The organism is Sphingobacterium griseoflavum (assembly GCF_014653155.1).
GTDB lineage: Bacteria > Bacteroidota > Bacteroidia > Sphingobacteriales > Sphingobacteriaceae > Sphingobacterium > Sphingobacterium griseoflavum.
Window position 1 is genome coordinate 288,357 of the sequence record NZ_BNAF01000003.1, and the last position, 57,671, is coordinate 346,027.

Annotated in this window: 53 protein-coding genes and 2 tRNA genes (2 of these 55 cut by a window edge); 34 read left to right on the top strand and 21 right to left on the bottom strand. The window is 46.6% G+C overall.

Annotated elements, in window-relative coordinates:
• Positions 1 to 37: the start of an anhydro-N-acetylmuramic acid kinase gene (locus tag IE165_RS05415; RefSeq protein WP_189625576.1), read on the bottom strand. It extends 1,163 nt beyond the left edge of the window; only the first 37 of its 1,200 coding nucleotides appear in the window; the start codon lies at positions 35 to 37; its stop codon lies off the left edge, out of view.
• 120 nt (positions 38 to 157) lie between these two features.
• On the opposite strand from IE165_RS05415, the gene gcvH reads away from it, so the two are divergent.
• On the top strand, positions 158 to 538 hold the full coding sequence (gene gcvH, locus IE165_RS05420) for a glycine cleavage system protein GcvH (protein WP_189625577.1): 381 nt from the start codon (positions 158 to 160) through the stop codon (positions 536 to 538).
• Positions 539 to 673: 135 nt separating this feature from the next.
• Here gcvH and IE165_RS05425 read toward each other — a convergent pair whose 3' ends face one another.
• The 3 genes from IE165_RS05425 to IE165_RS05435 form a co-directional block, all read right to left on the bottom strand.
• Entirely contained in the window at positions 674 to 1,429 is a 756-nt protein-coding gene (locus tag IE165_RS05425) for a DUF6263 family protein (protein WP_189625578.1), read from the bottom strand.
• A gap of 133 nt (positions 1,430 to 1,562) precedes the next feature.
• Positions 1,563 to 2,549, bottom strand: a complete 987-nt coding sequence (locus tag IE165_RS05430; RefSeq protein ID WP_189625579.1) for a pyruvate dehydrogenase complex E1 component subunit beta — start codon at positions 2,547 to 2,549, stop codon at positions 1,563 to 1,565.
• A 134-nt stretch (positions 2,550 to 2,683) separates the two neighbouring features.
• The gene (locus IE165_RS05435; protein WP_189625580.1) at positions 2,684 to 3,301 is read right to left on the bottom strand and encodes a nucleoside phosphorylase-I family protein; all 618 of its coding nucleotides are present in this window, start codon (positions 3,299 to 3,301) and stop codon (positions 2,684 to 2,686) included.
• A gap of 65 nt (positions 3,302 to 3,366) precedes the next feature.
• On the opposite strand from IE165_RS05435, the gene IE165_RS05440 reads away from it, so the two are divergent.
• The 8 genes from IE165_RS05440 to IE165_RS05475 all read left to right on the top strand — a co-directional run bounded on the left by IE165_RS05440 (position 3,367) and on the right by IE165_RS05475 (position 9,623).
• Positions 3,367 to 3,777 carry a 6-pyruvoyl trahydropterin synthase family protein gene (locus tag IE165_RS05440; RefSeq protein WP_189625581.1) on the top strand — a complete coding sequence of 137 codons (411 nt, stop codon included), beginning with the start codon at positions 3,367 to 3,369 and terminating at the stop codon, positions 3,775 to 3,777.
• 91 nt (positions 3,778 to 3,868) lie between these two features.
• Entirely contained in the window at positions 3,869 to 4,501 is a 633-nt protein-coding gene (gene folE, locus IE165_RS05445) for a GTP cyclohydrolase I FolE (RefSeq protein WP_189625582.1), read from the top strand.
• A 130-nt stretch (positions 4,502 to 4,631) separates the two neighbouring features.
• Entirely contained in the window at positions 4,632 to 5,267 is a 636-nt protein-coding gene (locus tag IE165_RS05450) for an O-methyltransferase (RefSeq protein WP_189625583.1), read from the top strand.
• A 22-nt stretch (positions 5,268 to 5,289) separates the two neighbouring features.
• Positions 5,290 to 6,024 carry a glucosaminidase domain and LysM peptidoglycan-binding domain-containing protein gene (locus tag IE165_RS05455; protein WP_189625584.1) on the top strand — a complete coding sequence of 245 codons (735 nt, stop codon included), beginning with the start codon at positions 5,290 to 5,292 and terminating at the stop codon, positions 6,022 to 6,024.
• Positions 6,025 to 6,876, top strand: coding sequence for a glucosaminidase domain-containing protein (locus IE165_RS05460; protein WP_189625585.1), 852 nt, complete (start codon positions 6,025 to 6,027; stop codon positions 6,874 to 6,876).
• 58 nt (positions 6,877 to 6,934) lie between these two features.
• Entirely contained in the window at positions 6,935 to 7,696 is a 762-nt protein-coding gene (locus IE165_RS05465; protein ID WP_189625586.1) for a protein kinase family protein, read from the top strand.
• 4 nt (positions 7,697 to 7,700) lie between these two features.
• Positions 7,701 to 8,708 carry a DUF3078 domain-containing protein gene (locus IE165_RS05470; RefSeq protein ID WP_189625587.1) on the top strand — a complete coding sequence of 336 codons (1,008 nt, stop codon included), beginning with the start codon at positions 7,701 to 7,703 and terminating at the stop codon, positions 8,706 to 8,708.
• Positions 8,709 to 8,720: 12 nt separating this feature from the next.
• Entirely contained in the window at positions 8,721 to 9,623 is a 903-nt protein-coding gene (locus IE165_RS05475) for an N-acetylmuramoyl-L-alanine amidase (protein WP_229826363.1), read from the top strand.
• On the opposite strand, the gene IE165_RS05480 is transcribed toward IE165_RS05475, so the two are convergent.
• The 6 genes from IE165_RS05480 to IE165_RS05505 form a co-directional block, all read right to left on the bottom strand.
• Complete coding sequence (locus tag IE165_RS05480) at positions 9,603 to 11,300, bottom strand: sodium:solute symporter family protein (protein ID WP_189625588.1); 1,698 nt, start codon at positions 11,298 to 11,300, stop codon at positions 9,603 to 9,605. The genes IE165_RS05475 and IE165_RS05480 overlap by 21 nt on opposite strands.
• A gap of 105 nt (positions 11,301 to 11,405) precedes the next feature.
• Positions 11,406 to 11,603: a hypothetical protein gene (locus tag IE165_RS05485; protein ID WP_189625589.1), complete on the bottom strand. Its 198-nt coding sequence runs from the start codon at positions 11,601 to 11,603 to the stop codon at positions 11,406 to 11,408.
• 15 nt (positions 11,604 to 11,618) lie between these two features.
• Entirely contained in the window at positions 11,619 to 14,057 is a 2,439-nt protein-coding gene (locus IE165_RS05490; RefSeq protein ID WP_189625590.1) for a PIG-L family deacetylase, read from the bottom strand.
• A 389-nt stretch (positions 14,058 to 14,446) separates the two neighbouring features.
• Positions 14,447 to 14,704, bottom strand: coding sequence for a DUF6952 family protein (locus tag IE165_RS05495; protein WP_189625591.1), 258 nt, complete (start codon positions 14,702 to 14,704; stop codon positions 14,447 to 14,449).
• Positions 14,685 to 14,999, bottom strand: a complete 315-nt coding sequence (locus IE165_RS05500) for a thioredoxin family protein (protein WP_189625592.1) — start codon at positions 14,997 to 14,999, stop codon at positions 14,685 to 14,687. Before IE165_RS05500 ends, IE165_RS05495 begins: the two co-directional genes overlap by 20 nt.
• A gap of 61 nt (positions 15,000 to 15,060) precedes the next feature.
• Positions 15,061 to 15,693, bottom strand: a complete 633-nt coding sequence (locus tag IE165_RS05505; protein ID WP_189625593.1) for a peroxiredoxin — start codon at positions 15,691 to 15,693, stop codon at positions 15,061 to 15,063.
• A gap of 179 nt (positions 15,694 to 15,872) precedes the next feature.
• Here IE165_RS05505 and IE165_RS05510 point away from each other — a divergent pair.
• The 3 genes from IE165_RS05510 to IE165_RS05520 all read left to right on the top strand — a co-directional run bounded on the left by IE165_RS05510 (position 15,873) and on the right by IE165_RS05520 (position 20,582).
• A tRNA-Arg gene (locus tag IE165_RS05510) sits at positions 15,873 to 15,944 on the top strand.
• 374 nt (positions 15,945 to 16,318) lie between these two features.
• Complete coding sequence (locus IE165_RS05515) at positions 16,319 to 18,349, top strand: beta-N-acetylhexosaminidase (RefSeq protein WP_189625594.1); 2,031 nt, start codon at positions 16,319 to 16,321, stop codon at positions 18,347 to 18,349.
• 184 nt (positions 18,350 to 18,533) lie between these two features.
• Positions 18,534 to 20,582 carry a glycoside hydrolase domain-containing protein gene (locus IE165_RS05520; RefSeq protein WP_189625595.1) on the top strand — a complete coding sequence of 683 codons (2,049 nt, stop codon included), beginning with the start codon at positions 18,534 to 18,536 and terminating at the stop codon, positions 20,580 to 20,582.
• Positions 20,583 to 20,623: 41 nt separating this feature from the next.
• Here IE165_RS05520 and IE165_RS05525 read toward each other — a convergent pair whose 3' ends face one another.
• Positions 20,624 to 21,640: a pectinesterase family protein gene (locus tag IE165_RS05525; RefSeq protein ID WP_189625596.1), complete on the bottom strand. Its 1,017-nt coding sequence runs from the start codon at positions 21,638 to 21,640 to the stop codon at positions 20,624 to 20,626.
• Positions 21,641 to 22,000: 360 nt separating this feature from the next.
• On the opposite strand from IE165_RS05525, the gene IE165_RS05530 reads away from it, so the two are divergent.
• From IE165_RS05530 to IE165_RS05580, 11 genes are all read left to right on the top strand, one after another.
• On the top strand, positions 22,001 to 22,753 hold the full coding sequence (locus IE165_RS05530) for a rhamnogalacturonan acetylesterase (RefSeq protein ID WP_189625597.1): 753 nt from the start codon (positions 22,001 to 22,003) through the stop codon (positions 22,751 to 22,753).
• A 9-nt stretch (positions 22,754 to 22,762) separates the two neighbouring features.
• Positions 22,763 to 23,773: a zinc-binding alcohol dehydrogenase family protein gene (locus IE165_RS05535; protein ID WP_189625598.1), complete on the top strand. Its 1,011-nt coding sequence runs from the start codon at positions 22,763 to 22,765 to the stop codon at positions 23,771 to 23,773.
• 354 nt (positions 23,774 to 24,127) lie between these two features.
• On the top strand, positions 24,128 to 26,035 hold the full coding sequence (locus IE165_RS05540; RefSeq protein ID WP_189625599.1) for a glycoside hydrolase family 88/105 protein: 1,908 nt from the start codon (positions 24,128 to 24,130) through the stop codon (positions 26,033 to 26,035).
• A gap of 21 nt (positions 26,036 to 26,056) precedes the next feature.
• Positions 26,057 to 27,574 carry a tagaturonate reductase gene (locus tag IE165_RS05545; protein WP_189625600.1) on the top strand — a complete coding sequence of 506 codons (1,518 nt, stop codon included), beginning with the start codon at positions 26,057 to 26,059 and terminating at the stop codon, positions 27,572 to 27,574.
• On the top strand, positions 27,556 to 29,202 hold the full coding sequence (locus tag IE165_RS05550) for a UxaA family hydrolase (protein ID WP_189625601.1): 1,647 nt from the start codon (positions 27,556 to 27,558) through the stop codon (positions 29,200 to 29,202). Before IE165_RS05545 ends, IE165_RS05550 begins: the two co-directional genes overlap by 19 nt.
• Before the next feature lie 11 nt (positions 29,203 to 29,213).
• On the top strand, positions 29,214 to 30,617 hold the full coding sequence (uxaC, locus tag IE165_RS05555) for a glucuronate isomerase (RefSeq protein ID WP_189625602.1): 1,404 nt from the start codon (positions 29,214 to 29,216) through the stop codon (positions 30,615 to 30,617).
• Between the two features lie 3 nt (positions 30,618 to 30,620).
• The gene (locus IE165_RS05560) at positions 30,621 to 31,649 is read left to right on the top strand and encodes a sugar kinase (RefSeq protein WP_189625603.1); all 1,029 of its coding nucleotides are present in this window, start codon (positions 30,621 to 30,623) and stop codon (positions 31,647 to 31,649) included.
• Positions 31,646 to 32,296 carry a beta/alpha barrel domain-containing protein gene (locus tag IE165_RS05565; RefSeq protein ID WP_189625604.1) on the top strand — a complete coding sequence of 217 codons (651 nt, stop codon included), beginning with the start codon at positions 31,646 to 31,648 and terminating at the stop codon, positions 32,294 to 32,296. Before IE165_RS05560 ends, IE165_RS05565 begins: the two co-directional genes overlap by 4 nt.
• A 102-nt stretch (positions 32,297 to 32,398) precedes the next feature.
• The gene (locus IE165_RS05570; RefSeq protein ID WP_189625605.1) at positions 32,399 to 33,847 is read left to right on the top strand and encodes an MFS transporter; all 1,449 of its coding nucleotides are present in this window, start codon (positions 32,399 to 32,401) and stop codon (positions 33,845 to 33,847) included.
• A gap of 40 nt (positions 33,848 to 33,887) precedes the next feature.
• The gene (locus IE165_RS05575; protein ID WP_189625606.1) at positions 33,888 to 35,507 is read left to right on the top strand and encodes an NADP-dependent glyceraldehyde-3-phosphate dehydrogenase; all 1,620 of its coding nucleotides are present in this window, start codon (positions 33,888 to 33,890) and stop codon (positions 35,505 to 35,507) included.
• Positions 35,508 to 35,880: 373 nt separating this feature from the next.
• Positions 35,881 to 36,891 (top strand): LacI family DNA-binding transcriptional regulator, encoded by a 1,011-nt coding sequence (locus tag IE165_RS05580; RefSeq protein ID WP_189625607.1) that lies wholly within the window; start codon positions 35,881 to 35,883, stop codon positions 36,889 to 36,891.
• 155 nt (positions 36,892 to 37,046) lie between these two features.
• Here IE165_RS05580 and IE165_RS05585 read toward each other — a convergent pair whose 3' ends face one another.
• Positions 37,047 to 38,231, bottom strand: coding sequence for an MFS transporter (locus tag IE165_RS05585; RefSeq protein ID WP_189625608.1), 1,185 nt, complete (start codon positions 38,229 to 38,231; stop codon positions 37,047 to 37,049).
• Between the two features lie 335 nt (positions 38,232 to 38,566).
• Between IE165_RS05585 and IE165_RS05590 the strand changes: the two genes are divergently transcribed.
• The 3 genes from IE165_RS05590 to IE165_RS05600 all read left to right on the top strand — a co-directional run bounded on the left by IE165_RS05590 (position 38,567) and on the right by IE165_RS05600 (position 41,567).
• On the top strand, positions 38,567 to 39,523 hold the full coding sequence (locus tag IE165_RS05590; protein WP_189625609.1) for an AraC family transcriptional regulator: 957 nt from the start codon (positions 38,567 to 38,569) through the stop codon (positions 39,521 to 39,523).
• Positions 39,524 to 40,053: 530 nt separating this feature from the next.
• A complete protein-coding gene (locus IE165_RS05595; protein ID WP_189625610.1) occupies positions 40,054 to 40,668 on the top strand; it encodes a fibronectin type III domain-containing protein in 615 nt (204 codons plus the stop codon).
• 134 nt (positions 40,669 to 40,802) lie between these two features.
• Positions 40,803 to 41,567: a hypothetical protein gene (locus tag IE165_RS05600; RefSeq protein ID WP_189625611.1), complete on the top strand. Its 765-nt coding sequence runs from the start codon at positions 40,803 to 40,805 to the stop codon at positions 41,565 to 41,567.
• 18 nt (positions 41,568 to 41,585) lie between these two features.
• Here IE165_RS05600 and IE165_RS05605 read toward each other — a convergent pair whose 3' ends face one another.
• Entirely contained in the window at positions 41,586 to 42,245 is a 660-nt protein-coding gene (locus IE165_RS05605; RefSeq protein WP_189625612.1) for a DUF6624 domain-containing protein, read from the bottom strand.
• A gap of 204 nt (positions 42,246 to 42,449) precedes the next feature.
• Here IE165_RS05605 and IE165_RS05610 point away from each other — a divergent pair, with 204 nt between their 5' ends.
• From IE165_RS05610 to IE165_RS05645, 8 genes are all read left to right on the top strand, one after another.
• The gene (locus IE165_RS05610) at positions 42,450 to 42,866 is read left to right on the top strand and encodes a hypothetical protein (protein WP_189625613.1); all 417 of its coding nucleotides are present in this window, start codon (positions 42,450 to 42,452) and stop codon (positions 42,864 to 42,866) included.
• A 373-nt stretch (positions 42,867 to 43,239) separates the two neighbouring features.
• Positions 43,240 to 43,312: transfer RNA gene (locus IE165_RS05615), tRNA-Lys, on the top strand.
• 491 nt (positions 43,313 to 43,803) lie between these two features.
• Positions 43,804 to 44,304 carry a hypothetical protein gene (locus tag IE165_RS05620; RefSeq protein WP_189625614.1) on the top strand — a complete coding sequence of 167 codons (501 nt, stop codon included), beginning with the start codon at positions 43,804 to 43,806 and terminating at the stop codon, positions 44,302 to 44,304.
• Positions 44,305 to 44,440: 136 nt separating this feature from the next.
• On the top strand, positions 44,441 to 44,956 hold the full coding sequence (locus IE165_RS05625; protein WP_189625615.1) for a hypothetical protein: 516 nt from the start codon (positions 44,441 to 44,443) through the stop codon (positions 44,954 to 44,956).
• A 26-nt stretch (positions 44,957 to 44,982) separates the two neighbouring features.
• Positions 44,983 to 45,216, top strand: a complete 234-nt coding sequence (locus IE165_RS05630; RefSeq protein WP_189625616.1) for a hypothetical protein — start codon at positions 44,983 to 44,985, stop codon at positions 45,214 to 45,216.
• A complete protein-coding gene (locus IE165_RS05635) occupies positions 45,170 to 45,700 on the top strand; it encodes a hypothetical protein (RefSeq protein ID WP_189625617.1) in 531 nt (176 codons plus the stop codon). The genes IE165_RS05630 and IE165_RS05635 overlap by 47 nt, the downstream gene beginning before the upstream one ends.
• Positions 45,701 to 45,908: 208 nt before the next feature.
• Positions 45,909 to 46,439 (top strand): hypothetical protein, encoded by a 531-nt coding sequence (locus IE165_RS05640; RefSeq protein WP_189625618.1) that lies wholly within the window; start codon positions 45,909 to 45,911, stop codon positions 46,437 to 46,439.
• Positions 46,440 to 46,679: 240 nt separating this feature from the next.
• Positions 46,680 to 47,510 carry a carboxylesterase family protein gene (locus IE165_RS05645; RefSeq protein ID WP_189625619.1) on the top strand — a complete coding sequence of 277 codons (831 nt, stop codon included), beginning with the start codon at positions 46,680 to 46,682 and terminating at the stop codon, positions 47,508 to 47,510.
• 62 nt (positions 47,511 to 47,572) lie between these two features.
• Here the strand turns inward: IE165_RS05645 and IE165_RS05650 are convergent, their stop codons facing one another.
• From IE165_RS05650 to IE165_RS05685, 8 genes are all read right to left on the bottom strand, one after another.
• Positions 47,573 to 48,838: an alkaline phosphatase family protein gene (locus IE165_RS05650; RefSeq protein WP_189625620.1), complete on the bottom strand. Its 1,266-nt coding sequence runs from the start codon at positions 48,836 to 48,838 to the stop codon at positions 47,573 to 47,575.
• Positions 48,835 to 49,665, bottom strand: coding sequence for a metallophosphoesterase family protein (locus IE165_RS05655; RefSeq protein WP_189625621.1), 831 nt, complete (start codon positions 49,663 to 49,665; stop codon positions 48,835 to 48,837). The genes IE165_RS05650 and IE165_RS05655 overlap by 4 nt, the downstream gene beginning before the upstream one ends.
• Entirely contained in the window at positions 49,665 to 51,470 is a 1,806-nt protein-coding gene (locus IE165_RS05660) for a RagB/SusD family nutrient uptake outer membrane protein (protein WP_189625622.1), read from the bottom strand. The genes IE165_RS05655 and IE165_RS05660 overlap by 1 nt, the downstream gene beginning before the upstream one ends.
• Before the next feature lie 11 nt (positions 51,471 to 51,481).
• Complete coding sequence (locus IE165_RS05665) at positions 51,482 to 54,778, bottom strand: SusC/RagA family TonB-linked outer membrane protein (protein WP_229826365.1); 3,297 nt, start codon at positions 54,776 to 54,778, stop codon at positions 51,482 to 51,484.
• A gap of 78 nt (positions 54,779 to 54,856) precedes the next feature.
• Complete coding sequence (locus tag IE165_RS05670; protein ID WP_189625623.1) at positions 54,857 to 55,882, bottom strand: FecR family protein; 1,026 nt, start codon at positions 55,880 to 55,882, stop codon at positions 54,857 to 54,859.
• Between the two features lie 84 nt (positions 55,883 to 55,966).
• A complete protein-coding gene (locus IE165_RS05675) occupies positions 55,967 to 56,575 on the bottom strand; it encodes an RNA polymerase sigma factor (protein WP_189625624.1) in 609 nt (202 codons plus the stop codon).
• A gap of 251 nt (positions 56,576 to 56,826) precedes the next feature.
• Positions 56,827 to 57,579 (bottom strand): SDR family NAD(P)-dependent oxidoreductase, encoded by a 753-nt coding sequence (locus IE165_RS05680; RefSeq protein ID WP_189625625.1) that lies wholly within the window; start codon positions 57,577 to 57,579, stop codon positions 56,827 to 56,829.
• Positions 57,580 to 57,590: 11 nt separating this feature from the next.
• On the bottom strand, positions 57,591 to 57,671 hold the final stretch of the coding sequence (locus tag IE165_RS05685; RefSeq protein WP_189625626.1) for a TetR/AcrR family transcriptional regulator. It continues 498 nt past the right edge of the window; only the last 81 of its 579 coding nucleotides appear in the window; its start codon lies beyond the right edge, outside the window; it ends in the stop codon at positions 57,591 to 57,593.

Here is a 57,671-nt window from a genome sequence, read left to right on the forward strand (position 1 = left end):
CCCCTATTTGATACAATCGTTCAATTTGCGTGTTCATCCCGCTAAAGTACAGATTAATCTAATTCGAAAAAATGTCCGCAAACACACGGTTGGGTGAAAACGGGTAATTTTTGGTTATGTCGAAGGATAATTATATTTTTGGGCAAAGAAAAAACATATGAATTTCCCAGCAGAATTAAAATACACCAAAGACCACGAATGGATTCGTGTGGAAGGTGACGAAGCCGTTATCGGTATTACGGATTTCGCGCAACGCGAATTAGGGGATATTGTCTTTGTCGATATCAACACCGTAGGTGAAGAGGTCGCAGAAAACGAAGTATTTGGAACGGTAGAGGCTGTTAAAACGGTGTCAGACCTTTTTATGCCCGTTAAATCAACTGTTTTGGCTGTCAACGACGCTATTGATTCTTCTCCCGAGCTGGTGAATACAGATCCATATGGAGAGGGGTGGATTATTCGTGTTAAATTGGCAGACGCCGCCGCTGTGGAGGCTTTGTTGTCTGCAGATCAATACAAAGCAGAAGTCAACGCTTAGTTAATAGAATTAACGGTTCAGGAGTTAAATTTCGAGCCGGCCAGTACGGAAAGGTTTGATTTAGGACCCATCCCAAAATAAAAGCGGAACTGTCGATCCCGACAGTTCCGCTTTGCTATATCATATCCGTGCTGCTTATTGGACGGTAAGCACCACGTCACTTACTACTTTTGTACCCTGTACCTCAATAGATGTTTTTACATCTGCACTTTTTGTGACAAATGTCTTCTTGTCCAAAACATAGGATCCAGCAAGCGTGCCTACCTCATTGGCTGAACCATCCATTAGTTTTCCCACCACATCGATAACATACCCCTCCTCATTCTCCGCTTTAAACGTTGAGGTCGTTTCTGTTTTGGAAATTAGTGGGTTCTCTCCCATATCTGCGCTGTGCTGCCAGGTAGCACCAACAGCAACTGGGTTTTCGGGAAGAGGTGTAGAAATGCTGGCAAATGACGACTTGTCCATACCTTGACCAATTCCTTCAGGAAGAACCACATCTACTGTTTTACCTTTTGGGGTCAATATCACCAAAATAGCTTGGTCGATAATTTTTTCGAATTGCGATCCCATCATTTTGGCCATCTCATCCTTTGGTTCCTCTTCGGAATTATAAGACATTGTCATCATTCCGGCATCGACATCAACTTTGACAGCTTTTGTCACAGTCTCGATTTTGAAGTTTTCGTCTTGTTTTTCCGTGGCGGTCATAACCATTTTCATATTCATGTCCATGATCATGCTTTGTGGGCCTTCCACATCAGTCTTAACCTGCATCAGCATATTCATCGGCTTGCCAATTTCCGGATTCAGTTTGAAATCAACGGTTTTTTGCGCGAAAGAAACGAATCCCAAACAAAGGGCTATTCCCGTAAATAAGTATTTTTTCATAATGATATCTATATCTAGTGAATATAATAAAAAAATTGGAATTCTATCTCGGCGCGTCCCAATGAAGCTTTCAAGACATAGAAAAAGGCACTCCAAAATAGGGGTGCCTTTTTCTGCCATGTTATGCTGTTGATTACTTTTTCAAGTATGACACTTCTTTTACTGCTTTTACAACTTTTGCTACACTTGGGAGGGTTGCCTCGACTAATGTAGGCGCATAACCAAGTGGTACATCTGCTGACGTCACACGAATAACTGGGGCATCAAGATAATCGAAAGCATCTTTTTGTACCCTAAATGCAACTTCAGATGAAATAGATGCTAATGGCCATGCTTCTTCCACAACAACAAGTCTATTTGTTTTCTTTACAGACTCGATGATGGCCGGAAAGTCGATTGGTCGTACCGAACGTAGATCGATCAACTCCACGTTGATGCCCTCTTTCGTCAATTCTTCCACGGCAGGAAGTACAACGCGAGGAATCATTTTTCCGAAAGACACAATCGTGACATCTGTTCCTTCTTTTATCACGTTGGCTTTACCGATAGGAAGGTAATACTCTTCTTCCGGAACAGCGCCTTTATCGCCATACATCACTTCGGATTCCATAAAAATAACTGGATCTGGATCGATAATCGAAGATTTCAATAAACCTTTCGCATCATAGGGGTTGGATGGCACCACAACTTTCAAACCAGGAGTGTTTGCGAACCAATTTTCGAAATTTTGCGAGTGTTGTGCCGCCAGTTGACCAGCATTACCCGTAGGACCGCGAAAAACAATAGGACAAGCGAACTGACCGCCACTCATTTGACGGATCTTCGCTGCCGCATTGATTATTTGGTCTATCGCAACCAATGAAAAGTTAAAGGTCATGAATTCGATAATAGGACGCAAACCGTTCATGGCTGCACCCACACCGATACCCGCGAAACCGAGCTCGGCAATTGGTGTGTCGATGACACGCTTTGCACCAAATTCATCCAACATGCCTTGGCTCACTTTGTATGCACCGTTGTATTCGGCGACTTCTTCGCCCATCAAGAATATCTTATCATCTTTCCGCATTTCTTCGTTCATTGCTTCACGAAGTGCTTCTCTGAATTGTATTTCTCTCATCAGTTGTAAAATTGTGTCTTTTTTGAATACCGCAAAACTACTATATTTAATTGATATTTCGTAATGGATTCCGCGCAAAAATGCCTAAAATATGTCATTATGCAGGGAGCTTTTACAGGTCTTTTTGAAAACGTTTATCTCAGAAAATTAAGGAGTTCCTGTAAAAAATCATTCAGGTTTTTGACCGCAAGCCCAATTTGCCACGAATCGCGATCGCGGGGTTCGATATAATTAGACGCTGCACGAAACTGTAAAATGGGTACGCATTCTTCGTGAGCGACAAAAAATGCAGCGGCACCCTCCATGGATTCCATAATCGGTTCATCGTATCGACTTCGGAGCTGCGCAATACTTGAAGCATTCCCATGCACCTTATTAACCGTAATGCCCCGAATCTCTCTCACGCAAGGGATAGGCATAGGAAAGGATGGCATACGTTGCAAAAAATAGCTTTTTGCGTAGCCAAGTGTATCGATAGTAAGAAAGTGGTCTTGGTCTTCGGCGCCAAATTCATACACTTCATCCGAAACAATTTGGTATACCGTGCCCAGTTTATCCTTGAAAGCACTGATGCCACCAATGCCTACCTGAACAATGAGATCTATCTTTCTTTGCTGCAAGGTCTTGGTCAGTGCGTAGGTCGTCGCGAGCATGCCAACACCAGTGATCAAGGAAGGTATTTCCCGTTCATCTAAAAACGGAAGCGACGGCATGATTTCTTCTATTGTGGCGGCAATGACGAGTATATTCATGGTGCGGAAATTGCTTAAAAAGGTGAAGTTACTAAAATATACTTTTTTGCCCTATCTTTGTTTATATGATCTACATTACAAGACGCGAAAGATTTTGCGCTGCGCATAAACTGTTTCGGGAAGACTGGTCGACAGAACAAAATGAGGCGGTTTTTGGGAAGTGTTCCAATCCAAATTGGCACGGACACAATTACGAGTTATTCGTCACCGTGAAAGGAGAGATCGATCCAGAAACAGGTTTTCTCATCGACTTGAAAAAGATGAAGCAAATCATGTTACGCGAGGTCATCGATAAGATTGACCATAAAAATGTCAATCTTGACGTAGATTTTATGCAGGGCAAAAGAGCGTCCACCGAAATAATTGCCATAGCTATATTCGATGTTCTTCAGCCTTTTTTTGAACAGGAGGGGGTTGTGCTACATGCCGTGAAACTTTACGAAACCGAAAACAATTTCGTAGAATATTTTGGTTGATATCTTAGCCACCCGTCCAATACATACTCATGATATATGACAGAGCCTGCATGCTCAACGATGATAATTTTAATTTTTACGTAAACAAAAAATGGATAAGCTAACATCTTTCGAAGAAGAGGAACAAGAAGGTTATATTAAGATCGATCGATATAATGAAAAGCAAGTCCAAGATATTGCCGCGCACTATCCGGCCATCTTGGAATCGTTGGGAGAGAACCCTGCGAGGGAGGGTTTGGTGAAAACCCCGGAGCGGGTGGCAAAGGCCCTTCAGTTTTTGACGCATGGCTACGACATTGATGCGGCCAACGTATTGCGTAGTGCCATGTTCGAAGAAGATTATAGCCAAATGGTTGTAGTAAAAGATATTGAGGTCTATTCGATGTGTGAGCATCATATGCTACCGTTTTTCGGTAAAGCACATATCGCCTACATCCCCAATGGTCATATTGTTGGGTTAAGCAAGATTCCGAGGGTCGTGGATGCCTTTGCAAGACGTTTGCAGGTGCAGGAGAGGCTTACCAATGAAATCAGAGATTGCATTCACGATACGTTAAAGCCTGCCGGTGTGGCGGTCGTGATGGAATGCAAGCATATGTGCATGGCCATGCGCGGGGTACAAAAACAGAATTCCGTAACAACAACTTCTGCTTTCACTGGAGCATTTCAAAATGATGTTACACGGTCAGAGTTTTTGCGGCTGATAACGGCTTCATTAGACTAATTTGTCAGTCCTAAAAAAAGACCTCTGTGGACACGTGAAGCACTTTTTTTGAGCTAATGTCGTGTACATGAGAATTTTAAATTTTGTTAAAGTATTTTGAGAAACCGATGTACTTATTACATTTGTGATTATGCTGGGTAGCGATGGGGCTATGGATGCCTACTTGGAAGAGACGTGTGATGCAGAAAATGCTTTGTTGAAGCGCATACATAGGGAAACCTTTTTACGCGAGACGATGCCGCATATGTTATCCGGCCATTTCCAAGGGAGGGTGTTGGCGATGTTGGCGCAATTGGTTCGCCCGAAGCAGGTTTTGGAAATCGGAACGTTTACCGGCTATGCGACACTCTGCTTGGCGGAAGGCTTGGCAAGCGACGGAACCATTTACACGATAGACGTCAATGAGGAGTTGCAGGAACGCGTTAAGGGGTATTTCGATGCATCCCCTTTTGCGGGCCAAATAAAATACCATATTGGTGATGCGGCCGATGTCATTTCGCAAATTGAAGGTGAATTTGATCTGGTGTTTATTGACGCGGATAAAAAGAACAACCTTTTTTACTATCAAACGTTAATTGATCGTGTTCCACGTGGAGGATTAATTTTAATTGATAATGTGTTGTGGAAGGGAAAGGTGTTGATGGATAATCCAGATGCGCAAACGCAGCGTGTGTTGGAATTAAATAATATTTTGGCAAGTGACGATCGCGTTGAAAAATTAATCTTGCCGATTAGAGATGGGCTTTTTGTATTACGCAAAAAGTGATTGTTGAACTAAAAGCAAATCTATGCAAAAGACAGGTATCGGTAAGTGCATCCTTGTGCTACTGATGTTTGTGTTTACTGTCAAGACGACAATTGCACAAAAATTTTCGCCGAGTAGCTATATCGCTGAGCACAAAAATATCGCACAGCAGCTCATGATCGAGACCGGGGTTCCCGCGTCGGTTATTCTTGCAGTTGCCATTCACGAAAGTGCCTATGGAAACAGCAAGATAGCCCAACACCTAAATAACCACTTTGGTATCAAAGGAAAAAATAGTAGCCGTACCATCCGTTCTGCTTATAAGGGATACAGTTCTGTACGAGAATCCTATCTAGATTTTATCAGTTTCTTGAAGAGAAGGCGATCGACCAGCAGCCTGTTCGATGATTATGGCCAAGAAGACTATAAGAGTTGGGTCAAGGGAATAGGTCGCTCGGGTTATTCTACGACAGGAACTTGGTCAGCGAAAATATTGGCGACGATCAACCGGTACAATTTGGACGAATATGATCAGCAGTCTACGCCACTGCCCGCCGTGCTCGCAGAAAGCACCCATAAGTCCGCCGATGTACTACTAAATGAGATGGAGAAAAACGAATCCGCTCCTACATTTCATGCCGCCCAAACCCATATCGTGCGGAAAGGTGAAACCCTATCATCTGTGGCTAAGCGCTACGATACTTCTATCGAAGCATTAAAAAAACGAAATAACCTCCAATCTTCCAGACTATCCATTGGCCAACGTTTATTGCTTTAAATGAAAAGAAACTGTTTTTTCCCTTTTCTCTTGCTGTTTATGCTCGTTTTTGGCGCCTGTTCTTCTCAAAGGTCTAAAGTGTTACAGTCGCCATCGACTTCTTCAAAACCACGTACAGGCACCTTTGGCTCCATTCCGAACCGTAAGGGAAGCGTTTCGACATCGGGCACAGATTATATTGCGCGCTATAAAGATATTGCTATCGCTGAGATGAATCAGTTCGGCATTCCAGCGAGTATTAAGCTAGCGCAGGCACTGCTTGAGTCGGGCAATGGGAACAGTTATTTGGCGAAAGAGGCGAATAACCATTTCGGCATAAAGTGTGGGGGTATTTGGAGCGGCAGGTCGGTCAGCAGGCCGGATGACAATCCCAACGACTGTTTTCGTGTGTACGATAACCCCGAGCAATCCTTTAAAGACCACAGCCAGTTTTTACTTCGCAAGCGATACGAAAAGCTATTTATGTTGAACAAGGACGACTATCGCGGCTGGGCGAAAGGTTTGAAGGAAGCCGGCTATGCAACAAACCCGCGCTATCCCGATCTGTTGATCGATTTAATCGAACGCTACGAACTGTACCAGTACGATCGTGCGGAGCGCTCCTATGTCGCGAAAGAGCAGCGCGAAGTGAAGGTCGAGGAAATTATCGAAGAAAAAGCCGCCGTAGAGCCTGAAGCAACAACGGAAGAAATAAAAACGGCAGTTGCTATGGTTATCCATGAAGTCAAAGCAACGGATACGCTATTCAGCATTAGCAAACGATATAACGTATCTGTCGAGCAATTGAAGCAGTTGAACGGGCTGGAATCTGACAACCTTTCTATAGGACAGCTTTTGGTCATCACCAAGTAAAAGCATAAAAGGTGTTAAAAAATGAAAACCTAAAAATCTTTCCAGTAGTTTTATAAGCGTGGAAATCATAAAGCATATACTGTTTACTTTCCTCATTTCTTTTTTTTCTTTTTACAGTTACGCACAGATAAAGCCTGTTCAGGGCATCGTTTTTGATAAGGATACGAATCAACGGATTGGAAAGGTGTTTATAAAGAATGAAAAAACGAAAGAGAATACCTTTAATAATTTGAGGGGCGAATTTGACTTGAACGTTGCTTTAGGTGATATGGTCGTCACGACAAAGGAAGGTTTTTTTACAGATACCATCCGATATACAGGGCAGCAGGTACTTATGATTTATCTAAAGCGCTCATCGATTTACATTCCGGAGGTCAATGTCGTAGCTCGCCGATCGCCGGAAGAGGTACTGAAGCAGCGGCAAGAAGACTTTAGCAAGGCCTTTAAGCTGGCTGATCCGGGATCCATATTCAGTGTTGGCCCAACTGGAGCAGGCTTAAGCATAGGATCTATTTACAATATGCTTAGCCGGGAGGGAAAGAACGCAAGAAGACTCACCAGCCTTATTAGACAAGAATATGAAGAAAACGTGATCGATTCGAAATTTACGCCCGATTTAGTATCCAATTTGACCGGGCTTTCGGGACAAAAGCTAAATAATTTTATGCGCAATTACAGACCGACCTATTACTTTGTTTCCGTAGCTTCGCCTTACGAACTTTCCGCCTATATACGCAGCAAGTATGAAATATTTAAATTAAATCCTAACTTGCGCTTTTTACCAACGTTGCCTGACATTAATTTAGAAGTTAATAATTAAGAAGATGATGTTTAACAGAATCAAATTACTTTTAGTAGTTCTTACGCTTTTGGCTAGCCAATGGGGCTTTGCACAAATAGATTTGAAAAGACTTCGTGCAAAACCGGATACCAGCTATGTGGAAGCGCCGAAATCTCCCGTTTCGAATATCAATCAAGTGATTGTGCCGATTCCCAAGTTGGGATTAGAAGTCGACTATTGGAAGCATTGGACGAAGCTAGGGTTGAACCTCAATCAGGCGTATTTTAATAAACACTGGAATACCGGTGGTGTCAACTCCATCGCTATTTTGGGAACCGGATGGCATAAGTCGGAATACAATAAAAATAATCTCAACTTCACAACGGAGTTAGACTTACGTTACGGAAGAATCCAAAATGATTTTTTGGATAGAGAAGCGAACACGCTTTCCAAAAAAAATATTGACCGCATATTTTGGGATAATAAATTCGCCTATAAACTTTCCCAAGCTTGGGCTTTGTACTTTTCCTTTACGTTTGAATCGCAATTTGATGCGGGGAATACGTATGGGCGAGACAGTCTTAATCGGGAATTCATTACCGGAAGAGAATCGAATTTCATGGCACCAGGATATTTCACGGAATCCTTCGGTTTGGAATATAAGCCAGACAATACATTTTCTTTACGTTTAGGTACAGGTACGGCCCGTCAGACTTTAGTCCGTGATGAAGAAGTTACGCGTAGGTTTCCAACTCGGTATGGGATGGAAGAGGGAAAGACATTTAGAAATGACTTAGCCTTCCAGCTTACGGCCAACTTGGATAGAAATCTATCGAAAAACCTGCATTTGAAATCTAGGTACAATATGTTTGCAGATTATACCGATTTGGGTGACCCTGCGCATCGACTAGACGCAGTTTTAACGGCGAAGGTTACCAGTTTGGTGAATGTTTCCTTGACGGGTATCATCGTGTACAACTCGTTGGAGCAGCCGGGCGTCCAAGTGAGTCAGGCACTAGCATTAGGGATTTTATACAGCCTACCTCGATAACATCGCGCAAACTTGAACAAACGGTTACTTTTATTTCCCCTATTGGGGCTGTTTATCGCTTGTAGCACACCTAAGCGTAGGGTGTTGCAGGCAACCAATGCGCCCATTATTCGAACGGATACGCTTAAGATCAGCATAGACTCTACCCTGCTTCCTAGCTTGGGCGAGGCTGCCGTGACCGAGGCGCAGGCCGAAGCTATTCCGCCGATCATGACGACAGAAGATCGCGTGCAGCTGTTGATGCGCGCGGGAATCAACAAAAGTGCCGATTGGACCGAAGCCATACATTACGACATCCGCAAGCCAAACTTCGTCGTTATACACCATACGGCGCAGCACAGCATTAACCAAACCATCCGTACCTTTCAGTTGCAGCATACCAAAGTGTCTGCACACTATGTCATCGGAAAAGATGGGCGTGTTGTCCAGATGCTTAACGACTATCTTCGCTCCTGGCATGCTGGAAAATCCAAATGGGGAAATATCACGGATATGAATTCGGTATCTTTGGGCATCGAGCTTGATAACAATGGTCGAGAGCCCTTTGCGGAAGCCCAGATTCAATCCCTTCTCGTGTTGTTGGATTCCCTGAAAACTAAATATCAAATCCCTTTTACCAACTTTATCGGGCATGCTGATATTGCTCCAACCCGAAAGGATGATCCCAGTTTATTCTTCCCGTGGAAACGACTGGCCGATCGCGGCTTCGGGGTATGGTACGATGAATCCAATCTAGCGGCGCCTCCAGTGACTTTTAATGAGGTGGATGCTTTACGTATTATCGGTTACGATGTAACAAATTTGCGAGCAGCCATTATTGCCTTCAAACGGAAATTTATCGTGACCGATGTAAGCGAAGTGCTGACAGACTATGATAGACGCGTTCTTTTCAATTTATACCGACGGTATTTTTGATTTGAGCAGGGATTGGCCAATTAGTCCCAACAGAATCACCGAAAAGCATCCAACGAGATTTAGCCATAGGTAGGCCATGATATCTGCCTTCCAAATCGCGCATACAAGAATTTCAGACAGTATCGCCGCGATAAAAACAGCTCTGCCCTTGACCCGCTTGATATAGAATGCGACGATGAAGATGCCCAGTATAGTTCCATAAAACAAGGATCCCAAAATATTGACGGCCTCGAGAAGGTTTCCTAGCCGACTGGCATATAATGCAACAGCAAGGCTAATCAATCCCCAACCAAGTGTAAATATCCTAGAGGCGTTTAGGTAGCCCCTATCACTTCCTTTCTTGTTAATGAAACGCTTATAGATGTCGATAACCGTAGTAGATGAGAGCGAATTGATCGCACTGGCCGTTGCACCCATAGAAGCTAAAAAGATGACGGCGATTAAAAGTCCGATTAGACCTGTAGGAAAAACGGAGGTAACGAAAGAAAGAAAGATGTAATTGTTGTCGTTTAGATCCGCCTTTTCATCGTTCGTTTTCAGTACTTGTTCGACTTCTGCACGCAAGGCTTTGTCTTGCTCTCCATACTTTTCCAGATCTCTGCGAACGGCGGTTACCTGGTTTTCGTCTTTTTCCTGCAGCGCGCGAACCAGCTGATTGACTGCTTGCTTCTTTTTATCGGATACGGCCTCATGACGCATGATAATGGCGTCATATGTCTCGCGGTATTCGCTTTGCTGGACCTTATCCACCTCTACCCTATTAAAAAACAAGGGTGCCGTATGGAATTGATAATACGTGAAAACGAGTACGCCAATCAAAAGGATGCAAAATTGCATGGGAATTTTCAACAGGCCGTTCATGAGTAGTCCCAAGCGAGAGTCTCGTACGGACGAACCAGTTAGATATCGGCCAACCTGACTTTGATCGGTGCCGAAATAGGACAGCTGAAGGAAGAATCCGCCGATTAATCCTGTCCATACTGTATATTGGTTATCTAGATCCCAGCTCCAGTCAATAGCATTTGTTTTTCCAGATTTACCGGCGATATGAAGGGCTTCTGTGAATCCAATTTCTGCCGGCAGCAAATGCACCACCATAAATCCTGCGGCCAGAAGGGAGGCGAATATAATCCCCATTTGAAGAAGCTGCGTATAGGAAACAGCCTTAGTACCGCCCCAAACCGTGTATAAGATAACGGCCGAGCCGATGATCAACGTGGTATAGGTAACGTCAAGACTTAATATACTGGATAGAATGATAGCGGGTGCAAATATGGTGATCCCTGTGGATACCCCCCGTTGTATAAGAAATAGCGATGCGGTTAAGATCCGCGTATTGACATCAAATCGCCTTTCTAAAAACTCGTAGGCCGTGTAAACCTTCAACTTGTGAAAAATGGGCACAAAAGTGATGCAAAGAACAATCATGGCTAAAGGTAAGCCGAAATAGAACTGGACGAAACTCATTCCAGAACTGTAGGCCAGTCCGGGGGCAGAAAGAAAAGTAATGGCACTGGCCTGTGTGGCCATAACGGAAAGGCCCACATTATACCAAGGTAGCTGCCGATCGCCAACCAGGTATCCCTCGATATTTTTAATTCCCCTACTCCTATACATCCCATACGCGATGATCAGGAGCAACGTTAGAAAGAGTACAACCCAGTCGACCGTACTCATGAAAAAAATGCAGTAAACCAATACATGCACAAAATGCAGGCGACAAGCCATATACATACCAGTATATAAAACTGTCGCCAGCTTTTTACCCGGGGAGGTAAACCGTTATCGATCACTGGGTTTTTCGGGTAACAATACGCTAATAAAGAAGATAGCGAAGATCAGACCAATAACGGCCCCGGCAATGAAGCCTAAAAATGTCCCGCTAACAACAATAGAAATTAAAGCGCCAAAGATTGTTCCAACCAATAGTATAATGCTTTTTGCATCTATCGTGTCGTTCTTTTCTACGTGATTTTCCATGATGAAATATATATGCTAATTTTCTTTTGCTAACAAATTTACAAATAATCTGGTAGCTCCGGGAACTCCTGCTGGCAATTGTCTAAAAAAAGATAGACCCGTATAGACAAACTTACCTTTTCCCATCTTGTGAATCAATAATGAGCCTTTGTGTGTCGGCTCATTCTCGTCGGCCATCGCCAGTGGTGTACGATAGCTCGAGTCTATATGTTCTGCGAAATATAGGCCTCGTTCTTGCACCCATCCATCAAAATCTGCTTCCGTGATCTTATTTGGAAAATTCAATGCGGGATCGCTATTGTCCGTAAATGCGACGTCCGCATCTTCCTCGGTGACGCGTGCCCTAGAAAGCGTAAACGGCTGGGGCGCAAAATTTTCCTCCTGTAGGCGACTGTTGACATTGTATTGCAGGAGCACAACGCCCCCGTCCCGTGCATAGGTATAGAGGGAAGGCAGCGCTCTCCCGATATTCGGGATGACGTTGAGTGCACGCACCCCAAAGATAATTGCATCGTATTGCGCCAAGAGCGTGCTGTTCAACTTTGCCGCATCGAGCAGATCGACTTGGATACCCAGACTCCGCAAGGATTCCGGAATCAGATCGCCAGCGCCCATAATATAGCCCACACGTTTTATGGGGTTCACCAATGATATCGGCTGCAGCTTTAATGCCAAGTCTGGGAACCATGCCTGCCGCGGGATGTGGTCATATGCAATTTCGCGAATAGCCTTTAGCGGATGTCCTGCGCTGTGAAAGGCTAGCGTATCGCCTTCTTGTGCGGATACATTGGCGATCTGAATGCGCTTGGTGACGGTATTCGCATTTTCCGGAAAATCAAGATCAATTACTTGCGGCCGAATCTCCCAGCCCTCGCTTGCAGCATCAAGTTTGACTTGGATGTAATTTGTTGAGGGTATATTTCTTTGAAATGTGATCTCCACTGTCCGTTCTTCTCCTTTAGGTATCAAGACGACATCTTGCGACAGCGAGGCGCTGACAGGCGGCACGACCTCCAAATACTCTTGCACCTCGCCGCGCACGGGATCCACAAAACGATAGCGAAGAGCTTGCTTTATGGAAACGGGAACTCCGGCGATCAATAGATCGATCGTTACTGAAGGCAGATCGGGACTCATCGGATAGCCGTAATACTCAGGTGCTACGTCAAATTTTCCCAGACTATGAGGCTTTTTCAACCAGTAGGGCTGGGTGATTTCTACCCGATCTACGGTACCCTCAAAGATTGCTACTTCATTTTCGGGCAATTGCTGGTTTATTTCCTGTCCGTTTATTCGTTGGACAACGATTGGAACATTTGGATTACGTGCAATGGCTTCCGTCTTGAATGGAACCGCATGCCCCGCTACAGATCGCGCACTAGCGGTTAGCGATGCGATGCGTATACCACCACATGCCACAAGTAGGTCTTCCAGCTCCTGGGTTTTTCTGGCTTTCCAATAACCATCGGCCAGCTGTTGGACCTTCTTCCATACCGACGCTAGGTCAGGAATCGATTTTTGAGGTGCGCGATCGTCAAAAGAGGCACGCAGGTGGTCGATATCTTTTTGGATAGCGCCACCACCCTCCACCCGATTCCAGGTCAGGTCAATACCGTCGAAGAGGTCGGTTGTCGCTTTTTCGCCCGCAACATATTCAAAGGATTCGATAAACTTACCATCCGACGATGCAGATCCAAATCCTTGGCTTTTATGTTGCGACCTACTTAAAGCGGATATCTCTCCGTAGGATTGGCCCAATAAGGGGTTGAAATGACCGATATCAATCTTCAATTGATTGCTGCTCTCCCCCTGCATGCGCATGAAACTGGCCGTATTCCAAAGCAGGCGCTTGGCTTGCCACACATCTACTTCCTGTAATTGATCAGGAAACTTTGTTGGATCCGCAGCGGCAAGAAAGGCCTCGTGCGCCAAGATGGCCGAAGCTTGATGATGTCCGTGACCACCCCTCTCATCCGGAGGAAAACGGGTTATGATAATATCAGGTTTTAATTTTCTGATCAGCCATACCGCTTCCCGGAGCACCTGATTTTTTTTCCAAAAGCGGAAAGTCTCCTCATAGGTTTTCGAAAAACCAAAGTCATATGCGGAAGAAAAATATTGTTCTCCAGCATCGATCCGTCGTGCTTGTAGTAGTTCTTGCGTGCGTATGAGCCCCAACTCTATACCTTGTTCTGTTCCGATAAGATTTTGACCTCCATCGCCACGTGTCAGCGAAAGATAGGCCGTTCGCACCTTCCGTTCGGAAGCGAGATATGCGATGAGCTTGGTGTTTTCATCATCCGGGTGTGCCGCAAAATAAAGTGCCGAGCCCAATACCGCAAGACGATCTAGCTTCTGAAGGATATCGGCGGATGATACAGAAGCAGGAACTTGTGCTGCAGAAAGTTTAACGAAAAAGCATGCAATAATGATGCGGATATAGTGTCTGCCCATAATTTAAAAATAGAAAATATTTTGTTGCCGCGCATACCTTTTCAGGTAAAAGTTTTGTGAGCGCATAAGACGTAGACGGGTCTTCGTTGCTGCCTATACCCAAAAATAAAGGGACTCCAATCGCCATTAGAATCCCTTTACCAACAATTAAAAATCTTTTTGCCTACAGCTCCAACTCAGCCATTTTGAATTTCGAAAAAACCAACCGTAGTTGTCGACAGTTTTTAAAATAGTAACCTTTAGTATTAGTAAAAATAGTATTATTTACCAGGATATGTTACCACTACGACAAAAAACTTTTCCACATCCACTAAGTTTTGAACAGTATTGCCGTGTAAGACCTGTGGTTATATGTTTTCTAAGAACATAGGTGTAACAAAGTTTTTGGACTATTTATCAATAGCGCCCAAAACACGCTGCATGAAGCCGTTCAATGCTTCTTTTTTTGAGGTTCCTTGTTTGATTAGCTTGTCAACCTCGACGGCTCCATACATGTTGGATATCAGCTCGCCAATAACGTCAAGCTCTTCATCTTTCAGGGAAGGAACTTCGGTAAGCGCCTCCAGCGTTTCTATGGTTTCTAACACAAAATCAACATCATTCTGTTCGATGAATTCGATCAGGTGTTTAATTACTGGTAACTTCATTTAATAAATCTATAAGTCCGTCAATTTTGTTGGTCTGTACTTGGTTTACCAGTTCGCCATTTTTGAATGCAGCGAAGGTTGGCAAATTGTTCACATTGGCTAATTTTCTGGATTCAGGGAACTTCTCTGCGTCAACAATAATAAAGGAAACGCCTTCGTGTTCCGTAGAAAGCTTTTTAAATTTCGGCTTCATGATCCGGCAGTTGCCGCACCAAGATGCGGAAAATTGAACCATTACGGTTTCATTGCTCTTCACAATATCTTGTAAAGAATCGTTATCTAATTCTTGTAGCATGTTTAAAATATATGAGAAGAAAGGAAGGCCGAAAACCCTTCCTTTCTGATAAATAATGTTATTAGTTGGCCGAGAGGTAAGAGGCAACGCCTTCGCGGGTAGCATGCATCGCATCCTTTCCTTCCTCCCAGTTTGCGGGACAAACTTCGCCATGTTGTTGAACATGGGTGTAAGCGTCAATCAGGCGGATATACTCTTTCACGTTACGTCCTAAAGGCATATCGTTGACAGACTCATGAAATACTTTGCCGGTTTCGTCGATCAAATATGTTGCACGGTAAGATACCGCTGATCCTTCTACCAACGTGCCATATTCCGGATGCTCCACTTCTTTCATCTCCAAAATACCCAATACACTGGAAAGGTTACGATTTGTATCGGCAATCAATGGATATTCTACTCCTTCGATACCGCCATTATCTTTTGATGTGTTCAACCAAGCAAAGTGTACCTCTGCCGAATCACAGGACGCACCAACAAGTATGGTATTGCGTTTAGCAAACTCCTCTGCCTGCTCTTGAAATGCATGCAACTCTGTTGGACAAACAAAAGTGAAATCCTTTGGATACCAAAAAAGCAGTACTTTTTTACCTTCTGCTTGTGCTTTTTCAAAAACGTTAAGGGCGATATAGTCACCTAAATAGTCAATGGCATCAACGGTGATGTTCGGGAAATTTTTACCTGTAAAACTCATAAATATATTGTTCTTATTTTTCTGCTGCAAAAATACTCTTTTTTTGGCCTACAACGAATCGAAATTGTTGATCTATTATTGTTAAAATCTATATTTAGGCCAATGATTATATAAATTATGATTATTTAATAAAACCAATAAAAAGGTTATTTTTGTGCGGTTAGCTATTATTGCTGATTGGCCCCGTAGTTCAACGGATAGAATAGATGTTTCCTAAACATTTGATAGCAGTTCGATTCTGCTCGGGGCTACTTAAGGAGACACGAATTATCGGTTGTCTCCTTTTTTATACCAATAAAATTCTCTGAAGCAAACTGTTACTGCCCGGTCATTTATAGTTCAATATGTGTATCAAGATTTTAGCCTATTGTGTAGTATTGCTTGAAAAACCTATTCCTTGATGTTGTTATGGCCTTTTTTCCAAAGTTCGATTTCTCATCAAGGATTCGGCCATTTGATCCTCTTCCGGTTTGTTGTAGTTACATATTAGACATTAAACACGATCTTTGACTATAAAAAGGTATCAACTAGAACAAAAATAGGACAAACGATTGCTTTACAAAGGGCGGTTCCATAGATCGGTTATTTCAGTAAATTAGCCCATTATAATCCTAAAGACATTAACATGACGCATCGGTTCTATCTTTTGTTTCTTTGTTTGCTGGCCACCCTACTGGCTGTTGGACAAACCCCGCCATCGACCCCTTCCATTATTCCCAAGCCCTATGCGATGGAGGTCAAAAATGGTGACTATCGAATCGGAAAAGAAACGACCATCGTTTTGAAGGGCGCTAACGAACGGGATGTGTCGTTGTTTGCGGAGCTTGTAAGGAATGCTACGGGATATGCATTGCCGATAAAGAAGAAGTCGAAACAGAGCAAAATAAGGTTTGAAATCGATGAAGAATTGGACGTAGACAATGAAGAAGGTTACACCTTGGACATCACGGCCACAGAGGTTGTTGTGAAGGCAAAAACGGGCAGAGGAATCTTTTACGGTTCGCAGACATTACGGCAGCTCTGTGTGCCTGCAGTAGAAGCTGGAGAGCAAAGCCTAGCGGAAGGGATTGTGCTGCCGCAACTCGCTATACGCGATTTTCCGCGATTCAGTTGGCGAGGCTATATGCAGGACGTTAGTCGGACGTTTTATGACGTGGAGTTCCTAAAGAAATATATGGATGTATTGGCACTTTATAAAATGAATACACTCCATTTACACCTCACTGACGACCAAGGCTGGAGGCTGGAAATCAAGAAGTACCCCGAACTGACCTCGCCAAAAACCACGGTGTTCGCGGCTATTCATCAGCAACCAGCAACGCGAAGTGGATACTACACGCAAGCACAAATTAAAGAGTTGATCGCCTATGGAGCGGAGAGACACATTACCATCGTTCCTGAAATTGACGTTCCTGGCCATTGTTGGCCCATTATTTTGACGCACCCTGAGTTGGGCACGAATAAAGTTGCTGCACCGGATTACGTATTTCCGTTCAGAGCATCTTGGGGATATTGGGGTTTTCAATTTACGCCCAATCCCTTAGACCCCACCAATGAGAAGGTGTATGATTTCCTTGATAACATATTTGCAGAAGTCGCGCAGCTATTTCCCTCAAAATATATCCATTTTGGCGGTGACGAAGTGGTCCATCGGCTATGGGAGGAGGAGCCGCACGTCCAGGCCTTCATGCGTGAGAAAGGAATGGCTAAAGTGGAGGAATTGCAAAGTTACTTTGTGACTCGCGTGAGCAATATGATTCATAAAAGGGGAAAGCAACCCATCGGTTGGAACGATATCCTGGCAGATGCATCGCAGTTACCGAAATCTACTGCAATCATGTCGTGGTTAGGGGCCGAGGCTGTGAAGCAGGCGGCAAAAAATGGTTTCCATGCTGTTGCGACACCCGCCTATCCGTTATATTTCGATATCACACAGAGGGACCGCCACGACGGAACGATGGCGGATCTCAATTATGGAGGTGCCAACACGATTGAAAACGTGTATGCCTATGATCCTCATGCTGATCTAACACAGGAAGAGAAAAAGTTTGTTTTGGGCATTCAGGCGAATATGTGGCCCGCCGTCCCCCAAGAAGTTAAAGACGTAAACGTGCAGAATTTCCCTCGCTTACTTGCCGTAGCAGAAATCGGTTGGACCAGCGTTGAAAATAAAAATGTAGCAGACTTTCTCCGCCGCCTAGATGCGCATTATGCACGGTTAGACGAATTAAAAATTGATTACTATCAACCCGGGGGTTACATTGTCGGGCAATGGGATCCGTCGCAGGTAGATCCGCAATATCGAACTGCAACATGGGACGTCACGGATCGTGTATATGCCAATGGGGCCGCGCAGGCCGGATTTTTCTACACCAAGGGAAAATCGTACCTGAAAGTCAAAAACGTGAAATTGCTGGAAAATGGGCAGGTAATCGCGGAAGATACACACGAAGCATTGGCAGATAAATTCCGGGGCATTCCATTTAAAAAAGATATGTTTTTCTACAGCTTAGCGGTCAATCACTTTAATGCGGGAGCGACTTATACACTACAGGCAGATATCGCGGGCGACAGCAGCAACGAATCTTGGGGTAATGTCACATTCAATCTATCCCCCTATAAACCCTTCCGGTTTACGGAAAAACCGCGTAATTAAATTAGGTATTACTGGAGAATCGACTTTTAGGTAGTTGGATACTTGAAGAAATCCGCCATGGGTCGCGAAGATTTTCTTTGCGTCCTTTTGACGGGGCGGCAGCCAGCAACCTATGTAATTTGTACTTGAAGTGGGTTCGCTAAACCGTTTTAAATCCTTATTTTAGCTTAAAATTATTTTAAGCATGTTTCCACAACTTAAACCATATATTTTTTTTCTTTTGTTGACTGCGGCGTGTAGAACGCTATCGGCCCAGCAAACTGTCGATCAGGTCAATGTTTTTTTGGGGACCTCTGGCGATCATGGACAGCTGTCTCCCGGGGCCTCCTCCCCCTTTCATCAAATGAACATTGCGCCACAGACCTATCCGAATCTTCATGCGGGTTACGAGCATTACGCAAAGAAAATTGTAGGTTTCACGCACAACCGTTTTGAAGGTGTCGGCTGCATGGGAAGCGGCGGTGTGCTCATGGCACAGCCCTATGTGGGCGAAAACGTTACGGTATTGGAGAAAGTGGCCGAGCGTGCTGGCCCGGGTTTTTATGAAATTGATCTAAAGGAAGGTATCCAAGCACGTTTTGCCGTGCACCAAAACTTAGGAGTCCATCAATACACCTTTGGAAAAGGGAAAAAGGGCATCCGCTTGTTGCTCCACCATGCCTTTAATGGTGCTTTCGTTTCGAATAACTACAAGCGCATGGCAGATGGGACAATCCTTGGGACGGTCCGAGCGAAGACAACGTGCCACGTGGGCGTCTATACCATATACTACGCGATTGACTTACCTGCAGGTGAGGTTGTTCAGGCGGAAAAGGAGATCGATCTCCTTTTGGATGACGATACCGAAGAGGTCTCGCTGAAGATCGCGTTCTCTGCTGTCGATGAGGCGTCAGCTTTGCAAATCTTGCGAAAAAACAGGGCCATCGACTATACCACCCTGAAAAGAAAATCGCAACAGCATTGGGAAGAGCAGCTATCCCATATCCGAGTCGAGGGCGATGCGGATCGCGCGAAGCTATTTTATAGCTTGTTCTATCGCACGTTACAGTCGCCCTATCGCACCTCGGAAGCCGATGGTAGGTATCGCGGCACCGATGGGCAGATCCACCATACCAAAGGACAGCGTTATCACGGATGGGCCATTTGGGACAATTACAAGACGCAGCTTCCGCTGCTTGCCTTAGCATTTCCGGACAAGTATGAGGATATGATATCCGCTATTGCCGACCTGTACAGATATGGGAAGTATGATTTTGCCGGTCCGCATGAGCCGGCGAACTCCGTTCGGACCGAGCATGCTGCTGTTGTGCTGCTCGATGCCCAGCGAAAAGGGTTCCATGTCGATGTCGAAAGCATTCGCGATTCACTGATCCGGGATACCGCTCGGTTTGATTTCAGCAAACCAGATAAATATTTGGAGGCGGCCTACGATATGTGGGCGATGGGACGGTTATTGCCAAGCGAAAAAGCACATTATGATCATCGTGCCCGAAGCTATAGGAAGGTGTGGCAGGACGAATTCCATGATTTGTCGAAACGAGATGTGGATCGTATGTCTGCGCGCAATATGTATCAGGGGACAATACGGCAATACCGATGGAATGTGCCTTACGACCTCGTCGGTCTTACCAAGCTGATAGGCGGTAAAGCAACGTTGTCCAAGCAGTTGGATGATTTTTTTGACCATTACTATTTCAATCGTGCCAACGAGCCCGACATACAGTCGCCCACGCTTTACTATGCAAGCGATAAACCGTGGCGATACCAATCGTTGGTGCAAGAGCTCGCGCTGGATACCGTTGTGCAATATTATTTTAACGATAACAGCCGTGGTATCGATCCGTTTATTGACCGGATCTACAAAAACGAGCCTAAAGCGTTTGTGCGCACGATGGATGATGATGCGGGCGCGATGTCGGGTTGGTTTGTCATGACAGCTCTGGGACTGCAACAACCCTTAGTTGGCGCACCTGTGTATTATCTTAGCGTTCCGCTTTTTCAATCTATCAGCATCGGAAAGGGAAATCACACGTTGAGCATCACCGTTCACCATTTCAAGCCGGAAAACCGATATATACAACGTGTCCGCCTCAATGGCAAAGACCTGAATCGCCTTTGGCTAACCCACGATGAAATTGCAAAAGGCGGTCATCTGGAGATCGATGCGACCGAGCAGCCGAGCGAGTATGGCCAGGATACGATTTGGATTGCAGATCTAGAAAATAAAGACTGATATCCCCTTGTAGGTGGCCAAAGCCTGAGCCGCCGGTTTGCTTAAAGACGGTGCTGTTTGTCTGAAGGTTTCCAATCGCCTAGAACAGCCGACATTGTATACTGCCGGAGATCCTGTCTGCGCAACTGCCTAGACCAAGATACGCGCTTGGATACATCAGTGCCGCCGGGGCCTTTGCTACCATATTCTGCGTAAAAGGCTGTTTGCTCCTTGTTGGGGAAGTTCTTGTCTCCCGGCCAAGCATGCCAACCCTCCGAGACGATATGCTTGCCCAGTTCGCAGTCGATGAATACCGTTTTCGCATAGGGGCGCCAGGGTCGTCCCAAGTAAACTTGGGTTACTGCACTATCTTTTGCAAGCAGCGTGCATGCATCAAATACAAAGCCATGCTTGTCATGTGCGGTGGTCGAAGCCGCCGTAATGTAGGAATTGCTCAGGCTCTCTATTTGGCAATGCAGGAAGTAGGCCGTTGCGGCGCCGAATATAAAATCCGTTGTTCCGGAGATCAAACAATTCTCTATAAAATTTCGTGTGCCCGCTTTGGCCAAGTAAAAGCTGTCTTGGTTGCCCAAGATATTGCAATTGCGGATGCTGATGCGGTCGCCTTCCGTATGCAGGGCCACCGCTTGTCCTACGCGACCGGCCGTGTTGATGATGGTCAGATCCTCCAAGCTACAGTCGTTGGCCGCCATCAGCAGCACGTAGGACGTATAAGTGCTATAGTTCGCATTTCCCGTCACGTCAATACCACGAAAGGGCTTGCCCGAATAGTCGTCAAAGCTGATGATTGTTTTTTCGCGCCCCTCCCCTTGTAATCGGACATTTCTTTTATAGCCCGGAATCACGATTTTCTCGTGGTAGGTACCCGCTTTGATATGTATGGTAACCAGCCTTTCCGCATGATCCCTTACTTGGTTGATCGCCTCTTGGATCGTTTTGAAATCAGCATCGCCCGCTTGCGATACCACAAGCTCCAGTCGATTGTCCGTCGTTTGTGCGCCCGCTCCCCACAGCAAAAAACACAGGATGGAGCATAGCAGAGTCGTCTTGAGTTGCATCAGTATTTATTTTAAAGGTTCTATCCTAAACCAGTCGATTTCGGCATGGCCACTATCGTTGATAGGCGTCTTTCCCTGATCCATCAACACTTTTCGCTCACTCGGTCCATAGATATTTTTGGAGCGCAGCACCTGCGTGCCGTCGGTGTTGTCAACACGGAGAAAAGCGACAATAGCAGAAAATTATGCATCGGAACGATTTTGGATTTACAGTGGTCATGACAAGGATACAAAATTTCCTCGCGCATCCCAACAGCTAACTATGCAATCGTTACCGGCAACGATTGCGTTTAATTTTATGGATTAATGCAAAAAAATGTAGAAATTCAGCGCATAAACCAGCATAAATATAGGACGGTCATGAACAAGAATTTTATTTACGGCTTTGGCAGCCTGATGGTATTGTTCATTCTATTTGGCTTTTGCAGGCCGCCAGAGAAACTGACGATCTGGATGATGGGCGACTCGACCATGGCCATCAAGGCCGAAAACAAGTATCCGGAAACAGGCTGGGGCGTGGCCTTTGCCCAACTATTTGGAGATAACGTGCTGGTTAAGAACACCGCTAAAAACGGACGGAGTACGAAATCGTTCATTCAACAGGGGCTGTGGGACACCGTCAAACAGGGGCTTCAGGAAGGAGATTACCTGCTTGTGCAGTTTGGGCACAACGACGAAAAAGTCAATAAGCCGAACGTCGGGGTGACAGTAGATGAATACAAAGCCAATTTGACGCTTTTTGTGCAGGCCGCCCGTGCAAAAAAAGCTAATCCGATTTTAATGACCCCAATTGCGCGTCGCTCTTTCAGGAATGGAAAGTTGATCAATACCCACCAGGCATACGCACACGCTGTCATGGAATTGGCAGATAGCCTAGACGTTCCGTTGATTGACCTGACAACACTCACGGGTGAATTGTTGACAGCAAAGGGTGAGCGCGGATCCAAGGATTATTTTCTACATCTGCCCGAGGGTTCTGTCAACTATCCGGATGGGGTCGTGGACAATACCCACCTGAATGTGGAAGGAGCAGGAACTATTGCCCAATTGGTTGCCGCAGCATTGCGACGTCAAGGTATACCGTTGGCCAAAGAATTGAAGAAACAATTGTAAATATATAGCATGAAAAAACTTGTGTGTGTAGAACCGGGCAGCTTTGCCTATGTGGAGGAAGCAATCCCCGAGCCGGGCATCGGGCAATCCTTATTGCGTGTTCGAAAAATCGGAATATGTGGGACGGATATTCATGCGTTCGCCGGCCGGCAGCCATTTTTCTCCTACCCCCGCGTGCTTGGGCACGAAGTCGCTGCTGATTTCGTGAAAGGCGATGCCGTGGGATTTTCCGAGGGCGATAAAGTAACGGTGATCCCTTATTTTACCGAAGGAAAAGATATAGCCTCGCGTATGGGTAAGGCAAATTGCGCCGCCGATATGCAGGTGCTGGGGGTGCATGTCGACGGGGCCATGGCAGAGTATGTGCTGGTGCCTTCTGGGGCGCTCCGCAAAGCGGAGGGTCTCGATTATGATGATCTGGTGTTGGTTGAACCCTTGGCTATAGGCGCGCACGGCATACAGCGTGGCGGGATCAATCCGGGGGAATACGTATTGGTAATTGGTGCTGGACCAATCGGTCTTGGGATTGTTGCCTTGGCGGCAATTGCCGGAGCGAAGGTGATCGCGCTGGATGTAGATGCCGAACGCCTGCAACACGCCAAGGATTTGGGCGCACTTCATATCCTCTCCGGCCGGGATGGTCATGTGCAGGAGCGGTTGCAAGAGATTACGCAAGGTGATATGCCGACATTATTGTTTGATGCTACGGGCAACACCGCAGCGATCAATAACGCCTTCAACTATATGGCCCATGGTGCGCGTTATGTATTGGTGGGCCTGCAGAAAGAGGAAATCCACTTCAGCCATCCCGAGTTTCATAAACGCGAAGGGACCTTAATGAGCAGCCGAAATGCCTTAGGCAGCGACTTCCAGTATGTGATGGATCGCTTAGCTGATGGATCGCTGAAACCCGAACAGTTTATTACGCGTAGGGTAAATTTTGCAGATGCGGCAGCGCTCTTTGAAGATCCCCGTACACCACTTGCAAAAGGGATCAAAACCGTCATTGAGTTTGACTGATCTATGGTAACCCGGATACGGTAGCCAGCGAAGATATTTTGTGGAAAATACATCCGCTCCGTTTTTAGAACGTATTTTTAACGATACGCAAACGTTACCGATAACGTTTGCGTTTTTAAATTCGGCACCTAAGCCTTATAAACCCAAATTTAATGGCTAAATTTCCCTGCAGCCAATCGCCGAGGCGTAGCTTCACCATCACCGGTCATGCCTAAAGAACTGTAAAAAGAAGCGCTACCGATGTGGAGTAAGACCATGCCAGATGGATAAACAATAGCGGGAGGGGAATCCGATCACGCGACATTGTGAAAGCAATGGCGCGAACCATTAAATGATGATAAGACATTTACCACGATGAAAAAACATGTAATCTTTATATTTTGTTTGTTATGCATTTCGACATATGCAGCGGCCCAAAAAGCCATTTCTGAGCAGATGGCCCTAACGGCGATGGACAAGCTCTTTAAGGATGCTCGATTCACGAATGCTGAAAAGGGCCCCACTTGGACTTACGATATGGGCGTTGTCCTAGAAGGTATGGCCGAGGTATGGCGCAATACGGGAGATGCCACTTACTTCAATTATATCCAAAATTGGATGGATCGATATGTCGCTGAAGACGGGGAAATCCGTAATTATAGGGCGACGGAGTATAACATTGACCACGTAAAAAATGGGCGCTCCCTTTTATTGTTGTATAAGGTAACCGGCAGACAGAAGTATTTAAAGGCCAGCGAGAAACTGTATGCCCAGTTGAAAACACATCCCCGCACCCATGAAGGTGGTTTTTGGCATAAAAAGGTCTACCCTTATCAAATGTGGCTAGACGGTCTGTATATGGCGCAGCCATTCTATACGGAATATGCGGCGCTGATGAATATCCCAAGTATCTACGATGATGTGGTCAACCAGTTCACTTATATGGAAAGCCACGCGCGGGATACCAAGACTGGGTTGCTGTACCATGGATGGGACGAGTCTAAGCAAGAGCGCTGGGCCGATCCGAACACCGGATTATCCAAACATTTTTGGGGTCGTGGAATGGGGTGGTTTGCCATGGCCTTGGTGGATGTGCTTGATAATTTTCCGGAAGATCATCCTCGGCGCGGAGAGTTGGTTGGGATCCTCAGGCGCACCTTGAACGCAGCCGCAAAGTTTCAGGATCCAAAAACCGGCGTTTGGTATGATGTGATCGACCTGGGCAAGCGCGAAGGTAATTATGTCGAGGCATCCGCTTCCAGTATGTTTGTCTATGCGATGGCCAAGGCTGTTCGGAAGGGGTATGTGAAGCCGTCTTTCCAGAAGCATGTCCAAAAAGGCTATGCGGGTTTGCTTAAAGAATTTGTGACACCCGCGGGGCCTGATCGCGTCGATCTGAACCGCGTGGTAGAGGTATCCGGGCTCGGCGGAAAAAAATACCGCGACGGCAGTTTTGCATATTATATGAGTGAGCCGATCCGTACAAACGACCCCAAAGGTGTAGGCGCGTTTATCTTGGCCTCCTCCGAAGTGGAATTTGCCGAGAGTCCCCAGCCGAAGAACAAGGTGCTCGTGACGCTCGATAATTTCTACAACAAAGAATTCAAGAAAAGCCCTAGCGGGCGAATGGAACCCTATCACTACCTGTGGAATGGCGATGACAATAATGGCTTCTCCCTCTTGGGCCGCATTTTTGAGCAGCACGGTGGCGCCTTGCATACATTGCCCGATGCACCTACCAGCCAAAACTTAGCGAAGAGCAAAATCTACCTTATCGTGGATCCCGATACCGAGAAGGAAACCGCAAAGCCGAACTTTATGACGGAGGCCCAAGCCAAGGAAATTGCCAACTGGGTGCATAAGGGAGGCGTCTTGGTGCTTTTCTCAAACGATGTAGGCAATTGCGAGATCAGCAAGTTCAATATCCTGCCGCAGCAGTTTGGCATTACCTTTAATGAAGATAGCCGAAACAAGGTGAAAGGCGACCAATTTGAGATGGGAGCCATCGAGATCCCTGCCGGAACGGGTATTTTCGATCGTACGAAAAAAATCTACATCAAGGAAATCTCTACCATGCAGGTTAAGCAGCCTGCCAAAGCCGTTGTGCAGGATAATGGTGACAACATCATTGTCTCCGCGAAATACGGTAAAGGAACCGTATTTGCCATTGGCGACCCTTGGTTGTACAACGAATATACGGATGGACGGAAATTGCCTGCTGAATACCAAAACTTCGAAGCTGCCCACGAGCTGGTCAGTTGGTTGATCAAACAGACGAAATAACGATAAAACAAGAATAGTATCATGTTGCTTTCAAGAGAGAATGTACAGAAAATAAATGCTGCACCGGTGGATCTTCCGAATCCAGCGTCCTTTACTTTGCCAGAGCGTGTTTTGCAGTTTGGCACGGGTGTCTTACTACGGGGGTTACCCGATTACTATGTGGATCAGGCAAATAAACAAGGGCTGTTCAACGGGCGCATTTTGGTGGTGAAGTCAACGAGCACAGCTGGGGCCGACGCTTTCGAACAGCAGGATGGCCTGTATACAGTATGTATCAAAGGCAAAAAAGACGGCAAGGAGGTTGTGCAGTATACATTGAATAATGCGATCTCGCGCGTATTATCTGCTTCCACCGACTGGAGCAGCATTTTAGAAGCAGCTAAAAACCCAGATCTGCAAGTGGTGTTTTCCAATACCACCGAGGTGGGCATTGTAATGAGCAATGATAAGCTGACGGATGCTCCGCCGGCATCGTTCCCGGGCAAATTATTGGCCATTCTATACGAGCGTTTTGGCTATTTCAACGGGGATCCGGAAAAAGGACTTGTCATTTTGCCTACCGAGCTGATCGCAGAAAATGCGCAAAAGCTGAAAAAAATAGTATTGGGCTTGTCTGCACAGCATAACCTCGAAACGGCATTTATAGCGTGGCTGGAAGAGGCTAACGATTTTTGCAACACGTTGGTAGATCGTATTGTGCCGGGGCGTTTGCCTGCTGCAGAGCAGGAAGCAACGGAAGGGCTTTTAGGTTATCAAGACGAGCTCATGATCATGGCCGAGCCCTTTAGCTTATGGGCCATTGAAACGGACTCAGACCGCGTGCGCGACAAACTTTCTTTCGCGTCCGTCGATGCCGGCATAGTGCTGGTGCCGTCCATCGACAAATTTAAGGAAATCAAGTTGCGGCTGCTAAACGGAACACATACCTTAAGCTGCGCAGCAGCGCTTTGGAGTGGATTCGTGACCGTGAAGGAAGCGATGAACAACGAAGTCTTCCGCCAATTTGTACAGGGATTGATGCAGAAAGAAATTGGCCAAGCTATTATAGGCCCATATATCGAGCAACAGGATGTGGATACATTTGCCAATAGTGTGATCGACCGTTTCAGCAATCCTTTTTTGGATCACCGCTGGGAAAATATCGCACTAAACTTTACCTCGAAGATGAATATGCGCAATATAGCGTTGCTGGAGAAGTGGTACAATAAAAATCCGGCGCCGCCGCAACATATTGCATTGGGTTTTGCAGCCTATCTTAAATTCATGGATACACAAGGCGTTGACGGCCAGTATATACAGGCGATAAATGGGAACAATGTGGTACTCCAAGACGAGTTTGCGCCGCAACTACAAACGTATTGGAAAGATCCACGAACCGTCGTAAAGCAGGTGCTAAGCGATGATAGCCTATGGGGCAAGGATTTGAATGCATATCCAGATTTTGCCGCTACTGTCCAATATTACCTGGACGAAATCAACGCCGAAGGCGTATTGAAAACAATAGAAAAGTTAAACACGACATGGCAAGTAGCATATTAAGGATTCATCCGAAGGATAACGTATTGGTTGCGTTAAAGGATTTACCAAAAGGATCGATCTTTACGTTTGAAGGAGTTGACTATACCTTGGTGGATGATATTCCGGCCAAGCATAAATTTTTTATGCAGGATATGCAGCCTGCCGATGAGATCTATATGTACGGCGTGCTGGTGGGCAAAGCACAATATGCCATTCCGCGGGGTGGATTGATGCATACTGACAACACCAAACACGCGGCCGATCCCTATACGTTCCGGCCGTACAACTACCATTGGGAGGCGCCGGATGTTTCCCGTTTCGCTGGTCGCACATTCAACGGCTACCTGCGTAGCGATGGCCGCGCCGGCACGGCAAACTACTGGTTGTTTATCCCCACCGTATTTTGTGAGAACAGAAACCTCGATGTCATTAAAGAGGCATTGTACAATGAGCTAGGCTATTCCGTGACCGGAAAGTACCGCGCATTTACCCGGGAGTTATTAGCGGCCTACGAAGAGGGCCGGGATCTTGCGGATTTATCTCCTGAAGAGCTTAGCGCCTTTACGCATAAACAAAACAGGGTGTTCAAAAATGTGGATGGCATCAAATTCCTGAATCACCAGGGCGGCTGCGGTGGCATTCGCCAAGATGCTGCGGTTTTGGGTAAATTGCTTGCTGCCTATGCCGATCACCCCAATGTGGCCGGTGTTACCGTATTGAGCTTAGGCTGTCAGAACTTGCAGTTGACGGATCTATTGGAGGATATCAAAGCGCGCAACCCGCAGTTTGATAAACCGATGTTCGTCTTTGAACAACAACAGTCCAAAAGCGAAGAGCAGCTCATCAAAGAAGCGATACAGAAAACCTTCGCCGGTTTGGTGGATATCAATAAGTTTACCCGGCAACCCGTGCCGCTTAGCAAGCTGACGCTGGGCGTAAAATGTGGTGGTAGCGACGGCTTTAGCGGTATTTCTGCGAATCCAGCGGTAGGCTATACCTCCGATCTACTGGTTGCCTTAGGGGGAAAAGTGCTGCTGGCTGAATTTCCAGAATTGTGCGGCGCCGAGCAAAACCTAATCGACCGCACCATCGAACCCGAAGCGGCACACAAATTTATGGCCCTGATGGGCGCCTACAGCCAAGCGGCCGAAAATGTGGGCTCCGGCTTCCATATGAACCCATCCCCCGGCAATATCCGCGACGGATTAATAACCGATGCTATAAAAAGTACAGGCGCGGCAAAAAAAGGCGGAAACTCGCCCGTGGTGGATGTGCTTGATTATACCGAAGAGGCAACCAAGCCGGGCTTAAATCTCGTTTGTACGCCAGGCAATGATGTCGAGGCAACCACCGGCAAAACAGCTTCGGGAGCTACCTTGATCCTGTTTACCACGGGGCTGGGTACGCCTACTGGCAATCCCATCTGTCCGGTTATCAAAGTGGCGACCAACAATGCCCTCGCGGCGAGGATGGCCGATATCATCGATATCAACACAGGAGCCATTATTGATGGCAAAAAGACCATCGAGGAAATGGGTGAAGATATCCTCGAATATTGTATCAAAGCGGCCAGTGGAGAGGTGATCCCCAAAGCCGTACAGCTAAATCAGGACGACTTTATCCCTTGGAAGAGGGGCGTAAGTCTTTAAAAAATAAAAATATGAAAGCATTTTTAGACGATAATTTTTTATTGCAGAGCAAAACGGCGCAGGATCTCTACCACCGATTTGCAAAAAACCAGCCCATCATCGATTATCATAACCACTTGATTCCGGAGCAGATCGCGAACAACAGCCGCTTCGAGAACATCAGCCAAGTGTGGCTAAATGGCGATCACTACAAATGGCGGGCGATGCGTACCAACGGCGTGGCCGAGAAGTATATAACAGGCGATGCTTCCGACAAAGAGAAGTTTTTGAAATGGGCAGAAACTGTTCCTTATACCTTGCGCAATCCGCTGTATCACTGGACACACTTGGAATTGCAGCGTTACTTTGGCATTACAGACCTTTTGTCGCCCAAAACGGCAGAGAAAATCTACGAAGAGACGGCGGCCAAGCTGGCAGAACCGGGCTATGATGTGCGTGGCCTCTTGCAGCGCATGAACGTGGAGGTGGTATGCACCACGGATGACCCCATCGATGCGCTCAACTTCCACCAACAATTTGCGCAAGAGCAGGAGAGCTTCAAGATGCTGCCCGCCTTTCGTCCGGATAAAGCGATGAACAGCGACGACCTTTCGGCGCTCAATGCCTACATTGAGCAGGTAGAGGCGGTTACCAACCGCTCAATCAGCAGTTACCAAGATTACCTCGATGCACTGAAATCACGGCATGATTTCTTTGCCGAAAATGGCTGTTCGGTGTCCGACCATGGCTTGGAACAGATCTACGCGGAAGACTACACCGATGAGGAGATTGCCCGTATCTTCCAAAAGATACGATCGAAACAGGACATAAGCTATTCAGAAAACCTGAAATTCAAATCGGCTATGCTGCTGCAGTTTGCTGAATGGGATCACGAAAAAGGTTGGGTGCAACAGTACCACCTAGGCGCCCTGCGCAATAACAACGCGCGGATGCTGCGTGCCAATGGCCCCGATACGGGGTGGGATTCGATCGGCGATTTTAGCCAGGCGCGTGCATTGTCGAAATTCCTTAACCGGCTAGACAACCAGGATCGCTTAGCCAAGACGATTCTTTACAACCTCAACCCGGCAGATAATGAATTGATAGCAACCATGATCGGCAATTTTAACGACGGTTCCGTGAAAGGTAAGGTGCAGTTTGGCTCGGCTTGGTGGTTCTTGGATCAAAAAGATGGAATGACCAAGCAGATCAATGCACTTTCCAACATGGGCTTATTAAGCCGCCTCGTGGGTATGCTGACGGATTCGCGCAGCTTCCTATCCTTCCCAAGACACGAATATTTCCGTCGCTTGATCTGCGATATTTTCGGGGAGGATATCGAAAAAGGAGAGTTGCCAAACGATCTAGAATGGATCGGAAAGATTGTAAGCGACATTAGCTACCATAATGCGAAGGAATATTTCAACTTTAAATAGCCGATGAAAAACGGGAAAGTACTCAGTTTTGGGGAAATATTACTGCGCATCTGTCCGGATATTACAACAGATTGGGTAGCAAGCGGTCAATTGCCTTTTTATATAGGTGGTGCAGAACTGAACGTGGCTACTGCACTTTCGCATTGGGGGTTACCATCGGCCTATCTGTCGGCTATGCCTTCCAATGCAATAAGCAAGGATATAGCCCATCATTTGGAAAGCAGAGGCCTAGATTTGGAAGCCATGCGTTGGCAAGGCGACCGAATCGGGATCTATTACCTGCCAAAAGGAAAGGATGTAAAACACGCGGGTGTTGTATATGATCGTGCTGGATCTGCCTTTGCCCAGCTTCGCCGTGCCGATATGGATTGGGACGCCATTTTTAACGGCGTAAGTTGGTTCCATTTTTCAGCGATCTGCCCGGCCATTAACGAAGAAATTGCGGCTATCTGCTTGGAAGCCCTACAGGTCGCTACCGATAAGGGCATTACGATATCGTTAGATTTGAACTACCGCGCTAAGCTTTGGCAATATGGAAAGAGCCCCCTTGAGGTGATGCCAGACCTAGCCAGCTATTGCCAGGTCATCATGGGTAATATATGGGCAGCACAGCTGATGCTGGGCACCGACCTGGACGATCAATTCCATGTTTCCCAATCCGAATACCCGAAAGAAGCACTGTTGGCACAAGCCGAACGCAGCAGTGCAGCACTCCTTGCACGCTATGAGCGCTGTCGCTATGTGGCGAATACTTTCCGTTTTGACTATCTTGAAAAGGGCATAAAGTATTATACCTGCCTGTATGGCGAGGATAGACTTTTGGTCTCCAATGCGTATATTTCGGAAACCATTGTTGATAAAGTCGGTAGCGGCGATTGCTTTATGGCAGGATTGATCTATGGCCTTTATCAGGAACACTCGGCAAGTGATACCCTCGAATTCGCCACCGCCGCGGCGTACGACAAATTGTTTATCCCGAGCGATGCCACGGTGAGTTCGGTCTCAGACATTGAAAAAAGAATTAAAAAATGAGTAAAATAGAAGCGGTATTAGACGCTATCCTAGAACAAGGGATGCTTCCTTTGTTTTTTCATACCGATGCGCGCGAAAGCGTCGACATGGTAAAAACGTTGTATGGTGCGGGCATCCGTGTGTTTGAATTTACCAATCGCGGTGCGGAAGCAAAGGATGTGTTCGAGGCGTTGGTTGCTGCACGCGATGCAGACATGCCGGGTTTGCAACTTGGCATCGGAACCATAAAAAATGTTACAGAAGCCAAGCTGTTTATTGAATTGGGGGCCGATTTTATCGTGTCACCCATTGTTGTGCCGGCTGTTGGTGAGCTGGTGCAGCAAGCGGGCCTCCTGTGGGTGCCGGGCTGTATGACGCCTACGGAGATCGCCCTGGCACAGCAATATGACGCGCGCTTAATCAAGCTTTTCCCTGCCAATGTGCTCGGGCCTGGATTCTTATCCGCAATACGGGAACTTTTTAAAGGCCAGCTGTTTATACCAACAGGAGGGGTCGACCTAGAGATCGGCAACTTGACGGCCTGGTTCAAGGCTGGTGTTTGCGCGGTGGGCATGGGCAGTAAACTGATCGATCCGAAGCGTGTGGAGGGGCTCGCAGAAAGAACAGCGCAGGCTTTGGCCTTGGTCAAGCAGGCGCAGCAAAACTAATATGTTCATGTACGTCCCATTTTAGGGGCGTACATGGAACCTCATACCTCATATATATCGTAAACCATATTTTGATTTTAACTTTTTAATTCCAAGCTACCAATGACTAATGAGAAAAAAGGGAACTACAGGTGGACCATATGCGGGCTTCTGTTTTTCGCAACCACGATAAATTACATGGACAGGCAGGTACTGTCCCTCACCTGGAAAGACTTTATAAGCCCAGAATTTCACTGGACCAACAGCGATTATGGGCTTATCACCGCGCTGTTTTCAATCTTTTACGCCGTCAGTATGCTCTTCGCGGGACCATTTGTGGATTGGATGGATACGAAGAAAGGTTTCCTTTGGGCAATCGGTGTTTGGTCGTTGGGAGCCATATTGCATGCATTCTGTGGGATTGCAACATCCGGTATTGTTGCCGGCGAGTGGTTTGTGGGCTTTGAAGGAGCCAAGCATGCCATAGCGCAGGTCAATGACGTGGCTCGGGTGATCAGTGTCAGTGTCGTACTTTTTGTATTCGCGCGTTTCGTGCTGGCTGTCGGTGAGGCCGGAAACTTTCCCGCTGCGATCAAAGCTACTGCCGAGTATTTCCCGAAAAAGGATCGCGCCCTTGCTACCAGTGTGTTTAATGCCGGTGCAACCATCGGTGCGTTGGCGGCACCGCTCACCATTCCTGTTATTGCAGCATATTGGGGATGGGAGATGTCGTTTATCATCATCGGTGCCTTGGGCTTCGTATGGATGGGCTTTTGGATCTTTTTGTATAAGAAACCCCACAGAAACCCGAAGGTCAATGCGGCCGAACTGGTGTATATCATGCAGGATGGAGACCATGAAGAGGAAACAACGCCAGAAATCTCTGTACCTGTCGTCAAGAAAAAGATGTCTTTGGCTACCTGCTTCAAGTACAGGCAAACTTGGGCTTTTGCCTTTGGTAAGTTTATGACAGATGGCGTATGGTGGTTCTTCTTGTTCTGGATGCCGGCCTACCTTTCTGCGGTTTATGACATCAAGTCTTCTGATACGGAAGGACAGCTGGCTATCTTTGTGCTGTACCTGATTACCTTGCTGTCGATCATCGGCGGTTGGTTGCCCAGTTATTTTGTGGATAAGAAGGGACTGAATCCCTACGATGGACGCATGAAGTCTATGCTTATTTTTGCGTTTGTGCCACTGGCGGTGTTGTTTGCACAACCTTTGGGGCATATATCCTACTGGATTCCGGTACTGTTGATCGGATTCGCTGGAGCGGCACACCAGTCGTGGTCGGCAAACATTTTCTCTACCGTGGGCGACATGTTTCCGCGGCGTGCCATCGCCACGGTAACCGGTATCGGCGGCTTGGCTGGAGGCGTCGGATCGACGTTTATCAACTTCTTTTCAGGGAAGCTTTTTGACCATGCAAAAGAGACACAGATGGTATTTATGGGTTTTAAGGGAGAAGAGGCCGGCTATTTTATCGTATTTTCTTTCTGTGCGGTAGCCTATCTGATCGCTTGGATGGTCATGAAAAGCTTGGTGCCACGGATGCAGATCATTACCGATTAATGAATCGACTTATAGCAAACCTACCTAAATAATGTTAACGATGCAGTTAGATTTAGAAAGCATATTCTATGCGGATGAGGACATCCCCGCAGCGTATGCCCTCGACGAACAGATTGACCAGCGCGAGTTCTTATCGAATGGCGAGATGTTGCCCTGGACGGGCGAAACCAGCGACGTGTTCTCGCCAATTTGTGTGAAGACAAAGGATGGACTTCAGCGGAAACGTATCGGCAGTTACCCGGTATGTACCGAAAAGCAATCCATGGAAGCGCTTGAGGCTGCGGTACAGGCCTACAATAGTGGCCGCGGCGAGTGGCCTACGATGAGCGTAGCAGATCGGATTGCCTGTGTGGAGCGTTTTACCCAGCAGATGATCGATAAGAAAGAGATCGTCGTGAAACTCATCATGTGGGAAATCGGCAAGTCGTATATGGACTCCGTGAAAGAATTTGATCGTACAGTCGAATATATTTATGCGACGATCGACGCGTTGAAGGATGTGGATCGGGACTCCTCTCGATTCCAGATTGAGCAAGGCATTATAGCGCAGATTAGGCGGTCGCCACTTGGCGTCGTGCTATGTATGGGGCCCTTCAATTATCCGTTGAACGAGACGTTCACCACGCTTATTCCGGCGCTGATTATGGGCAATACCCTACTTTTCAAACCGCCAAAGCATGGCACTTTATTGCATTATCCTTTGCTGGAGGCTTTTCGAACCAGCTTTCCAAAAGGCGTCGTCAATACGATTTACGGTCGTGGCAACAAGATCGTGCCGCAATTGATGCAGTCGGGAAAGATCAATGTGCTGACCTTGATCGGCTCCAGCCGCGTGGCCGACGAGTTGAAAAAACTGCATCCGCGCGTCAATCGTTTGCGTGCGATATTAGGTCTAGATGCCAAAAATGCGGCGATCATTACGAAAGACGCCGATTTGGATCTAGCGGTCTCAGAAACGGTGTTGGGGGCGTTGTCCTTCAACGGTCAGCGTTGCACGGCACTCAAGATCATCTATGTACACCGCAGCATGGCACCCGAATTTTTAAAACGGCTGAGCACCGCGGTCGGCAAATTAAAATATGGTATGCCTTGGGAAAAGGATGTCGCTTTGACACCGCTCCCGGAAGTCAACAAACCCGCTTACCTGACGGAATGCTTGGAAGATGCCAGAAAGCATGGTGCGAAGGTGGTGAATGAGCATGGTGGCGAGATGCTAGAATCATTTTTCTACCCGGCGATCGTTTACCCCGTCAATGCACAGATGAAACTATACCGGGAGGAACAATTTGGTCCCGTGATTCCTGTCGTTCCTTTTGATGATCTGGAAGAACCAATCGAATACCTGATCGAGTCCTCGCACGGACAGCAGGTCAGTATCTTCAGCAATAACGCTGCGGTAATCTCTTCCTTAATCGATCCCTTGGTCAATCAAGTGAGTCGTGTCAACGTCAATAGCCAATGTCAGCGTGGTCCGGATACCTTTCCATTTACCGGGCGCAAGGACAGTGCCGAAGGCACACTTTCCGTGGTGGATGCCCTGCGATCGTTCTCCATACGCTCGCTTGTGGCCACTAAAAATACGGATAAGAACAAGAAGCTGCTAAACGAGATTGTGGGCGACAACAGCTCTAATTTCTTGAGTACCAAGTATATTTTTTAGTTTTTTCTTTTAGTAGGGCGGCCGTGATGTCGCCCTTTTCTTTTCTTCGTGGCCATAGCTGGGTAAACATCAGGCATACTTAACAACAGCCTTAAAGATGTTAAATAATTTGCATAAAATCGGATTTTTTCCGATCCCGGATGGACTCTTGACATTAAATTGGCAGGATATACTTTCATGGGCCGAGCACGCACCCAAGAAAAGCAGCCTCCTTATGCTGGCTAAAACACTCCAGACATGATGATAAAATATTGGATAGCAGAATATAAACCACAAAACAATAAAGGTCCTTTCCAAAGTATTATTTGACCTTGGCAATAAATTTGTATGGTGCTAGCCTGAACTGAGGTATTATTACGTAATTTTACTCATCATGGCGTTCGAAAACTATACGATTAAAGATATTGCCAAGGCTTTAAACCTCTCGCCCTCTACGGTATCCAGGGCCTTGCGAGACAGCTACGAGATCAGTGCGGAAACGAAGAAGATCGTGTTGGCTTATGCGGAGAAAATGAATTATCGTGCAAATCCCATTGCCCGCAGTCTTAAGGAGCGCAAAAGTTACAGTATTGGTATTATCGTGAGCGAGATTGCCAATAATTTTTTTTCGCAGGTCATCGATGGGATTGAATCGATAGCCTATGCCAAAAATTACCAGGTTGTTATTTCGCAAACACATGAATCTGCCGACCGTGAGCGCCTTAATGTAGAACACCTATACGGACGATCCACTGACGGGCTGCTCATGGCCCTCTCGGCCGAGACGAGCGATGTCCGCTACCTCGAAAGCCTCATAGAAAAAGGTTTTCCTATTGTTTTCTTCGATCGCGTTCCTGCGCAAATTCCCGCACACCGCGTGATCGCCGATAATAAGCAAGGCGGCTATGATGCGGTGCACTACCTTGCCCAAAGGGGCTGCAAGCGTGTTGCACACCTTACCGGAGCAAGAACGTTGTCCATCACAAAGGAACGCTTAGAAGGTTACCAGATGGGCCTGCAGGCTCATGCGCTCGACATGGACGACGCCCTGGTGAAATATTGTCAATATGGCGGTTTGCAGCATGGCGAGCTGCAACAGGCGGTAACAGAGCTTGCTGACACCGACTACGACGGCATCTTTATTTCAGGGGATAAATTAACAACGGGCTACCTGCAAGTGATGCACGAGCGGTATGCAGCGCAGATTGGGCAGGTTGCCATTGCCGGTTTCACGAATTCCAAAGTGGTCAATATCTTCTCGCCCACGATTACAGCCATTCGCCAGCCGGCCTTTGAAATGGGGCAGCGAGCAGCCGAGCTGCTGATCCAGCAGATCGAGGCCAAACACAGCGGTGTCGATTTTGAAACCGTTGTACTGCCCACCACCATGATTGAAAACAAATAGGCGATGCTAAGAAGCATAATCCATAGCGCAACCTTTTGTGTCCATGACTAGCCACATTGTCTAAAAAATGCTTGATATGGTACCATTTCAAGTAGATGTCTTTTTTTATATAAAAAGAGCTTCAAAACACATTTTCAAAATAATATATCCTCGCTCTAGGCCTTGGGCGTTTTGAAAACGGCCAAGCGGCTGGTTAGGGCAAACATCAAGAGACCAAAGCAGGCAAACACACCGAAAGAATAGCGAAGGTTAAGGACTTCGGCGATGTAGCCGATCAATGGCGGCCCCATCAAGAAGCCGAGGTAGCTGACGCTGGAAACCATGGCCAGCGCCACGCCAGAAGAGATGGTTTTGTGTGTGCCCGCCACCGAATACACGGAAGGTACATTACAGGCCACGCCCAGCCCCACCAACATAAAAGCGAGCGTACAGAAAATCAGCTGTGGAAAAACCACGGCACTCATCATGCCCATAAACATCAAGAGACCGCTGATCTGCAAGGTGCGCTGCCGGCCGATACGGCTGATCACGGCATCGCCGATAAAACGACCGGTGGCCATCATCACCATAAAGGCGGCATAGCCCAAGGTGGTTAGGCTGTCGGGGGCTTTCACGATGTCGTGGAAATAAACGCCACTCCAGTCAAACATGGCGCCTTCGGTAGCCATGCTGCAAAAGCCGATGACTCCCAAAGAGATCAATAGCCGATCGGGCTTGAACGAAAAGGATTTTTTTTCAGCCGTTCCAGAGGGGTCTTGCAGCAGGTAGCTCCTGTTTAGCAGGATATTGATCAGCATCAATCCCGTGACGATATAGAAATGCACGGAGGTGCTTACCTGAAAATTGAGCGTAGCCAGTCCGATAAGGGCACCGGTAAATCCGGCTATGCTCCAGGCGCCGTGAAACGACGACATAATGGACTTTTGGTACATGCGCTCGGCAAGCACGCCCTGTGTATTGACGGAGATGTTGCAGATGTTTCCGATGATACCGAAGCCAAGCAGGGCACCGCCCAGCTGCCATGCATTGTTGGCAAAGGAGATGCTGCAAAGCACCAACAGATAAAGTAGTGCACCAAAGGGCATCAGCCGATGGCTGCCATATTTGCCGACCAATTTGCCCGATAGCGGCATCGTGATCAGCTGCCCCACGGGCAACATGAGTAACACCGTTCCCAATTGCGCCTCGGTGAGGTGGAGGTTCGCTTTGATGATCGGTATACGGCTTGCCCAGCTAGCAAATGCCAACCCCTGTCCGAAGTAAAAAAGAGAAACGGCAAGGCGGATGCGCTGTTTATTTTCGGGAAAGGTGGCCGAAGGGCTGCTCGAAGAGAATTCCATGGTATGGGCTGTTTGCCGCAAAATTACGTCAAATTTCCAAGAAAAATGCTAAAGTTGCGATAGATCCTCTACGGTTGATTTTGTCGGGAAGGATAAGGACAGACTGCATCCAGCGCATAGCGTCGTTAGGTTTAAAGGCTACGGTATCGATTTTCAGGTTTCCCATACAAAGAAACAAAAAATACTGTCGGCCAAATAGATGCGTCTTTCTTTCCTGTCTTGGATACCGAGATAGGGTGCAATTGTGTATCTTTTATTGACGAATTTATTCGGTGGTTAATCTTATTTTTCGTTATTTTTAAGGAAATATCTGTACAATAAGCTTGCTAGCCGCTATGTGCCATGCTAAATACCTACAGTTTGCTCCTTTTTACCTGGGGGAAGAGGAGGTTCGGAATACCGGATATCTAGGCTTCCTGCCCGCGGCATATCATCAGGGCATGATGGCCGATTTATGCTGCAGCTGCTGCGAGCTGGAGCATATCCTGCTGCTGGAGATCTATGGTGAGGTTCCTGCTGGGGGATGCTCGTTTAAACTGCTGCCACACGACTTTCTGTTTTGGCAATGCTACCAGCTTATGGGGCAATCCAAGCTGTCGCTGTCCGAAAACTTTGTGTTGGCAGAAAATCGATGTTTGCCCTTTGTGTCCAACAAACGCCGTATTTCGATGGCTATGGATGAAGGCAAGGTTCGTATAATATATGTAGGCTATAAAGAGCCTATACTGGAAGCCCTCTTCCAAGAATATCCCGCAACCGGAAATTTACTGCTGCATCGGGCGGAAACTCCCCCTCAAGATTTGCTGTTGCCCGACGTCGGGATAAATTTTCGCTTTCGGGAGGTTTTTCGACAGCTTTCCTCCCTGCAGTTTCGTGCTTTCCATACGCGTAGCGAACTCACGCTTTGCTTGGGGCGCCTTTTTCAGGAGCTGGATACGGCTCTTCAAAGGGAGTCGGACAGCGGTGGGCGTTCCATGCTGCAGGTCTACCACCGCGCAATACAATATATACGTGAACATTACAAGGAAGACATGAGTAAGGAAAGCATTGCCGATGCGCTCGCTATCAGTAGGCGAACCCTATACAGGGCTTTCGAGCGTAAGCATATCAAAATAGCGGATTTTATACAACAGCTGAAATTAAGAAAAGCGCAGGAGCTGCTCCATCAAGGCGAAATGTCGGTGGAAGAGGTAGCCAATGAGCTGCAGTTTCCCAATCGTAAGTACTTTAGCCGTGAGTTTAAAAAGTACTTTTTTGAGCCGCCCTCATCGATCAAAAGAAACACAAAATAATACCCGCATAATATTTGTTTCAGCCTGCAGATGCGTTAGATGCATCTGCATCTGCCCGATAAACCTAGTGAAAAGGTTTGCATGCATGCGTATTAGGCTCGAATGCATACGCATCAGGCACGGATGCCTAGTGAAGAGGATCGAATGCATACGCATTAATCGTGGATGCTTAGTGAAGCAGTTCAAATGCAAACGCATCGGGTACGAATCCCTAGTGAAAAGGCTCGGATGCATACGCATTAGAGGCGGATGCCTAGTGAAGTGCGTCATTTCACTAGTGAAAAGCGTTTTTCCATTAATGAACGGTATTGTCTCTTTAGCAAAAGGGCCTTTTTCACTATGTGGGGCTACTTTTTTAGCGTGCTAATCTGATTTTTTAGGCTCAAAAAACTGTAAAAAGGGGGTCAAATCGTGCCAAAAATTTCGGGTTGACCCCAAAAAGTTGGCACGATTTGACCCCCTAATTCTAAAAAAGACCGCTGATCTTTGTAGTGTTAATGGTTTATTTAATTACTTAAAAACAAAATGTTATGTTTAGAACAACATTACAGTTCAGAAAACTGTCAGAAGTCCAAGTGGGACAGTACGCAGAGCGCATTTTGGTCAAGATGACGGAAAATGCCAATTTGTTTCCGGATCCAGATCCAGCATTGGAGGTTCTGGAAGAAACGCTAACCGCTTTCAGACGTGCGGTAGCCGATGCCGCTTTTCGCGACATGCGACAAGTGGTGATCAAAAATCAACGGTTTGCGGAGCTGAAGTCCGTACTGTTTGATTTGTCGCTGTATGTGACGAAGGTAGCTCACGGAAATCGTGCTTTGATCTTGGCGGCTGGCTTTGTGCCAACCAAGGGGGCAACGCCTGTTGGGTTGGCACCGAAGCCTACAAACCTACGTGCCGCCGCGGTGGCCGCCAGGCCGGGAGTGGTCGAGCTGCGCGTCAACGTTTGGAATGCGGCATTGATGTACTTTTTCGAGTACCGAAAAGTACAGTCTGAAGACGCGTGGGAGCGTGTGTCGAGCTCACGAGCCAATATCGCGATTAGCGGTTTGGAAAGCTTGGAGCGTTACGAGTTTCGTGTGGCCTATGCCACAACAAATCCCACGCTGACGTACAGCGATGTGATTCGCTCGGTCATCATGTAAAAAGTTGCCGTAGATGAATCGCAAAAGGCTACCTCTTTGCGCGACGGTCGCGCAGTGACCCCAGGGGTCGAGGTAGCCTTTGATTCCAATCCTATATCCGCCCCGAAGTGGCGGCTCGGCCACAACCAAAAAACGTGGACTCCGCTTCGCCAACTAAATCTTATCTTTATACTACGCAAAATAGTTTCACCATGATAAAGACCATTGTTAAAAGCCATCCCTTACGAGACATTATCTTGGATTTTGATGATGCACAAACGCCGCCCCCGTTTGAGCAGGAGGCCTTGGCCCACTACTATAAGGCGCACGACCTGACCTATGCCCTGCGCCTCGAGGCGGCAGAGCGGATACCTCCGCTCCGCGCGGTGGATGCCGAGCTCGGCGACCTGTTACTGCGCAGCCTGGCCATCGAGCAGGACCTCGACTTTCTGGAAGATGCCCTGGGTATCGCCAAATCGCCAGATCTTGATTCCTTCGAAGGGGAGCTTACCATCAGGCTGGACGATTTCTATAGCATGACGCTCAAGCATAGCGCCGATCTAGGGGCGGTTTACGATGCGATTAGCGCGTTGACCGAACGCTATAATGCCGATATCGAAAAAATCGACGACGAAGACGGGCTTATCGATCCCATGTATTTTGGCGTGCTGAGCGATCTTTACCAGCGATACGAAGAGCTATCTGTGCATACCGTGTCGCTAGATGACGATCATCAGAACTTCTTGGGCGCTTATGCCGAAGTGGAAAAGGAATACTTTGCCTACACGGACTTTGCCAACTTGGTGTTCGAGAAATATGCCCAACTGGTGGCCGCGAGCGATAAGCTGTACCGACGTGTGGAGCAGGTCGAAGCCAAGCTGAAGGAGAAGTTTGATGGACATTCCGGTGAGGCGGACTAGTATGCCTTGGCGTCCGTGTTAATATAGGTCGGGCTCGGTTATCCCCTTCTCGTTATACGATGCTTTGTTCATTTGAAAATGCAGCTGCGTCATGCGGTTCAAATAGACTTTCAAGGGTTCAAGGTTATGCTCCTGCCGCAGCTGGTCTACTCGGGCAGAGTCTAGCAAACCAATTTTCGGAATAGCCCGTCCCGTCGTGCGCACTAGGTAGGTCACTTGCGTGCCGAATTGCTGCTTCTTTCCCGCATTCACCTGTACCCGATCAAAAAGATAGGCGTAGTTTTCCGGATTGGCATTGTTACGTTTAACCTCTTTCTCCATCGCGCGCAATACTTTCCGCTGAAAAGCGGGGTCATGGTCGCAATGCTGCACCAGCAACCAAAAATGATTGGAACTCTCCTTGCCCACTTGCTGATAGCCTAGATATCCGTATTCCGAAAAATATTTGGCAATGGTTTTTTGATTGGTCTGAAATACACTGTCTTTAAATGCATCCCACCGGGCATCGCTGTAGTCTTTGTATTTCCCGGTTTTTACCTTTGCCGCCACTTGATCGATCGTCACCATCTCCGCCAGATGCGCCTGTATCCGGGATTGTTCGCCAGCAGGCAGCGATCTGCTGCTGCTGCAGCTCTGCAAGCCTAGGTAAACGAGGAATAGAAGAAGACTGTTTTTCATGGGCTATGGCATTAATCGTAAGCTTAAAAATAGGAAATATCGCTCGCTAAAACGAATACGAGCTTATGTTTATTTGTTTGCGGGGTATCGTTTTTCTACCTAGAAACTGGCCCCGTTTGGCGACGAAAGCTGTGTATTAGTACTTATCTAAGCCTATGCTTATTACGCATCAATAGGATTTTTATCCAGTATGGACAGTTTTATATGGCAGATAAGGATGCGGCCCACGGTGGGGATGGACCCGACTTTTGGTCGGAAGCAGCCCATAGCGAGCGCTTGGCTGTAGATGAAGGCTTTCTAGGTGTGGTGATCGAATACGATGAGTGTATGGCCGAGGCCTCGCTTCCGATCTTGAAATCGGCTCCCGAAATTGATGCCGCCAAAGATGCGGACCATATTGTGGAGGCCCGCATCGAGCTGAAATCCGTTAGCCTACAGGTATTGGATTGTCCCAGCAGCTTCGTTACCTTGGCAATAGCCTTGGCAAAAGCCTGCTACCGCCTGCGGGTATATGGCTACAGCCTTGGCCAGCCCCAGCCGGAGGGTTATCTCCGTATAGCGATATGGAAAGCGGACTTCGCGCCAAAGGCGGTGCTGATACAGTTGGATAGTGGGTATTAGGGGGGATTTTGTGATATGAGGTTATCGGATAATTTTGTTAACTCCTAAAGCTCAAATAGCTGAATATATTCTTCGTGTTTTTAATGAGCTCTTATTTTAAGTTTTATAAGCTCAAATAATCTTTTTTTTGAGCTTAAAAAGTGTTAGTAGTGAGCCAATTTGCTCGCGGACTTGATTACTTTTGTCAAGTCGATCTAGCGCGAAAGTGGTGCGGAGGCATTGGTATAGTGGGTATTGGGGGATGATTTTGGTTTTCAAGGGTGCTCTGTGAGACGAAGCGACCGGTTAATTTCGTCAATCCTTCGTCACATCGGAAAAAATCGTTTAAAAGGGTTGCTATTTTCTGGACTAGCGCTTACATTTGTGAACAGTCGACTTCGTAGCTCAGTTGGTAGAGCAACAGACTCTTAATCTGTGGGTCCTGAGTTCGAGCCTCAGCGGGGTCACAAAAGCTTTCTTAGAAATAGGGAAGCTTTTTTGTTTTTAAGGTTTTGTGGATCGTTTAAGCGGCATTGTTCCCGCTATGCTATGTATGATGTTGTAAATCTATAAATTGTTGCTTGCTCAAGACATACTTAAATGGTAATATAAAAACGGTGTTGATTAGCTAACTGTCTCGCAAATCTGCGTTAGAGAATTGGCTGGACACCATTCATACTGTTTATAATCTGCAGTAGTTATCAAGTCTCATAATCTCAATTCTTATCGTTCTATGATAGCAATAAAAGTCGTTAAAGAAAAGTCCGGCAAGAAAATTTAGCGATATCTATACAATTGATCCCTCTACAAATTACTATAGTTTCCAGGTTTTATTAATGTTAGGCGATTTATCGATAACTTAATATGTATTTTTTTTCAATAAAACACACTGAATTTAAATTTTCGCTATCTTTAGATTAAATTATGTTAAATGTATAAATAATATTTATCTGATTTTATGAGAAAAATTCTATTAATGTTTGCCTTATTCATTTCCGTTATGGGATGTAAAGATCAACAGGATATTCTTATTGATGGAGGCCAGAAGTATTCAATAAGCGCACTGCGGGATGACTTTAAAAATCAGACCGGTTACGACAAATCGAATAAGTACTTTTTGATGCCTAGTTTTAAAACAGACCTTAACTGGGATAAGGTTATTGAAAAAAGTAATGATACATTATATGTCAAAGTGAATGTATTAGATAGTGTACTGTTTTCTGTTGGAGATAGATTAGTTGATGTAGAAAATAAAGTTTGGGTAAGAGCGGTACGAAAAGCAGACTCAAAAACTAACTATTCGCTATTGATTTTTGCTCCAGTTGATTCGGCAACAACATTTAATGGTTTGATTTTCAGTAAATCGTTAAATAATAATAGAATTGTGGAAGCCTATTTCAATAATTCTACGAAGGTGTCAAAGTCTTCGTTTCTTAGTCGTGTTAAGAACACATCTTAGTCGTGTTAAGAACACAATTGAACCAAAAAGTTCTGCAATAGGCGCAACCAAAGCCGTAGGAGGATCCGGAGGTTGCGTTCGAGGATATGTTAATGGAGTATTGAATGTCCTCTATTGCCCTCCTCAAGAGCCGGACATGGGCGACGATTGGTCCAACGCGGATTATCCAGTAAATCCATCTGAATATTACGGTATCGAACCTCCTGTTGGATCCGGTCCCATTATGGCTCCACCAAAGAGCGCCGAAGAATTTGATGAAGAAATAGATGATACTGACCTTCCGGATTGCATGGGCAGCGTTCTTGACACATTGAAAACACTAAAGGGTAATAGTGTCGCAAATATTATTCAAAAATTTGCTGGTCAACTACCCGGATATAAACTGAAATTTGCTCAGGAATTAATAGGTGGTGATGAAGGGCTTGCACAAGTTGCATGGGTAAAGAATGAGATGATTGATGGCTATGTCACAATTAATTTTAATACACATAGAGATGTGATACAAAACGTCACTGATTTAGCAGCAGCCACAACCATACTCCACGAATCGGTGCATGCCTATTTATATGCTACTACAAAGATGATCCTACAAGTGCGACAGCTACTTACCCAGAGCTTTTTAAAAAATATCTCTTCAAAAAAGCTGGGATAAATAGTGGCCCGGTTCAACATAATGAGATGGCAAAAAGTTTTATCAATGATATAGCGGCGTCATTGATTCAATATGGAAAGAAGATGAAATACCCGATGAATGATTCCTTCTATAAAGATTTAGCATGGAAGGGATTAACCGATACGGATGCATTTAGTAGCCTTAGTGATACGGACAAAAAAAGAATAACAGATACCATAAAAGCACAACAATATGGAGTTGAAAATATTGCGCCAAAAGGCAAAAAACTGGGCTGTTAGTGGTTTTGGTCTATGCTTAGGAGTAAGTTTGCTTTTTTCAGCTTGCCGAGTTGGAAAAAGATACCATGATAGCCAAGGGTACGAAATTATACATCACACGCAGGATAAATCGGGAAAGCCTGTTCCATTGTTGGTACATGGAAAAGTGACGATTAGTGAGACGGGTAAGAAAGCTGCTTTTGCCACATTACGTTTTGAATCAAAGAAGGGTAAAATTTATAAAACCACAGCGGATAAATGGGGATTTTACAGTATAATATTTGATGAGAAATATTTTGATGGAAATGTCGACGTAGCAGTAAGAAGTGGCTCGTTTATGGTAGAGGATGTATTTTTTGGTTACTCAAGTGCGAGCGAATTTAATATTAGGTTATATAACTATGATAAGCCTGGTCTTTTTGTGATTCTCAACAAAAGTGACATAATTTTTATAAGGGAAAGGAGTGCAAAGGAAGACAGCCTGAAAATGGAACTGAAAAAGTAGTTCTTTCAAAAGTAGGCAAAATGGGTGGGTGACGGATTATACCTGCTAGACTAGTTGCTGTAACTATGGCATTCTAATCTTAAAACAAGATTTTCCAAGGGGAACTCCTTGCTCAGGGACGTCTTTTAGCGACCTTATCAAAACAGAAAGATCAGATTTTAGGCACGGGTATTTTTTTGCTAGTTTTTTGTAATAAATGCACAACAATATGGAGTTGAAAATATTGCGCCAAAAGGCAAAAAATTGGGCTGTTAGTGGTTTTGGTTTATGCTTAGGAGTCGGTTTGCTTTTTTCAGCTTGCCGAGCTGGAAAAAGATACCATGATAGCAAAGGATTCGAAATTATACATCACGCCCAAGATAAATCGGTGAAGAATGTACCATTGTTAGTGCATGGCAAAGTTACGATTAGTGAAACGGGGAAAAAAGCTGCTTTTGCCACATTGCGTTTTGAGTCCAAAAAGGGTGAAATTTATAAAACCACGGCAGATAAAGGGGGATTTTATTCTATGATATTTGATGAGGATTATTTTGAGGGAAATGTCGATGTGGAAGTAAGAGGGGGAGCATTTATGGCAGAGGATGTGTTTTTTGGTTATTCAAGTGCAACCGAGTTTAATGTTAGGTTGTTTAATTATGATCAGCCTGGCAATTTTGTCATTCTCAACAAAAGTGACATAATTTTTATAAGAGAAAGGATGGCGAAGGAAGACAGCCTGAAAATGGAACTGAAAAAGTAGTTCTTTCAAAAGTAGGTAAAAATGGGTGGGTGACGGATTATACCTGCTAGACTAGTTGCTGTAACATAAGAGCATAACGTTGAAAAAAGTAGTTCAGTTGGTAGGGCAACAGACTCTTAATCTGCGGGGCCTGTACTCGAATTCAGTTTAAGAAAATAATATGCGGTAAAAAGGGGCATCATTTTGGATCTCCGTAATTGCCAAGCCTCAAGATAATATGAGTAATTACCAAGTGGCATTATGCTTAAAAAAATAAAAGCACTATTCTTTATAAATTTTGCGCTGATATCGTTCGGCGTAAACGCGCAAACTCGTCTTTCTGATAGCACAAAAGTGGATAGTTTGACGTTCGTTCGTACAAGGGATATCATTAATAAATTGTCTAATGATCTTTTCGAAAAACATACCTATACAAAAGATGAAAAGAGTTTGCCATATCGATTGTTAAAGCCAAAAAACTATGATAGCTCCAAGAATTATCCAGTTATTATTGCCTTTCATAATTCTAGTAGGATCGGGAATGATAATGAAAAGCAACTGGAGCATCTGTCAAAAATATGGATAAGAGAAGATGTTTATGATACGTATTCCGCTTTTGTAATTGTCCCTCAATTTAAAGAGCGATCCTCTACGTATTTGAAAGCCGATGATGGATCGCTTAGATCGGTGCCTTTTAATGATATACAAGTGGTGCTGAACTTATTGGATGATTTTCAAAAGAGATACAACGTGGACAAATCCCGAATCTATCTTACAGGCTATTCGATGGGCGGATCTACAGCACAAAATATTTTAAACCTTGCGCCCGATAAATTTGCGGCCATTGTCTCGGTTGCCGCTGTTCCGGATTTCTCAAACATCCATTCGCTGAAGCAAAAAAGTGTTTTTTTGATTCATGGGAAGATGGATGCCGTAAATCCATACGCGGGATCTGAAGAGCTTTTTACAAGATTAAAAGGTAATAAGAACGTGGTTTTTAAAACTTTCACGGAATTGAATCATGATAACATTACGATTCCATTACTTCTAGATAACGAGATACCAAACTGGTTGTTTAAGCAGAAGAAATAGAGACAAAAAACCGCCTACATTCCTGCAGGCGGTCGAAAAATCATAGCCATAAAACATTCCCGCTAGGGAATAATCCAGCGGTTTACCGCATTATGTTCTGCGGAGAGCACCAGCTTATAAAATTTTTTGCCGGCAAGTGCATGGGGTAGCACTATAGAAGCCTTTCCTTTGGCGAGGTCAACTTTGCCAAGGGATGTATAACTATCGGCTTGTGCTGCGCCTTTTTCCTTAAAGGTATTGCTAGGCGCGAGGAAAAGCTCTACTTGACCCTCTTTGGCAAAGGGCGTCCATTCGGCCTCTATTTTGCCGTCCACCAGCCTAGCTTTCGGATCGGCGATGGACACCTTCCCCACGAAGGGCACGCCATCCAGTTCCCAGGCCTGCTGCTTCGGAATATTCACCTCGAGGTGGCGCGCTACAGAAGGCAATATATCGACGATAGCCGGTTGGTGCGCATGGAAATGTTGATTTAGCCCCTGCTTGTTGGTGGCAATCCAGATGGTGCGTTCGCGATCCGTTTGGCCACCGTGGGATAGACCTGTCGCTACATCGCGGCCATGATCGGTAATGATCACCACCATCCAATCTTCATTGAAATACTGCTCGCGGTATTTGACGGCGTTGTAAATGTCGCCCACCTGCCTATCCGCTTTGTGCACGGCATCATACATGCCTTCGGCATCGCCGAAGATATGGCCTGCATTATCGGTATACTGTAGGTATACCCAGCTGAGGTCTGGCGCTTCCGTGCGGATACTTTGCCAAGCTTGCGCCGTAACTTCTTCGTCAATTTTGCTGATGTAGGTGGTCATCTTATCATGTGGAAAACGAACGGTATCCAGTTCGTAGCCATCATAATGGTAATCGATCTTTAGGCTGCTGGTTTCTGGCTTACCTTCGCCCAAAATTTTCGTGCGGTTGTCCAGCCAGGTGGAGTAGATACCGAGTTTGCGATCGGGCTGTTGTGCTTTCAGGTGGCGGAAGATCGTCCAGTAGTTGTAGTTGGGCGCGCTGACATCGTTGCCCCATACATTGTGCTTATTGCCCCAAGTGCCGGTGATCATGCTCGTATAGCATACCGCGGATATCGTGGGCGTTTGCGAATAGCCGCCACGCTCGCCGCCCATGTAGGCGCGGGTGTATCCGCCATCTTTGGAGATTTCATCGATGTTTGGCGTGTCCTCCCGCTCGATCACATCCGCCGGGATGCCGTCTACAATCACCAGCAGGGCTTTTTTGACTTTCGCTGCTGGCGCTTGCGCGAAACTGCCGCTGCTGTGTAATAGCATTATGCAAAGGCCAAAGAGGGCGTAGTTTATTTTCTTCATTGGATATATTCCCATTTTACGGCGTCTTTGGAGAGCTCTACTTCTAGGTGTCCCGGTGCGGTACCATGGAAAGCCCCGTGCCACCAGTTTCCCGATACGGCTCCGGCAGTTATAAACTGTACGCCTTTGACCTTGATTTCCTCATAGAGGTGCATATGCCCTTGCAAAACCAGCTTAAGGTTGTGCTTCTCAAATAGATCGAACACCTGCTTTTGGTTTTGAAAGGTGTCTGCGCCGGTATAGCGTCCTTCCAATACGGGATAGTATACCGATAGGAAGGGAACATGCGAGACAACGACAATCGGCTGTTCTTGCGGCGTTTTGCTTAACAGCTCTTTCAGCCAGTTTAGCTGCTCGGATTTTACGCTGTATTGATTGTTCTCTACCTCTACGCTGTTCAAGACGATAAAGGTACAGCCTTTGTGCGCAAAGCTATAATAGGTTTTGCCGAAGGTTTTTTCGAAGGCTTGGAAATCGTTCTTACCATCGCGCACCGAGCGGGGCAAACGGTCATGGTTGCCAATGGCCATATGGTAGGGCTTTTTGGTTTTATCCAGCAGATCCTTCAGCTGTGCCAAGCGCTGCTCGCCGGTGGGGATATCCGTCGGTTTCAGGTTGTCAATATCGACATTGTCGCCCCCGCTGAGCACAAAGTCTACCGACTTGGGCAGTTTTTGCAAGCGCTGTGCCACCTGGTTGAGGGTGCTATCGCTGTGGATATGTAAATCCGTGAGAAACGCAAATTTGAATTGCTGTGCCTGGACGGCAGGACTGCTGCCCAGCCAGATGCTGAGCAACAGGATGATGATGTTTTGTGTTTTTTTCATTACCAGCCAAATATTTGTGTTAAGTTAGGATTTAATCGGATTTCATTCTGCGGAATGGGGCGATAATAATATTTTGGTGCTTCAAAAGTACCGCTGCGCTCGATGGTTTCTACGGTGCCGCTGTTGCCTTGCGAAAGGAATACGCCTACATCCTGTGTGAAGGTGCCCGCGCGGTAATATTGCAGTTCGCGGCCTAAGCTGTTTTTCTCTTTGACGGCCGGAATTGTTGCGGAAGCGGGTAGTAGTTCCAGATCCGGAATGCCATCACCTGTCATATCGTGCTTGCCCAATCCCGAGAAATAGATCCCTTCGCGCTTCTTTTCCAATAGCTTGCCCAGATTCCAGCGCATAAGGTCATCAAAGCGGAAACCTTCAAAGGCCAGTTCCACACGACGCTCACGGCGTACCTCATAGACCATATTGCGCTGTGCGCTCTCGACATTGGCATGTTGGGCAGACATCACCGGGTCGATACCCTGCGAGAGAGACAGCTGCGGCATGCCTGCGCGCAGGCGTAACAAGTTGATGCTGCGGTCAAGGTCTGCTTGCGTTAAAATGCCCAGCTCAGCTTTTGCTTCGGCAAAGTTTAACAGTACCTCGGCGTAGCGGTATAGCGGAATATCCAAATTGCGCCGCTGCTCGACGTTCAGCGTGTTTGGAAAACCTTTAATCTGATGGTAGCCGGAGAAATTCTTAGCGAGCTGCTGCACATATAGACCCTGCCCTTGGGCATAGGTATGCGAATAGACCAATTCCCATCCCGGGTAGGCATATGATTGCGAAAGACGTGGATCACGGTTTTCAAATTCCTTGACAAAGGAGAAACGCTCATAGCCCGGTTGGCTGGAATAGAAAGAGCCGTCGCGCATCAGGTAAGACTGCAGCAGGTCTCGCAGCGGGTAATACTCATAGTTTCCGAACATGCCGGGCCAATCATCTGCATTGAGCACATTGTTGGCGTAGAAGCGGCCTAATACCACCTCGCGGTTGTTGTCCAGGCTTTCGTTGAAGAACAGGCTCGCATAGTCCGATTCCGGATTGCCGGTATTGTGTATTTGAAAACCGCCATCGCTCATCACTTGGTTGCTCAAGGTATACGCTTTTTCCAAAAAAGCGGTTGACGTTGACTTCAGGTCAAGCTCATTGTGGTATTTGCGGTAGGTACCTTCATATAGGGCAAAGCGACTGTATTCCTGTAGCACCACCCATTTGTTTACGGCACCCAGTGCGGATGTCGGGCGGACATGCTGCGCCGCATATTCAAAGTCTTCCATGATCTTGTCGACCACAAAGGCACGCGGATCACGACCCGCAAAGAGGTAGTCGTTATCATTTGCCTCTAATGCTTTGTCTATCCAAGGCACGTCCGAGAAACGCTTTACTTTATCGACATAGAAGCGGGCGCGGAAGTAGCGGCCCAGGCCTTCATAATGTGCCTTTTCGCTGTCGCTGATCTGCGCTTTGCGCATATTTTCGAGGTAAAAATTGGCTTTGCGCAGCTGTGCCCAGTCATCGTGGCCCCAGCCATTGGTGATGGTCGTGGCCGTAGCGTTTCCCGTCATCAGGTTCTTGATTTCGTTGTTTCCGGTGGTGCTGGCATTGTCCGTGGTGGCATCGGCTTGGTAAATGCCCAGTCCGGAAAAGTTGTACATACCCACGATAAAAAGATCGAGGTCATTGGCGGTATTGAAAAAACTCTCCTTATTGATTTCCGTTTCGGAGCTCAGGTCCATAAAGCCATCGTTGCAACTGCTGCTGGATAAGAGTACGGCGCCGAAAAGTGCTAGTTTAATGTATCTATTCATGCTTGTTGTCGTTAAAAGGTAAATTGAACACCACCCGAGAAACTGCGCTGGAACGGATAGGTAAGACCGTTACCTACACGGCCGGGGCTTTGTTCGGGGTTGGTATATGTATTTTCGTTTAAGGTCTCCGGATCGAAGTAGCGCTTCACGGCCGACCATTCCATAATGTTTTCGCCGCTGAGGTATACGCGAATATGACCAATCTGAGCGCGCGATGTCCAAGCGCTAGGCAATGTGTAGCCAATAGTCAGGTTTTTAAGGCGAAGATAGGCGGCGTTTAGCATGTAGTTGGTTTGCGGAATGGCTAAACCTTGCGACTCGTCGATACGCGTACCCAAGTTGCGGTCGGCCAGCCACGACTGCAGTACCGGATACGCGGCATCGAGGTTTTGGTCGGCCAAGCCGAGGTTGAGGTAGCTTTGGGAATGGCGTGCCCGTTCGGCTTCTGAATCGCCTTCGGCACGGTAGAAGTCCAACAGGTGTCCGTAGAAGTTTCCATAAGGCTGTTGGTAGGGGCCCCAGTAGAGGTAATCGATTGGGTAGTAATCGCGCTTGCCAATGCCTTGGAAGAAAGCACGAACGTCAAACCCTTTCCAATCGGCAGACAGATCTAAGCCGAATTGGTAACGGGGGGTAGAGTTTCCGATGCGTTTCAAGTCTTTGGTGTCGTCGAGGGTATAGCCCTTTTCAATTTTACCATTGCCATCTTGGTCCACATATTTCGGCCATCCCGGAACAATAGATAGCGCGCCCCATGGAATAATGCTGGACTGATCCAAGGCTGCAATTTCATCGGCGTTGGCAAAGAAGCCATCGCTCTCCAATCCCCAAATTTCACCGAGGCGCATTCCTTTGTAGTACGTGGTGATGCTGTTGTTGGGGTTGTCGAAGCGGATAATTTTGGAATAAGAGTCAGCTAAAAGGAATTTGGCATTGAAGCGGAGTGGCGCATTGGCCAAGTTAAATTGATCCTGGTAGGATAGGGTAAGTTCCCAGCCGTTTGTTCGAAGGTCGGCAGCGTTTTCATTGGGTTCTGCCGCGCCCAAGACATTGGGCAGTTCACGTCCGAGGGTTAGCATGCCCAAGGTTTCGCGCGAATAGTAGTCGAAGCTGGCCGCCAGCTTGTTTTGCCAAAGTGCCATATCCAAACCGAAGTTGATGGTATTCACTTTTTCCCAAGTGTAGTTGGGTGATACCAAATATGGGGCATCGATATAGATCGCTTGGCTGCCGCCGATCAGGTAGCTGGAGGTTTGCTTGGCCATGGACGCTTGGTAGCCATAGTTGCCGACCGCTTGGTTGCCCAAGGCGCCATAGGAAGCACGTAGCTTGAGGAGCGTCAGGTCGCTGATGTCCGCTAGGAAATTTTCGCGATCCAAACGCCAAGCCACCGAGCCCGAAGGGAAGAAGCCGAAGCGTTTATCTTTCGGGAAACGGGAGGATCCATCATAGCGGCCATTGAATTCCACGATATACTTGTCGTCATACATGTAGTTCAAGCGATAGAACGCACCACGCAGGGCGTACGTGTCGATTCCCTCGCCTACGTTCATGGTGCCGGTCGCAAACTGCACGGTGGGGTATGTTTCCGATATCAAGCCCTGGCGGCTTAAGCTGAAGCCCTCATAACGGTAGCTCTCTTGGTTGAAGCCCAACACGGCCGTTACTTGGTGCTTATGGAACGATTGTGCATAGGTGCCGAAGACATTATAGACGTTATAATAGGAGAAGCCGGCTTGGCGGAAGGCTTCGCTGGTACCTTCCTTGCGTACATCATCTGGCCCAAAGCCAATGTTGTACTGCGTGCGGTAAGCGTTGTAGTTCATGGCGTTACGCTGGAAGGTATAATCGGCGTTCAGCTTGAATTTACTATTGAATAAGCGAAGCTCGGTGTTAAAGGTCGACTGCACATCCATGCGTTTGATGTCCGTTTTGCCGCCATCCACCATTTCTGCCGCTAAACGACCCACCGTCGTATTGGCCCAAGTGCCGTCGGGGTTCTTATCGTAGCTGGTCGGGAAAACATTGTAGATCGCGGGCAAATCCATGCGGGAAGGTGTTAAGCGGCGGTTGCTACCTAATACGGTATTGTTGCCTATAGCAATAAAATCCGCCAGTTTGTAATTCACTTTTGCGCGTAGGTTGTACCGGTCAAAATAGTCATCTGTCAAGATCAGGGGCGAGTTTTGGCGGTTGTAGCTACCGCTGAGGTAGTATTGTGCTTTCTCGCTTGCTCCCGAAATGGACAGGTCGTGGGTCTGCGCGGCGTTCCAATCGGATAGGAAATAGCGCGTCCAGTCGCGATTGCCCATGTATTCCCATGCTGCGGGATTGGAGGGGTCAATGCGCACGCCGGGTGTGGATGGATCGTCGGAACGCTGTCTAGCGTAATCGTAAAACTGATCGGAGTAGTTGACGTTGTTCCAAGGTGTATTGTCAGTCGAGGTCTGCAACAGGCGTGAGAATACGTAGGGATCGGTAATTTTATCGGGCATCACGGTGGGGGTATTCCACGTGAAATTATTGCTGTAGCTCACTTTTGCATCGCCCTTGCCGGTTTTGGTCGTGATGATGATAACCCCAAAGGATGCGCGCGCACCGTAGATGGCTGCTGCGGATGCATCTTTGATGATGGAGAAGGATTCGATATCCTGCGGCGCAATACGGATCAATTCGGCCGCGGTAACAGGCACGTTATCCAGCAAGATCAATGGATCGCCACCATTGATGGAAGTGATGCCGCGGATGTTGATGTTGGGGGTGGCCCCCGGCGCGCCCGAATTGAACTGAATGTTCAAGTTTGGCGCAATACCTTGCAGACCTTGCGCTACGTTGGCAATGGGGCGGCTTTCCAATACGTCGCCGCTCACATAATCTACGGCACCGGAAAGGTTTACTTTTTTCTGCATACCGTAACCCACCACGACGACCTCGTCCATGTCGTTCAGCACGGGATCGCGCAGCGCTACGACTACGGTGGAGCGCTTGCCGGCCGACACGATGTATTGGCACGCCTGTTTGGGTTGCAAGCCGGTAAACGTTACTTGGATGCAATAATTACTATCCGCTGGCAAGTTGGCGAAAACGGCCTTCCCCTGGTCGTCAGTTAGACCAATCCGTTTGAAGGCTTGGAAGTTGTTGTTGGATAGTGTGATGGTTGCATTGGCCAATCCTTTCGAATCCCCGTCTTGCACGATCACCACTATCTCACCGCTTTGTTGGGCTACTGCCCAGCTGCCTAAGAAAACCGTCATGAGCAGCAACATGATACCTTTTCGCGGTATACTGTTTGTCAAAAATAATCGCATATCTGTGTTAAAAATTGTGCATAGTTTGTCCTGTCCACCCATTTTTTGGTGGATATATCCTTTTTTTATTGCTGTTATTTAGTTTGTGCTACGAATAGTGTATGTGTTTTGCTGTGCGTTCCACTCCATCTCCAAATCGTTGGCCATGCAGATGGTCGTCAAAATCTGTTCGATACTATTTTGCTGGTCGAAGGATCCATAAAAAGACATCCCCTCCAGCTCTTTTTCCGAAAATGCAATGCTGGTGCTGTAGAAAGAAGCCAAGGCGGGGAGCACTTCCGATAGTGGTTTATGATGAAAAAACAGTGTGGTGACCATCGGTTCGTCCGCAGGCGCTGTTTCTTTGCTGATCGCTGGCGCTTCCGTCTTTTTCGAAACGGTTGGTTCTTGCCACTGCTGTCCAGGAGTAAGGTAAGCCAAAATAAGTGGCTGGGCCTTGTCCTGCAATTGTGCGATGGATACCTTACCGGTGACCAGGCGTACACGTGGATTCCCGCCCGCTTTGGTCTGCTCAACCCAAAAGGACGTGCCCAAAGCCGTGGTGATAATTTCGCCAGCGCGCACAGAAAAGGGGCGTTTGTGATTATGGGCCACCTCAAAATATGCTGTACCTTCCAACGTTACAGCGCGGCGGTGGGATTCGAAGGGCACTTTCCAAGTCAGGCTGGAATTGGCAGTGAGGCGCACTCGGGTGCCATCCTGCAGCGTTAGTATGCTGTCCTTTCCGGAGTGATTGCGGATGGTTTGTTGCTTAGGATAAGCAGCCGCCCAGCTGTTGTCTGGCCGCAATGGCGAAGGCGTGGTAAGAGCGGCATGCTGATGGATGAGCTGTAGCCCCAAAAAGAGGAACAATGCCAGAGAGGCGGCGATAGCTAACGGCTGCCAAAGTCGGTTTCTTCCTGTGGTAGCTGTTTCCTCCGGAAGTAGCTGCGCATCGATGCGTTGCTTCAGCAGGTCCTTATCGCGCGGCAACATCGAGGGCTGATCGTCCATGATATCCAGCTCGTGCATCCACTGCTCCATATGGCGTTTCTCATCCGTATCCAGTTGGCCCTTGAGGTACCGGTCAATAAGCGTTTCCAATTCCTGTTTTCTATCCTGCATACACCATATAGTTGCGCAATCAGCAAAGCGTACCATCGATTTCCGATTAAGGAAATGTGAACTTTAGGTAAAGAAAAACAGCGATTAATGAAAGAGTAGAAAGATGCCGATGAGGCTCAGCATGGAGGTGTCCATCCGTTCGGCTTCCATATGGCGGCGTATTTGCTGCAAGCCTTTACTGAGCTGGTTTTTTACGGTTTGGGTAGAAAGGCCGAGGTTTTCTGCAATCTCTTGGTTGTTGAGGGATCGGTAGTATTTTAGCTGGAATACTTCTTTCATGCGCTGCGGCATGTCATGCACCGATTGTTGGATCGCGTGGAGCAGTGTTTCGTAACTTTCTTCGTACCGTGCCGACGTGAAATGTTCACCGCACTCCTGCGTCTCCAAGAGCAGATGATACTGGTCGATATGCTTCTGTTGTACGCCTTGCCGACGGAAATGCATAAAGACTTTAAAATAGAGGGCCGAAGTAAGATAAGACCTTAACGAGGTTTGGACCTGAATACTATGGCGTTTTTGCCAGATGTCGATAAAAAGGTCTTGCACGATATCCATGGCCAGTTCCTTATCGCCTACTTTTTTGAGCGCGATTGCCAGTAGTATATTCCAATAACGATCGTATATGGCATTGAAGGCTTGATAATCACCTTGTGTTATCCTCTGCCAAAAAATCATATCCAAGGATTCCGCCATTATTTCTGCTATGCACTGTTTAAGGTCGACACAAAACTCAAACTTTAATACTAGCTAAATATTAAGACGGTGTGAAAGAATTGTTAAAGCGAAGGAAAGCGTAAAGATGCATCGAAAAATCCAGTAGCTTCCTTTTCTTCGATGCACCTGCAATTTCACCTCATTTTTTTGAAAAAGTAAATACGAAGGATTTGGCATCGTATCGATTAGATGCTGACTTTCCTATAATATACTGAAGGAACTATAATCCCTTAACTATGATTTCCTCCGTCAATCCTTATGATTTCACCATTTATAAAGGCGCCGTCTTCCGAGGCAAGCATGGCGACAACACCAGCGACATCTTCCGGATTTCCGTAGGGCAGATCCATCCGTTTCAAATGCTCCATCAAGGTATAGTCTACATCTGTTCCCAAGTGTTCAAGCGGGTTTTCTTTTATCATGTTGGTGGCTATTCCCCCTGGGGCAACGGCGTTTATACGTATTCCGGTTTTCATGTATTCCCACGCCAAGGTGCTAGTCATCGCGGCAACACCTCCTTTACTGGCCGCATAGGCTGCCATGTAAGGATGTCCAAAGAACGAAGAGGTGGAAGCGGCGTTTACAATACTACCTTTCGTTTTGATGAGCAAAGGGATCGCCTCGCGATTAATTAAAAACGTTCCCAAAAGATTGACCGTAATAGGTACCATAAACTCTTCGACACTCGTTGATGAGGTGACAGAAGATCGCAGTATGCCAGCCATGTGAGCAACGGCGTCCAGTTTTCCTTCCGTATGCGCAATGCTTTTAAAAACCTCCTTTACCGCATCCTCATCCGTGACGGAAGCGGTCATGTAACGACCCGGATTAGTCATCTTTCTGACCGTTTCTTCCAAGCCATCACGGTTGACATCCATAGCCACAACTCGTGCTCCTTCTTGAGCAAACCTTAAAGCGCACGCGCGTCCCATTCCCGATGCAGCGCCTGTTACCAATACTACTTTTTCATTGAATCGTTTCATCTTATTTACATTTAAAAAGCTATATCTTCAAAAAATTGTATGTCTTTATGTGTCTTCTCTCCTCCAAGTCCGCCAATTAGGAAGGTAAAAAT

Coding starts and splice junctions, on each gene's coding strand:
- IE165_RS05565 (WP_189625604.1), top strand. CDS start 31,646: ATGAGTAAAATAGAAGCGGTATTAGACGCTATCCTAGAACAAGGGATG.
- IE165_RS05435 (WP_189625580.1), bottom strand. CDS start 3,301: ATGAATATACTCGTCATTGCCGCCACAATAGAAGAAATCATGCCGTCG.
- IE165_RS05525 (WP_189625596.1), bottom strand. CDS start 21,640: ATGCAACTCAAGACGACTCTGCTATGCTCCATCCTGTGTTTTTTGCTG.
- IE165_RS05610 (WP_189625613.1), top strand. CDS start 42,450: ATGGCAGATAAGGATGCGGCCCACGGTGGGGATGGACCCGACTTTTGG.
- folE (WP_189625582.1), top strand. CDS start 3,869: ATGGATAAGCTAACATCTTTCGAAGAAGAGGAACAAGAAGGTTATATT.
- IE165_RS05585 (WP_189625608.1), bottom strand. CDS start 38,231: ATGGAATTCTCTTCGAGCAGCCCTTCGGCCACCTTTCCCGAAAATAAA.
- IE165_RS05650 (WP_189625620.1), bottom strand. CDS start 48,838: ATGAAGAAAATAAACTACGCCCTCTTTGGCCTTTGCATAATGCTATTA.
- IE165_RS05490 (WP_189625590.1), bottom strand. CDS start 14,057: ATGGGCAGACACTATATCCGCATCATTATTGCATGCTTTTTCGTTAAA.
- IE165_RS05515 (WP_189625594.1), top strand. CDS start 16,319: ATGACGCATCGGTTCTATCTTTTGTTTCTTTGTTTGCTGGCCACCCTA.
- IE165_RS05450 (WP_189625583.1), top strand. CDS start 4,632: ATGCTGGGTAGCGATGGGGCTATGGATGCCTACTTGGAAGAGACGTGT.
- IE165_RS05625 (WP_189625615.1), top strand. CDS start 44,441: ATGGGCGACGATTGGTCCAACGCGGATTATCCAGTAAATCCATCTGAA.
- IE165_RS05575 (WP_189625606.1), top strand. CDS start 33,888: ATGCAGTTAGATTTAGAAAGCATATTCTATGCGGATGAGGACATCCCC.
- IE165_RS05630 (WP_189625616.1), top strand. CDS start 44,983: ATGGCAAAAAGTTTTATCAATGATATAGCGGCGTCATTGATTCAATAT.
- IE165_RS05545 (WP_189625600.1), top strand. CDS start 26,057: ATGTTGCTTTCAAGAGAGAATGTACAGAAAATAAATGCTGCACCGGTG.
- IE165_RS05590 (WP_189625609.1), top strand. CDS start 38,567: ATGTGCCATGCTAAATACCTACAGTTTGCTCCTTTTTACCTGGGGGAA.
- IE165_RS05675 (WP_189625624.1), bottom strand. CDS start 56,575: ATGGCGGAATCCTTGGATATGATTTTTTGGCAGAGGATAACACAAGGT.
- IE165_RS05620 (WP_189625614.1), top strand. CDS start 43,804: ATGAGAAAAATTCTATTAATGTTTGCCTTATTCATTTCCGTTATGGGA.
- IE165_RS05430 (WP_189625579.1), bottom strand. CDS start 2,549: ATGAGAGAAATACAATTCAGAGAAGCACTTCGTGAAGCAATGAACGAA.
- IE165_RS05580 (WP_189625607.1), top strand. CDS start 35,881: ATGGCGTTCGAAAACTATACGATTAAAGATATTGCCAAGGCTTTAAAC.
- IE165_RS05635 (WP_189625617.1), top strand. CDS start 45,170: ATGGAGTTGAAAATATTGCGCCAAAAGGCAAAAAACTGGGCTGTTAGT.
- IE165_RS05425 (WP_189625578.1), bottom strand. CDS start 1,429: ATGAAAAAATACTTATTTACGGGAATAGCCCTTTGTTTGGGATTCGTT.
- IE165_RS05605 (WP_189625612.1), bottom strand. CDS start 42,245: ATGAAAAACAGTCTTCTTCTATTCCTCGTTTACCTAGGCTTGCAGAGC.
- IE165_RS05665 (WP_229826365.1), bottom strand. CDS start 54,778: ATGCGATTATTTTTGACAAACAGTATACCGCGAAAAGGTATCATGTTG.
- IE165_RS05485 (WP_189625589.1), bottom strand. CDS start 11,603: ATGGAAAATCACGTAGAAAAGAACGACACGATAGATGCAAAAAGCATT.
- IE165_RS05480 (WP_189625588.1), bottom strand. CDS start 11,300: ATGAGTACGGTCGACTGGGTTGTACTCTTTCTAACGTTGCTCCTGATC.
- IE165_RS05495 (WP_189625591.1), bottom strand. CDS start 14,704: ATGAAGTTACCAGTAATTAAACACCTGATCGAATTCATCGAACAGAAT.
- IE165_RS05660 (WP_189625622.1), bottom strand. CDS start 51,470: ATGAATAGATACATTAAACTAGCACTTTTCGGCGCCGTACTCTTATCC.
- uxaC (WP_189625602.1), top strand. CDS start 29,214: ATGAAAGCATTTTTAGACGATAATTTTTTATTGCAGAGCAAAACGGCG.
- IE165_RS05680 (WP_189625625.1), bottom strand. CDS start 57,579: ATGAAACGATTCAATGAAAAAGTAGTATTGGTAACAGGCGCTGCATCG.
- IE165_RS05530 (WP_189625597.1), top strand. CDS start 22,001: ATGAACAAGAATTTTATTTACGGCTTTGGCAGCCTGATGGTATTGTTC.
- IE165_RS05460 (WP_189625585.1), top strand. CDS start 6,025: ATGAAAAGAAACTGTTTTTTCCCTTTTCTCTTGCTGTTTATGCTCGTT.
- IE165_RS05560 (WP_189625603.1), top strand. CDS start 30,621: ATGAAAAACGGGAAAGTACTCAGTTTTGGGGAAATATTACTGCGCATC.
- IE165_RS05595 (WP_189625610.1), top strand. CDS start 40,054: ATGTTTAGAACAACATTACAGTTCAGAAAACTGTCAGAAGTCCAAGTG.
- IE165_RS05655 (WP_189625621.1), bottom strand. CDS start 49,665: ATGAAAAAAACACAAAACATCATCATCCTGTTGCTCAGCATCTGGCTG.
- IE165_RS05550 (WP_189625601.1), top strand. CDS start 27,556: ATGGCAAGTAGCATATTAAGGATTCATCCGAAGGATAACGTATTGGTT.
- IE165_RS05455 (WP_189625584.1), top strand. CDS start 5,290: ATGCAAAAGACAGGTATCGGTAAGTGCATCCTTGTGCTACTGATGTTT.
- IE165_RS05520 (WP_189625595.1), top strand. CDS start 18,534: ATGTTTCCACAACTTAAACCATATATTTTTTTTCTTTTGTTGACTGCG.
- IE165_RS05645 (WP_189625619.1), top strand. CDS start 46,680: ATGCTTAAAAAAATAAAAGCACTATTCTTTATAAATTTTGCGCTGATA.
- IE165_RS05535 (WP_189625598.1), top strand. CDS start 22,763: ATGAAAAAACTTGTGTGTGTAGAACCGGGCAGCTTTGCCTATGTGGAG.
- IE165_RS05505 (WP_189625593.1), bottom strand. CDS start 15,693: ATGAGTTTTACAGGTAAAAATTTCCCGAACATCACCGTTGATGCCATT.
- IE165_RS05570 (WP_189625605.1), top strand. CDS start 32,399: ATGACTAATGAGAAAAAAGGGAACTACAGGTGGACCATATGCGGGCTT.
- IE165_RS05470 (WP_189625587.1), top strand. CDS start 7,701: ATGATGTTTAACAGAATCAAATTACTTTTAGTAGTTCTTACGCTTTTG.
- IE165_RS05640 (WP_189625618.1), top strand. CDS start 45,909: ATGGAGTTGAAAATATTGCGCCAAAAGGCAAAAAATTGGGCTGTTAGT.
- IE165_RS05440 (WP_189625581.1), top strand. CDS start 3,367: ATGATCTACATTACAAGACGCGAAAGATTTTGCGCTGCGCATAAACTG.
- IE165_RS05500 (WP_189625592.1), bottom strand. CDS start 14,999: ATGCTACAAGAATTAGATAACGATTCTTTACAAGATATTGTGAAGAGC.
- IE165_RS05540 (WP_189625599.1), top strand. CDS start 24,128: ATGAAAAAACATGTAATCTTTATATTTTGTTTGTTATGCATTTCGACA.
- gcvH (WP_189625577.1), top strand. CDS start 158: ATGAATTTCCCAGCAGAATTAAAATACACCAAAGACCACGAATGGATT.
- IE165_RS05670 (WP_189625623.1), bottom strand. CDS start 55,882: ATGCAGGATAGAAAACAGGAATTGGAAACGCTTATTGACCGGTACCTC.